This window comes from Pseudomonas gebzensis (genome assembly GCF_034427815.1).
In the GTDB taxonomy this organism is placed as follows: Bacteria; Pseudomonadota; Gammaproteobacteria; order Pseudomonadales; family Pseudomonadaceae; genus Aquipseudomonas.
Genome location: NZ_JAXQNS010000001.1, coordinates 170,731 through 225,544 on the forward strand (window position 1 = coordinate 170,731; position 54,814 = coordinate 225,544).

Here is a 54,814-nt window from a genome sequence, read left to right on the forward strand (position 1 = left end):
ATCTTCCGTGACTGGAAAGCGTTAGGTGCGCAGTACGTGATGGTCGGCAGTATCGTGCCATCGGGCGGTCGTCTGCAGGTGCAGTACGCGCTGTTCAACGTGGCGACCGAACAGCAGGTGATGACCGGCAGCGTTTCTGGGACCACTGATCAGTTGCGCGACATGTCGCACTACATTGCTGACCAGTCTTTCGAGAAGCTGACCGGCATCAAAGGCGCGTTCTCCACACGCATGCTGTATGTGACGGCGGAGCGCTTCTCGGCGACCAACACGCGTTACACCCTGCAGCGTTCCGACTACGACGGTGCCCGCGCGGTGACGTTGTTGCAGTCGCGTGAGCCAATTCTGTCGCCGCGCTTTGCGCCGGACGGCAAGCGCATTGCTTACGTGTCCTTCGAGCAGAGACGCCCACGTATCTTCGTGCAGCATGTCGATACAGGCCGCCGCGAGCAGATCACCAACTTTGAAGGCCTCAACGGTGCGCCCGCCTGGTCGCCCGATGGTTCGCGCCTGGCGTTCGTGTTGTCCAAAGACGGCAACCCGGACATCTATGTCATGAACATGGGGTCGCGCCAGATCAGCCGTGTCACCGCCGGTCCGGGTATCAACACCGAGCCTTTCTGGGGCAAGGATGGCAATACCATCTACTTCACCTCCGACCGTGGCGGCAAACCGCAGATCTACAAAACGTCGGTCAGTGGTGGTGGTGCCGAACGTGTCACGTTCGTAGGCAACTACAACGCCAACCCGAAGTTGTCGGCTGATGAAAAGACACTGGTAATGATTCATCGCCAGCAAGGTTTCACCAACTTCAAAGTGGCGGCACAGGATTTGCAGCGCGGAAGTGTAAAGATTCTCTCCGAGACCAGTCTTGATGAGTCGCCTACTGTTGCGCCCAACGGCACCATGCTAATCTACGCCACCCGCCAGCAGGGCCGGGGAGTCTTGATGCTCGTGTCCCTAAACGGACGCACGAGGCTCCCGCTTCCTACCGCTCAAGGCGAAGTCAGAGAACCGTCCTGGTCCCCTTACCTGAACTGATTGCGGCGTAATACTTTTGCTTAACACACTGGGGTTTCATTAGGAGTTTCATGATGCAAATGCTGAAGTTTGGTAAATTCGCTGCGCTGGCACTGGCCATGGCCGTAGCAGTAGGTTGCTCCTCCAAGGGCGGTGATAATGCTGGTGAAGGCAACGGCGCTGCCGTTGATCCTAACGCTGGTTACGGCGCCAACACAGGTGCTGTTGACGGCAGCCTGAGCGAAGAAGCTGCTCTGCGCGCAATCACCACCTTCTACTTCGAATACGACAGCTCGGATCTGAAGCCAGAAGCCATGCGCGCTCTGGACGTTCACGCCAAGGACCTGAAGTCCAATGGCAGCCGTGTTGTTCTGGAAGGCAACACTGACGAACGCGGTACTCGCGAGTACAACATGGCACTGGGCGAGCGTCGCGCCAAAGCCGTTCAGCGTTACCTGGTGCTGCAGGGTGTTTCCCCTGCTCAGCTGGAACTGGTTTCCTACGGCGAAGAGCGTCCAGTTGCTACCGGCAACGACGAGCAGAGCTGGGCCCAGAACCGTCGCGTAGAACTGCGTAAGTAAGTTCCTATGCGTAAGTGCCGCCTTGCAGTAACCGTCCTCGCCCTCAGTCTGCCTTTCGCGGCAATGGCTGCGGTTCCTATCGTCGATGACAACGCGAGCAGCTACCCGCCCGCGGGTTACGGCACGAGCGGCACTTATGCCGGTGCAGGGGCTTCAACCCCTGCTTCGGCACAAGGGCAGCTGTTCATGCAGTTGCAACAGATGCAAGACCAGATCTCTCGTCAGCAGGGCATCATCGAAGAGCTGCAAAACGATGTTGCGCGCATGAAGAAAGAGTCTCTGGAGCGTTACCAGGATCTCGATGGGCGCATTAGCAGCAACGCTGCGTCTGCGGCCACGCCTGACAATTCTTCTACCGGCAGCGCGCCTGCTGCTGGTGCGGCAAGTGGCGACAGTGCTGCCAGTGCCAAACCGACCAGCTCCAGCGAGCCGGGCGATCCTGCGAAAGAGAAGCTGTATTACGACGCTGCTTTCGACCTGATCAAACAAAAGGACTTCGATAAAGCCAGCCAGGCTTTTGGTGCCTTCCTTCGTAAGTACCCTAGCAGCCAGTACGCTGGCAACGCGCAGTACTGGTTGGGTGAGGTGAACCTGGCCAAGGGTGACTTGCAGGGCGCAAGCCAGGCGTTCGCCAAAGTTGGCCAGGCTTATCCCAAGCACAGCAAGGTTCCTGACTCCCTGTATAAACTGGCGGATGTCGAGCGTCGTCTCGGTCACACCGACAAGGTCAAAGGCATCTTGCAGCAAGTGGTCAGCCAGTACCCTGGTACGTCCGCTGCGCAGCTTGCCCAGCGCGACCTGCAACGCTTGTAATCAGTACCGTTCGAAAGAAACCCGCGCCTGCCGCGGGTTTTTTCGTTAGACTCTGCGCCCTTTTTTCAATCACTACGCTGCTACGGATAACGCGATGTCGAGTCCGTGTCAGTGCCTCACGGAGGCGGGCAGCCTGTGTAGCTGCTCTGCCCTAGGCGGATCATGCAAGACACATTACGCATCACCGAAGTCTTTTACTCGTTGCAGGGTGAAACGCGAACGGCTGGGTTACCCACTGTTTTCGTGCGCCTGACAGGCTGCCCGTTGCGCTGCCAATACTGCGACAGCGCCTACGCCTTCACCGGCGGCACGGTTCGCACGCTGGATTCGATTCTTGAGCAGGTGGCGGGCTTCAACCCGCGCTACGTCTGCGTCACAGGTGGAGAGCCGCTGGCCCAGCCCAATGCCCTGCCATTGCTGCAGCGCCTCTGCGATGCCGGCTACGAGGTCAACCTGGAAACCAGCGGTGCCTTGGATATCTCGGCGACCGATATCCGCGTGAGCCGAGTGGTCGACTTGAAGACCCCGGCCTCGCTGGAGTGCCATCGCAACCGCTACGAAAACATCGAGCACCTCACCCGTAATGATCAGGTCAAGTTCGTGATCTGCTCGCGGGAAGACTATGACTGGGCGGTGTCCAAGCTGATCGAGTACAACCTCGACCAGCGCGCGGGCGAGGTGCTGTTCTCACCGAGCCATAACCAAGTGAGCGGCCGCGACCTGGCCGACTGGATCGTCGCCGATAACCTGCCGGTTCGCTTCCAGCTGCAGTTGCACAAGCTGCTGTGGAACGATGAGCCCGGACGCTGATTGAGACGCTGATTGAGGAGTACAACGATGACCGGTAAACGCGCAGTGATCCTGCTGTCAGGCGGCCTGGATTCCGCCACCGTGGTAGCCATGGCCAAGGCCGAGGGCTACCAGTGCTACACCATGAGCTTCGACTACGGCCAACGGCACCGTGCCGAGCTGGACGCAGCGGCACGGGTAGCACGCGACCTGGGGGTGGTCGAACACAAGGTGATTGGCCTGAACCTCAACGGCATCGGCGGCTCAGCGCTTACCGACGTCAGCATTGACGTGCCAGAAGCGCCGACCGAAGGCATTCCAGTGACCTACGTGCCAGCGCGCAATACGGTGTTCCTGTCCCTGGCCCTGGGTTGGGCCGAGGTGCTGGAGGCGCGGGATATCTTCATTGGTGTGAACGCGGTGGATTACTCGGGATACCCTGATTGCCGGCCCGAGTTCGTGGAAGCCTTCGAACGCATGGCCAACTTGGCCACCAAAGCTGGCGTGGAAGGCAATGGCTTCGCCATTCGCGCGCCTTTGCAGAACATGAGCAAGGCCCAGATCATCGAGGCCGGTGTTGCCCAGGGTGTGAATTACGCACTGACCGTGTCGTGCTACCAGGCAAACGACGCCGGTCAGGCCTGTGGCAAGTGCGACAGTTGCCGCCTGCGTGCCGAAGGTTTCCGCGCTGCGGGTGTGGAAGATCCTACGCCTTATTTCCAATAATCTAACTGTAGGGTATTGATTTTCTTCTGGAAATCGATATTATACGCGCCATCAAACGGGTCGTTAGCTCAGTTGGTAGAGCAGTTGGCTTTTAACCAATTGGTCGTAGGTTCGAATCCTACACGACCCACCAGAATATGGTCGGGGTGTGAGGTCTAGAGAAGGGCTTGCCAGCCACTTTGCTAGTCCTGCAGCCGGATGCAGTGAGCCTCAAACTCGCTCAAACGTGATCTGAAAATGAAAGAGCCCGCCGATTATGGCGGGCTTTTTCGTATACGGCTGTCTGGTGCGTCAGAAGCGCCATCCTATCGAGTGAAGCCTACGTCTGAGGCAAGACTCTCGCTCCGCTACAAGCGCTCAGGCAGCAAAGACCGGCACGGGTTTGCTGGTGCCATTTTCACGTCGTTCTGTCGCTGCGCCCATCGCAAGCAGCCAGTCCGTGACAATGGCCTGATCGTCGAGCCCCCTTCGTTGAGCGTGGTGGCAGTCGGTGGATACCGACGCATCACGAAATGGTTAAGCTGGAGGGCGTCGATTTTCTCAGGTTCAGGGGCCGCACGATGACGACATCGCTCTGCGAGTTTCAAAACGTCATGAGATGGGCGAAGGTTCTAGAAGGCGACTCGAATCGGGCGGGCTTGGAAGATCTCATCAAGATTGTGCTAAGACCTGTTCAGGCAGATCGTATGCGCTCGGCGTTTACTCGGCCCGCTCATTGCGCACCGGACGCTCTGACATGGGTTCGCAGCATGGGCGATCTTTGGCAAGTACCGGCGCCGGAGGGAACCTTGCTTTCGCACGTCATCAGGCATGGACGCCGGGCTGTGGATAAAAGCCATACGTTGCGGCTCGGTCGAGATGTGGTCCTCCCAACGATGTGGAGCAGCTCAAGCGTCAAGAACAGCCTGGGCGCTATTGGCCCTGGCCGTGCCTGTGGCCCATTCGTCCAGGACTTCAATCACAGCCTCACGCTCATGATTCCGCTTGGCATCGGCTGGGTGTCCGGCGGAAATCACTCGATCACTCAAGGTATCCTGGCGGGCGAGGGTGAGCTGGTGCCCGATGAAGTGATCGATGTGTCGTCTGCCATCGATGCCGTTCGATACGACGGCGAGTGCTGGATTTGTCAGAACACCGGTCTGCGCGCTGCCGGACCGTGCTACCCGGAGTTCGGGTGGGTGTGGGAAATCGCCCGCCTGCTCATCTCGCTCCCGCCAGCACCGATGGAGCGAGCGTAGAGACGAGCAAGGCGCTAACAGCGCAGGCGACTGATCGGTTTCTTAGGCCACAAGAACGTGCCGCTGCGCTGGACACCTTGACGCCCTGTCGGCAAAGCCTTAATCGTGGGGCTCGACTCACTGGTTCGGACATTCCCATGCTGCCCACTTCCTTGCCGCCCTCTACCTTGCAGCGTGCCCGGCTGCGCCTGCTCAATGGCCGGGTCGGCCTGGGGTTGGTCGCGGCGTTGTCGTTTCTGGCGGGCATGACCGATGCGGTCGGGTTCATGTCCACAGGCGATTTCGTGTCCTTCATGAGCGGCAACACCACGCGCATGGCCGTCGCGGTCAGCGAAGGCGATGGTCACGGCCTGCTGCGCCTGGCGCTGGCCATTGTCTGTTTCGTGGTGGGCAATGCGCTGGGCGTTGTCCTGGCCCGCGGCTTGCGTCGGCGCGCGGCGCCGCTGTTGCTGCTGGTGGCGATGGTATTGGCCTGTGCTGCGCTACCTGGGCTGTGGGCGTCGGTGGCGCTGGCCTTGGCAATCATCGCCATGGGATTGCTCAATGCGGTGGTCGAGCAGGTCAACGGGCTGCCAATCGGCCTGACCTACGTGACCGGGGCGCTGTCGCGGTTTGGCCGAGGCCTGGGTCGCTGGCTGATGGGCGAGCGCCGCAGTGGCTGGCGCGTACAGCTGGTGCCATGGGGCGGGATGCTGCTGGGGGCGGTGTTCGGTGCCTGGGTGCAAACACGCCTGGGTATCGCCGCGCTAGCGGTGTGCGCGGTGGTGACGCTGGTGCTGGCAGGCGCGGTGCTGTTCATTCCGCGCAGCTGGCAACGGGGCTACATGGCGCGTTGACCGCGACGGCTCAAGCAGCCGCATGCGGTGCTGGATGTGCGGGAAAGCTTGCCAGCCGGTGTTTGGCCATGCAGATTTGTCGCTTTCCCGCAGCGTGGAGCTTTTCATGACCGAGCCTTACCAGGACGTAGCGCAATGAGCCAGTCTTCCCAATTCAGCCTGCTCGGCACGCGGCGCTTTCTGCCGTTCTTCGTGACCCAGTCGCTCGGCGCCCTCAATGACAACCTGTTCAAGCAGTCGTTGATCCTGGCGATTCTGTACAAGATCAGCCTGGAAGGTGATCGCTCGATCTGGGTCAATCTGTGTGCCTTGCTGTTCATTCTGCCGTTCTTCCTGTTTTCCGCGTTGGCCGGGCAGTTTGGCGAGAAGTTCGCCAAGGATGCGCTGATCCGGGCGATCAAGCTGGCCGAGATCGCGATCATGGCCATCGGTGCGGTCGGCTTTGTCACCAGCCATCTGGAACTGATGCTGCTGACCCTGTTCGCCATGGGCACCCACTCGGCGCTGTTCGGGCCGGTGAAATATTCGATTCTGCCGCAGACGCTGCGCGATGAAGAACTGGTCGGCGGTAACGGCCTGGTGGAGATGGGCACGTTTCTGGCGATCCTGGCCGGCACCATCGGCGCCGGGATCATGATGTCGTCAAGCGAGTACGCCAGCGTGGTCGCCGGGGCCATCGTCGGTACGGCCGTGTTGGGTTACCTGGCCAGTCGCTGGATTCCACGCGCGGCAGCCGCGGCGCCGCAGATGGTGCTGGACTGGAACATCTTCAAGCAGAGCTGGTTGACCCTGCGCCTGGGCCTTGGACAGACGCCGGCAGTGTCGCGCTCGATCGTCGGCAACTCGTGGTTCTGGTTCGTCGGCGCCATCTACCTCACGCAGATCCCGGCCTATGCCAAGGACTGGCTGCACGGCGACGAAACCGTGGTCACCCTGGTACTGACGCTGTTTTCGGTGGGCATCGCCCTGGGCTCGCTGCTGTGTGAGCGCCTCAGTGGGCGCAAGGTGGAGATCGGCCTGGTGCCGTTTGGCTCGTTCGGCCTGACGCTGTTCGGCTTGCTCTGGTGGTGGCACTCAGGCGACGTGCCACCACGTGATGTGCCCTACGACTGGCTGGCGCTGCTGGGCTTGAGCAAGGCCTGGTGGATCATGCTTTCGATCGTGGGGCTGGGGGTTTTCGGTGGTTTCTACATCGTGCCGCTGTACGCCCTCATCCAGGCGCGTACGCCGGAACATCAACGCGCGCGGGTGATCGCTGCCAACAACATCCTCAACGCATTGTTCATGGTGGTGTCTGCGCTGTTGACCATCGTGCTTCTGAGCTTGGCCAAGCTGAGCATTCCCCAGCTGTTTCTGGTGGTGTCGCTGCTCAACATTGCGGTGAACGCCTACATCTTCCGCATCGTGCCCGAATTCACCATGCGCTTTCTCATTTGGCTGCTCAGCCACTCGATGTACCGGGTTGAGCACCGTGGGCTGGCGCACATTCCAGAAGAGGGCGCGGCGTTACTGGTGTGTAACCACATTTCTTTCGTGGATGCGTTGCTGCTGAGCGGGGCGATTCGTCGGCCGATCCGCTTCGTCATGTACTACAAGATCTTCCGTATTCCGGTGCTCAACTTCATCTTCCGCACGGCCGGCGCCATCCCGATCGCCGGTCGCGGTGAAGATGCGGTGATTTACGAACAGGCGTTCGCGCGCATCGCCCAATCGCTGCAGCAAGGGGAGCTGGTGTGCATCTTCCCCGAGGGCAAGCTGACCGCTGACGGTGAGATCGATGTGTTCAAGAGCGGCGTCAAGCGCATCCTCAGGGAGACGCCCGTGCCGGTGATTCCGCTGGCGCTGCAGGGGTTGTGGGGGAGTTTCTTCAGTCGCGATCCGGGCAAGGGCCTGTTCAAACGGTTCTGGTCGCGGGTAACGGTGGTGGCCGGGGAGGCCATCGCCGTAGATGCCGCGCAACCTGATGTGCTGCGCCAGCGAGTCGCCGCATTGCGCGGCGACCGTCGCTAGAGCAGACCGCTCACGGTCAGCTGGCGCTGACCTTGAGCCCGATCAGACCTGCCACGATCAACGCCACGCTGGCGATGCGGATGGGCGCCATGGATTCGCCGAACAGCAGGATGCCGGCGATCACGGTACCGACCGCCCCAACGCCGGTCCACACGGCATAGGCGGTGCCCAACGGCAGCTCTTTCACGGCCATGCCCAACAGGCCGATGCTGATGGCCATGGCGCCGAGGGTCAGTGCGGTGGGCAGCGGGCGGGTGAAGCCGTCGGTGTACTTCAAGCCGACGGCCCAGCCGATTTCGAACAGGCCGGCGCAGAACAGGATGATCCAGGACATGGGTGCCTCCATCTTGACGTGAAGCTCAGGCTCAAAGGTCTTGAGACGCAGGGCAGGCTGGCTTCAATGCAGCATGCCCCGTGGATCACGCCTTCTCGGGCTGAGCCAAAGGATGGGGCCGTCCCCGAATGATCACGCCAGGCGTCGTGAGGTCGTCCTCAACAGTGGGCTTATCCTGCCCACCGTTCAGCGTCTGGGCAACCCCTCAGGCTTTGGCTGAGCGCTATCTGCACTTGCCCATGCTGCGTTGAAACGGGCCCGCAAGGCCGACTCCGACTGAGCGTTCCCGGCTAGGCGCCCCCGACTAGGCGCCCCGACTAGGCGTCCCCATCGCAATGCCCATGGACTCCGGTACGCTGCGGTTGCTTGTCCCGTTTCGCCGGGCTACCACCGGCCTTGTCCGGTCTTCGCGCAGACAGCGTTCAGGCAGACCCTAGGGCTGGGTGGGGGGCTTGAGTTCAGACGTCGTCGGTTCCTCAAGCTTGCGGAACCAGGTGGAGAGCAGCGCGCCGGAAATATTGTGCCATACGCTGAACAGCGCGCTCGGCACCGCAGCCAGCGGCGAGAAATGCGCCGCCGCCAGTGCCGCGCCCAGCCCGGAGTTCTGCATGCCCACTTCAAGCGCCAGCGACTTGCGCTGGGCCAGCGGCAGCTTGCACAGCTTGCCGGTGAGGTAGCCGAGCAAGAAGCCGAAGCTGTTGTGCAGGATCACCACCGCCATGATCAGCAGGCCGGACTCGGCAATCTTCGCCTGGCTGGCAGCGACCACGGCGCAGACGATCAGCACGATGCTCACCACCGACACCAGCGGCAGCACTTGCACCGCAGCATGCACCTTGCTTCCCAATAGGCGCTGGGCCAATACGCCGAGCACGATCGGCAGCATCACCAACTGCAGGATCGACCAGAACATGTCCATGAACGAAACCGGCAGCCAGGCCGAGGCCAGTAGCCAGATCAATGCCGGCGTCAGCAGCGGCGCCAGCAAGGTGGTCACCGCCGCGATGGCCACGGCCAGGGCCAGGTCACCCTTGGACAGCCAGACCATCACATTCGACGCCGTGCCGCTCGGGCAGCAACCGACCAGAATCACGCCCACGGCAATTTCCGCCGGCAGATGAAACAGCTGGCACAGCAGCCAGGCCATGCCCGGCATGATCACGAAATGTGCGACCACCCCCAGCAGCACCCGCCAAGGTTGTCGGGCCAGCGCGGCGAAGTCGTCGAGCTTGAGGGTCAGGCCCATGCCGAACATCACCAGGCCCAGTAGCGGCACGATCGCGCCTTTGAGGCCCAGGAACCAGTGCGGCTGAACAAAGGCCAGGCAGGCGAACACCAGCACCCAGAGGGCAAAGGTGTTACCGACGAAGCGGCTGAGGGCGGCGAGTGCACGCATGGGGGACGGTCCTTGTAGTTATAGGGTTATGAACAAGCGCGGCCCGGCGCGCAGGGCAGGGCGGCATGGACCTGCCGCGGCTGCACTGCGTCAGGGCGGTCAGACCCCTTGCGGGATGTCTTCGCCGCCCAGGGCCTCGAACAGGGCCGGGAGGAACTCGGTGAAGGTCATCATCATCAGCTGGAAGCTGGCGTCGAACTGTTGCGCCGCTTCTTCGCCGCCATCCTGTTCGGCTTGCTCTTGCAGCAGCTCTTCGAATTTCAGGCGCTTGATGACGGTCTTGTCGTCGAGCACGAACGACAGCTTTTCCTGCCAGCCCAGCGCCAGCTGGGTGACCACCTTGCCGGTGCTCAGGTGCAGCTGGATTTCTTCGCTGGCCAGATCCTGGCGCTTGCAGCGCACGGTGCCGCCATCTTCATGGGTGTCGCGCAGCTCGCATTCGTCCTGAATGATGAAGTCTGCGGCCGGCTGCTGGGTCTTGACCCAGTCGGTGAGGGTCGCGCTTGGGGCGATCTTCACGGTCACCGGGCGCACCGGCAGCGAGCCCATCACTTCGCGCAGGGTCGACAACAGGTCTTCGGCACGCTTGGCGCTGGCCGAGTTGACCAGCACCAGGCCCAGGCGCGGGGCGATGGCGGCGAAGATCATGGCGCGGCGAATGAAAGCGCGCGGCAGGAACGCCTGGACGATCTCGTCTTTTATCTGGTCGCGTTCTTTCTTGTAGACCTTGCGCATCTGCTCGGTCTCGATCTCTTCGACTTTCTCTTTGACGGCATCGTTGACCACGCTGCTGGGCAGGATGCGTTCTTCCTTGCGCGCCGCGATCAGCAGGAATTCACCACTGACATGCACGAGGGGGGCGTCTTCGCCTTTGCCGAACGGGGCGACGAAGCCATAGGTGGTCAGCTCCTGGCTGGCGCAGGGGCGGGCCGGCTTGCTGGCCAGTGCGGCCTCCAGCGCTTCAGGCTCGAAAGCGACATCCTGGGTCAGGCGGTAGGTCAGCAGGTTCTTGAACCACATGAGGGGGTAACTCTCCTTAATGCATGAGGCGGGCATTATTCTCTTATGGGCGGGCACAGGCCAGCCCTGTCAGAGCGCTATCAGCCACGCTTGAAAGGCGTGAAACAACAGACACGCTAGGTCATTGAAAGGCCTGAAAAATTTTTTGAAGAAAGTGCTTGCCAGGGTAGGGCCTCGTCCGTAGAATGCGCGCCACACCGAGACGAAAGGGTGATTAGCTCAGCTGGGAGAGCATCTGCCTTACAAGCAGAGGGTCGGCGGTTCGATCCCGTCATCACCCACCACTCGATGTATAGCGCAGCGGTAGTTCAGTCGGTTAGAATACCGGCCTGTCACGCCGGGGGTCGCGGGTTCGAGTCCCGTCCGCTGCGCCATATTGAGCTTCAAGGCCCACTGAACACCTTGAAGCAACGAAAAAAGCGACCTTAGGGTCGCTTTTTTTTTGCTGTTTTTTTGGGCGTACTGCTGATGCGCCCGTCGGTCGAAGATGTTCTCGGCCGTTCTCTGGATCGATAAAGATCACTGGCTTCACAAACGATTCCTCGGCAGGCGCTCAATGGCGCGTCCATTGTCGCGGCTGTATGTCGCAAGCATTTCGATAATTGCAGAGCTGAGGAACATTGGCCTGCCCACTTCGTCGAAATGAATGGGAAGTGAAATGGCATCGGAGCGTTCGGCAGTAACGCGACGTGTCGAGGCGCCGGCCCAACGCTACGCTTCGATGGCCAAAATCCGCGACTGCATCACGCCGATCTCCCTTGCAACGCCTTCACCTCCTCATCCCGTTGCGTCACAATCGTTCGCGTCGGCCGCAAGCACCCGCTGTTTGCTGCCGGCCATCCACCGTAAGCCAGAGACCGACCCATGCAGGACGCCCCTACCGCAGACACGCCCGTTTCCGCCTCTACGCCCACCGCGCCATTGCTTGGCATCGACCTGGGCACCACCAACAGCCTGATCGCCGTCTGGCAAGACGGGCAGGCGCAGCTGATTGCCAACGCCTTGGGCGAGGTGCTGACGCCTTCGGTGGTCAGCGTCGACGACGATGGCAGCGTGCTGGTCGGCAAGGCCGCCAAGGCCCGCCTGACTACCCACCCTGAGCGCACGGCCGCGGCCTTCAAGCGCTTCATGGGCAGTGACAAGCAGTTCCAGCTCGGCGAGCACCGTTTCAGCCCCGAAGAGTTGTCGGCGCTGGTGCTGGGCGCGTTGAAGCAGGACGCAGAAGCCCACCTGGGGTGCAGCATCAGCGAGGCGGTGATTTCCGTGCCGGCCTATTTCAGTGACGAGCAACGCAAGCGCACGGTGTTCGCCGCTGAGCTGGCCGGGCTCAAGGTTCAGCGCCTGATCAACGAACCCACCGCAGCGGCCATGGCCTACGGCCTGCATGAGCAGAAGTTCGAGCGCACGCTGGTCTTCGACCTGGGGGGCGGCACCTTCGACGTCACCGTTTTGGAATACGCGCTGCCGCTGATCGAAGTGCACGCTTCGACAGGCGACAATTACCTGGGCGGTGAAGACTTCACCGAGGCGTTGCTCGGCGCCTGCCTGAAGGCATGGGAGCTCAAGCGCGACAGCCTTGCGCCGCAAGCGCTGGCCAGCCTGAGTGACGCCATCGAGCAGTTCAAATGCCAGGCCGGCGAGGGTAGCCGGGTGCTTGAGTGGAACGGCGATGGTCAGAGCCGCCAGTGGCAGCTCGATGACGTGACCCTGCAAGGCATCTGGGCACCGTTGCTGGCACGGGTCCGTGCGCCCATCGAGCAAGCCTTGCGCGATGCCCGATTGAGTCCGCGCGAGCTGGACAGCCTGGTACTGGTCGGCGGCGCCACGCGTATGCCGCAGGTGCAGCAACTGGTGGCCAAGCTGTTCGGCAAGCTGCCGTACCGCCATTTGGACCCGGATACCATCGTCGCCCTGGGCGCCGCCGCCCAGGCTGCCTGCAAGGCGCGCGATTCGGCCATCGACGAGCTGATCCTGACCGATGTCTGCCCGTACACCCTGGGCGTTGCCTCGCAGCGCGGCGAGGACGCGGCCGGTGCCTTCTCGCCGATCATCGAACGCAATACCATCATCCCGACCTCCAAGGTACAGCGCTTCTACAGCAGCCACCCACAGCAGAAAACCGTGCGCATCGCTGTGTACCAAGGCGAGCGTCCGTGGGTGCGTGACAATATCCTGGTCGACAGTTTCGAGATTCCGCTGCAGCAGACTGGCGAAATTCAGCCGCTGGACGTGCGCTTCAGCTATGACATCAACGGGTTGCTCGAAGTGGACGTGACGTTCCTCGACACCGGCCTCAAGCACAGCCACAGCATCGACCGCAGCCCGACCGGGCTTGACGCGGACGCCCGCCAGGCCAGCCACGAGCGCTTGGCAGGGCTGAAGATCCACCCGCGCGACACTTTGCCCAACCGCACCTTGCTGGCGCGGCTGGAGCGGGCCTGGATGCAGGCCTTGGGCGATGAACGCGAGTTGATCGCGAGCTGGCTCGACACCTTCAACGGCGTACTCGCCGGGCAGCAGCCCAGCGAGATCAGTCGCCAGCGCCAGGCCTTGAGCCAGTCGCTGGACGAGCTGCGCTACTGACCGTTGAGCCGGCGCAGGGCGGCTTGCAGGCCGTCCTTGAACCGGTCGGGTGCAGAGGGGGCCGGGCCATAGCGGTTGGGTAGCTTGTCACCCGGCATGGCCAGCAGGATCAGGGTGAAGAACGGCAAGAAGACGCACAGTGCCAGCATGATCGCCAGCAGCATTCCGCCATAGCCGAGGTCGCGCACCCGGCGTATGACCGCGCTGACCATCCACGGCACGATCAGCAGCAATATCGCCTCGCGCAGCGCGAACAGCCCCATCGCTGCCGGCACCACCTTGCACGCGAAGATGGCCAGTAGGGTCAGGCCATAGCCCTTGCGGTCCAGACGGCTGTTCAACTTCCAGGCTTTCCAGGCCGGTTCGCGCGGGCGCTTGTCCATGTTCACCAGCATGCGTTCCGACCAGCCCAGCAGCACCATGATCGCGCAGCGCAGGCCGGGGTCCTGTTCGGTGTCATCCTTGCCTTTCTGCAACGCTTGCAGAATTTGCATCCTCGGCGGCAGGCAGTCGTTGAGCAGGCTGTGCAGTGCCTGCAGGGCCTGTTTGAACAGCTTGCTGTTGACCCCTTGCGATTCGATTTCTGCGTCTTTGGGCGGCGTGCACTGGCCGGCGATCAAGCTGGCGCGTAGCGCATCGAACCAGCCACCACGCAATGACATGCCGTCCATGCGATCACGCATGCGTGAGCGCTCATCGCCGTCGAGCGAGCGGTCATGGAACAGCACCGCACACAGCAGCAGGTAACCCAAAGGGTAGTCGGCGAGCAGCGTGGGTTCCTGCTGCAGGCAGGCAAACACCTGAGCAGCCGTGGGCAGACGGCTGCTGTGCAGCGCCGTGCCGAGGTCGAGCAGGCGGCCGGCGACCAGGTTCTGCACCGGGTCGTCGTAGTCGAGCCAGTCGAGCAGGCCATTGGCGGCCGAGCTGTTCTGCGCCAGCAACAGCTGTCGGTGCAGACCGTGGAAGGGGTGGTCGGCGGGATAGTGCAGCGTGGCAGTGACCTGGGCTGAGACCAAGTCCATCCAGCGCTTGGGCTGATCGAGCATGGCCAGCATGAACAGTTGCTCACGGTGCCATTGCCACAGCGATTCGCCGCCGAGCATCGGTGGTAGCACGATGCCCTGATGGGCAAGCTGCCCCTGCAGCACCAAGGCGAATGGCACCGTGAACATGCTGCGCATCTGGAACTGCCGGTTGAGGTTCAGCACCGACGGCGCCGAATACACGCGTACCCGTCGCAGCCACTCGCGGCAGGCGGGGTGCACGTCCAAGGCCAGCAGTGATTCGGGCAGGTCGAGGGCGGCATCGTCGCTGTCGCAGTACTCGTTGAGCGCCCCCGCGACCACCGACTGCTGCAGCCAGGCCAGTTGCTGCCAGGCCTGTTGCTGGAAGCGTTCGAGGATCAGCCCATCGAGCGGGTCGTCACTGGAGGGGGCCTGGGTGACCTGCTGGAGCAGGCCGGCCTCGCCACGCTGTAGCGTCCAGGCGTACCAATACAAGCGCTGCAGGACAGCATCGGGCTGTTCGTCGAGCAGCCAGGCCAGCAACGGCAGCTCGTCGTCCCCGTCCAGGCGCCAGTCGATGAAGGTGGCGGCGATGCCTTCAAGCCGCAGGCGCGAGGCCTCGGACCAGCGCGACAAGGTGGTCATGTTCTGCGCCGGGCTGCCGATCAGCGGGTCGCTCAGGTCGCGCGGCCAGTGCTCAGGTGTGTCCTGTTGGTCGAGCGCCTGGATCAGCAGCGGCAGCCGCTCGGGGCGGGTGCGTGCGCAGTGCTCGAACAGCCAGCGTTCGGCCTGCGGGTGACGCTGTTCGCGCCACAGGCGCAGCCAGCCGGCCAGTGCCTGCTGGTGCTCGCCCAACGCATCGGCCTGACGCGTGAGCAAGTACAGCAGGTCCGTATCCTCGGGCGTTTCGTGCAGCCGTTGCTGCCAATGGCCATGGATCAGTTGGCTGGGGATGCCGGCCAGGCTCAGTTGCCGGTATAGCCGTTCGATCAGCGCCGCGTCATTGGGTATCGCCACGCAGGTGTGCTGGGCCACGAACTGCTCGAACTCAAACAGCGGGCGGTGCTGGAAAAGGTATTCCAGGGTGCGGAAGTACCACAGCGCTTCCATCTGCAGCATGGGCGGCCAGTCACGCATCAGCCCGGTGTCGAACGGGTCCGGGACCTGCAGCCGTTGCAGCAGGGCCTCGACTTCCTGGGGGTTGTCCATGCGCAGCAACTGATCGGCCCAGGCCAGGCGATCGGCCAGCAGGCCGACGCAACGGTGTGAAATCGGACCACACTCACGCAGGCTGCCGAGGATCTGCCAGCTGACATCGTCGAGCTGCTCCAGGGGCAGTTCATCGAGCTGCGCGATCAGGCCCTGCCAGGCCTGCGGATCGAAGCGCAGGCTTGGCTCCTCGAGCAGGGTGTGAAACGCCTGCAGGGTCGGATGTCGGCTTTCTGGGGTGGCCTCGGTGTCTGCTTCGGGTGCCTGCACCTGCAGCGCGTCGTGTTCGCGGGCCAGGCGCAAGGCTTCTTCATAGGCCTCGCGCAGCGCCTGGAAACCTTCGGGATTGGTCTCGGGATGGTGGGCAGGCAGTTGGGTTCGGTAGGCAATGCGAATGGCATCGAGGTCTTGGGTCGGCTCGAGGCCCAGACGGATCCAGCAGCTCATGACCAGCAGTCCTCTTCCAGCGATTCGGGGCGTTCGAACTCAGGCAGGGGCATGTCCCACGGCACGTCGACGAACCATTGTTCGGCGCCCAGACGCAGGTTGAGGGCGATGCAGCGGTTCCAGTGCTCGCTGCCCTGGCGTTGCAGCTCGGCGTGCAGCTGTTCATCGCTGCACTCGGAGACGTTCCACAGGGCTTTGCCGACCAGGTAGCCGGCAATGTAGCTGTCCCAATGGTTGTAGTAATGGCGCGCGCGCATGGCCAGCCGCAGGTGCAGCCACAGGCTTTCATCGCGGGTGATCAGGGCCTTCTTGACGCCGTTGCGCAGCAGAAAGCTCATGCGCGCCAGGTCCCAGGCGCGTGTGCCACCCGGGCCGCAATCGGGGAAGGTCCGGGCGGCATAGTCGTACTTGATGCGCTCGCGCGGGCTGAGCGCTTCGAGCCGGCGTTGCCAGTGCTCGGGCAGCGAGCGTTCGAATTGCCAGTAGGCCTCGGCAAGCTCCAACGCATGGCCGTTGTCCGCCATGCCGAGGGCGTCAAGCAACTGCTCGCGGCTGCTGATGCCCCAGCCACGTTCGAGGTCGGCTTTGTCTTCGCCTTCGTAATATTCGGCGGCCGTGAAGCTGGCGCCGTTGAGGGCGGCAATAGGGGCGGACATCAGGTGCAGCCAGTGCTGCGCGTTTTCATCCATGAGTGGGCTCCGGGCAAGGCTCAGGCAAGGGGCGGTTCAAGTCAAAGGGGCGCGCAAGCAGGCTACGACGCCAGCTGGTCTGACCGTCGAATCGTTGCTTGGTGCCCTGCACAAGCGGCTCAATACGCCGCCAGAGGGCCGCTGCGCTCCTCGCCACGCAACGTCAGGATTTCCACACCGCTCTGGGTGACCGCCACGGTATGTTCCCACTGCGCAGACAGGCCGCCGTCCCGAGTGACGACCGTCCAGCCATCGCGCAGCGTGCGGGTGTGGCGCGAACCTTGGTTGAGCATCGGCTCGATGGTGAACACCATGCCCGGCTTGAGCTTCATGCCCATGCCGCGCTGGCCGTAGTGCAGCACCTGCGGCGCTTCGTGCATCTGCTTGCCGATGCCATGCCCGCAGTATTCGCGGACCACGCTGTAGCCGGCAGCCTCGGCGTGACGCTGGATGGCATGGCCGATGTCGCCCAGGGTGGCGCCGGGACGGACCTGTTCGATGCCCTTGCACAAGGCCTGGTACGTGGTGTCGACCAGGCGCAAGGCTTCACTGTTGACCCGGCCCACGCAGTACATTTTCGAGGAATCGGCGATGTAGCCGCCTTGTTCCAGGGTGATGTCGACATTGATGATCGAGCCGTCGAGCAGCACTTCATCGTCCTTGGGCATACCGTGGCACACCACTGGGTCGACCGAGGTATTCAGCGCGTAGGGGAAGCCGTACTGGCCCTTGCTGGCAGGGCGCGCAGGGAGGGCGCGGATGAAGGCTTCGGCACGGTCGTTGATCTGCATCGTGGTCACGCCGGGGCGGATGAAGGCGTCCAGATCCGCGAACACCTGAGCCAGCAGGTGTCCAGCGTGGCGCATCAGTGCCAGCTGCGCGGCGTCCTTGATGATCACCTCGCTCATTGCAGCAGCGCCTTGAGATTGGCCTGTTCCTGGCGCAGCAACTGGCGCAGCAGTTGTTCGTAGTTCGATTGCGGATGCAGCTCGGCCAGCATGCCGAGGCGAATCCAGTGTTCGGCCTGGGCGTTGATCGAGCGCGACAGCGCGTTGCTGGCCACGCGCAGGTCCTGGTGCAAGGCGTCACCGATCTTGACGATACCCATGAGGGTCTCCTGGTATATGAAACGTATACAGAGCATATCGGCTCAACGTACCTTTAGGCCAGTGCCGGGCGGCCATGACTGCCCAGTGATGCGGTAAGCTGGTTGTCCGTCCTAGGCCTGCGCCGGTCCGCCGATGAACCTCGATACCCGTATCAAGTACCGTCACCTGCTGTGTTTTCTCGAGATCGCCCGCCAGGGCAGTCTGGCGCGTGCGGCCGATGCGCTGGCAATCAGTCAGCCGGCGATGTCCAAGAGCCTCAAGGAGCTTGAGACCCTGCTGGAAACCCGCCTGTTCGAGCGCAGCCGTCACGGCGCTCAGCTGACCGCTGCGGGCACGCGCTTGCTGCGCTATGCCGGGCCCAGCGTGCAGGCGTTGCGCGAGGGTGTTGGCAGCGTGCGTGGCGAGGCGCGGGCGCCGTCGCAGGTGCGCATCGGGGTGTTGTCGACGGTCGAGGGTTTGCTCATGCCCGAGGTGCTGTGTCGTCTTCACCAGCGCCACGAGGCGCTGGTGGTGAGTGTGGCCACTGGCGTGAGTGCGCAACTGCTCGGGCAGTTGCACTTGGGGGAGCTGGAGCTGGTAGTCGGGCGCATGACCGACAGCCCGCAGGTGCAGGGGTTGTCGTTCGAGCACCTGTACAATGAATCGATGAGCCTGGTTGTACGGGCAGGGCACCCACTCCTGGCCATGGGTTCCAGGGCGCGCGAGCGGGTCAGTGGTTACCCTCTGGTAGTGCCGCCGCAAGGGACGACGATCCGTCGGCACGCCGATAGCCTGTTCGTGCAATGTGCGATCCAGGTGCCGGCGCAACGCCTTGAAACCTTGTCGTTGTCGCTGAGCAGACGCTATGTCCTGGGCAGTGAGGCGATCTGGGTGGCGCCACGCGACGCGGTGTTGATCGACCTGCGCCAAGGCGACCTGGTCGAGCTTGACCTCGGCGGGCAGGAGCCGGGTGGCTCGGTCGGCATCTGTCGCAACGCGGCATTGCCGGCCAGCTTGCCTGCACAGTGGCTGTGTGAGGTGCTGCGCGAGGTGGCTGAGGCGTACCGCGCCGGCCGGTATCCCTGAGCCGCATGCGCGACGTTCGATGCGTGGGCGATCAATCCGCAGACGTTGGCCGGCGGGTCGATGAAGAAGCCTTTACCTGAGGAACTTCGCCGCCTTGCACTGCTCTCATGCCGGTAGCCATTGGTCCTGGCCGCCTGCTAAGCTCGCGGCTTTACCTGATTTGCCCCTCTGGCGCATGAACAAGGAATCAGCATGAAACAACATCGTCTGGCGGCTGCGGTTGCCCTGGTAGGTCTGGTGCTTGCAGGCTGCGACGCGAAGACCAGCGACGTCGAACTCAAGACGCCTTCGCAGAAAGCGTCTTACGGCATCGGTCTGAACATGGGCAAGAGTCTGGCCCAGGAAGGCATGGATGACCTCGATTCAAAAGCGGTCGCCCTCGGTATCGAAGATGCGGTCGGCAAAAAGGATCAGCGCCTGAAGGACGAAGAACTGGTAGAGGCGTTCACCGCGCTGCAAAAGCGTGCCGAAGAGCGTCTGACCAAGGCCAGCGAAGAAGCCTCGAGCGCAGGCAAGAAGTTCCTTGAGGAAAATGCCAAGAAGTCAGGTGTGGTCACCACCGATTCTGGCTTGCAGTACGAAGTCATCAAGAAGGCCGACGGCCCGCAGCCCAAGCCGACTGACGTCGTCACCGTTCATTACGAAGGCAAGCTCATCGACGGCAAGGTGTTCGACAGCTCCGTCGAGCGTGGCAGCCCGATCGATCTGCCGGTCAGCGGTGTGATTCCGGGTTGGGTCGAAGGTCTGCAACTGATGCACGTGGGCGAGACATACAAACTGTACATCCCGGCTGAGCTGGCTTACGGCGCGCAGAGCCCAAGCCCGCAGATCCCGGCCAACTCGGTGCTGGTGTTCGACCTCGAACTGCTTGGCATCAAGGATCCAAGCCAGGCCCAGGCGCCAGCGGCGGCAGAAGAAGCACCGGCCAAGTAAGACTGGCCTGCTACAGCAAACGCCCCGTGCTCACGGGGCGTTTTTGTGTCTGCCGGAGCGGCTGACGCATCGAGGCGAACCCTGTTCGCCTGTCACTGTCCCAGACAATGCAGCCGGTGCATCGTGTTCTGGCTGCGGTAAGCAAATCATTGCACGGCTGAAATGACTGTGTAAAAAATACCCGATCTAAGCGCGGCCCTTGTTTCGTGGGCGTAACACGCTGAAAACACGACCCTGTTCACAAGGTTATCCACAATAAATGTGGATAACCCGCCCGCTTTCCGGAGGTCCAATGAGTGCACCGTGGAATTTTGCCCGTTTCCTGCCATTGGCCGAGCGCCTGCTCAGCCGGGGTCGGCTGCCGGCGTTGCTGTTCGCTGTGGCGCGCAAGGGCCCCAAGCTTGGCAAGATGCGTGAGGATCTGCGGCTGATGCAGTCGCTGTGTCTGGCGTGGTGGCGGGGCGAGTACCGTGCCATCAGCAAGAAATCCCTGATCACCATCGTCGCCGGGTTGCTGTACTTCGTGAGTCCGATCGATGCAATCCCTGACTGGATTCTCGGGGTCGGCTTTCTGGATGACATTGCCGTGCTCGGCTGGGTGGTGAAGACGGTTGCCGATGAACTTGCCAGCTTCAAGGCCTGGCGCGATGCTCAGTCGCCTGAGCGTTTGCAGGCCGTGGAGCGTCTCCCGGCCAGCCCGCAGGCATTGATCCTGGAAAAGCCTCCCGCCTGATTTGGCGCGCGCCGTACCCTTCTTCGCTCGAGTGGATATAATTGGCCTAGGCATTATGCCAATTGGGTGCATGCCGCGCCCCTGCCAGAGAGGTTCAGTAATGGGTATTCAGGTCATCAGCCGGGACGGTCAGCCCGAGTACGCCGTCGTTCCCTGGGCGCAATTCCAGGCGTTGTTGAAGGCCGCAGGGCAAGATCCCATCAGCGTGTCTGCGGCACAGCCCGAAGCCGCCACCCCAGCCCCTGCTCCTGTCAGCCAGCCGGCCCTCGCCGAGCTGGCTTCGTTGCGTGAGGCCAAAGCCATCGCGCCTGAGGCCCTGGCGCGCAACGTGGGCATCAGCCCGGCTTACCTGGCAATGATCGAGGCCGGTGAGCGCGAGCCGGGCGCAGCCATTCGCCGGGCCCTGGCCTGGCACCTGGGGGTGCCTGGCTGGAGCGACGAGCCATGAGCCAGGTGAGGATCAGCCGCCAGCACTGGCACGGCCTGCTCGGCGAGCTCGACCTGGCGCGCCGCCAGCGCCACTTGCTCACCTACCGCGCCCTGATCGAGCGCCTGCAACTGCCCAGCCCGGCCATGCAGACGCTCACCGCAGCACTTGAGCACCTCGCCGTGCTCGATGCTCGCGCCGAGCAACCGCTGCGCAGCTCACTGGTGATCAGCCAGGGCGCGAGCCGCTTGCCGCGCACCGGTTTTTTCGAGTGCGCCGAGCGGCTAGGGCGTTTCACCGGGCCGGTGGATGGCCTGGAAGCGGCATCGTGGCATGCGTCGGAAGTGGTCCGGGTGTTCGAGTACAGCTACCCCGAAGCCACCTGATTTCGCCTGCGCCTGCAGGCAGCGTTTGCCCGTGCGGCAACGAGAAGGGCCGAGCATTCACATGCTCGGCCCTTTGCTTTGACGCTGAATTGACTCGCAGGCTTACTGCTTGGCCACCTTGCCACTCGCGCTCAGATAGTCGAGCAGGATACGACCGGTTTCCACCAGGTAGGCATCCTCTTCGGGCTTGGTGTCGTCATCCTCGCTCGGCAGAGCATCCTCGTCGACTTTCTTGAGCTCCTTGAGCGGCTCTTCACCTTTGGCCTTGCGACGGATGTTCTCCAGTGCCAGCTGCTTGGCATCGATCTCATCGTGACGCTTACGGCGCTCCTGCTCGTTGAGGCTGACGGTCTTTTCGTTCATCAGCTGCTGCGTCAGGGCCAGACGGTCACGGATGTAGGTGAACTCGGCGTCCTTCATGCTGCGCGCCTCGTGTTGTGCTTTCAGGCGCTCCAGGTACGGCTTGAAGGGATCGACCGCCGGTTTGACCACTGGGCGGATGGTGTCCCACGGCATGGCTTCGGGCAGCGCGCTTTCGCCGATTTCCTTGGTGTCGATGATCGATGGGTAATCGATGTCAGGCAGCACGCCCTGATGCTGGGTGCTCTGCCCGGACACGCGATAGAACTTGGCCAAGGTCAGTTTCAGTTCGCCATGGTTGAGCGGCTGAATGGTTTGCACCGTGCCCTTGCCGAAGGTCTGACCGCCAATGATCAACGCGCGGTGGTAGTCCTGCATGGCGCCAGCGAAAATCTCCGAGGCCGAGGCCGAGAGGCGGTTGACCAGCAGCGTCAGCGGACCCTTGTAGAAGGCACCGGGGTTTTCATCTTCCAGCACATCGACGCGGCCATCGCTGTTGCGTACCAGCACGGTCGGGCCCTTGTCGATGAACAGGCTGGTCAGCTCGGTGGCTTCCTGCAGCGAGCCACCGCCGTTGTTGCGCAAGTCGATGACCACGCCGTCGACCTTGTCTTTCTGCAGCTCGGTCAGCAGTTTCTTGACGTCGCGGGTCGTGCTCTTGTAGTCCGGGTCGCCGGCGCGGTAGGCCTTGAAATCGAGGTAGAACGCCGGAATCTCGATGACGCCCAGTTTGTAGTCGCGGCCATCCTGCTTGAGGTTGAGGATCGACTTCTTCGCCGCCTGCTCCTCGAGTTTCACCGCCTCGCGGGTGATGGACACGATCTTGGTGGTCTGGTCGTTTGGCGGATTATTGGCCGGAATCACCTCAAGGCGCACCACCGAACCCTTCGGCCCACGGATCAGCTTGACCACCTCATCCAGGCGCCAGCCGACCACGTCGACCATTTCCTTGTTGCCCTGGGCAACGCCAATGATCTTGTCAGCCGGGGCCACTTGCTTGGTCTTGGCGGCAGGCCCTGCCGGCACCAGGCGCACGATCTTCACCTGATCATTGTCGCTCTGCAGCACCGCACCGATGCCTTCGAGCGACAGGCTCATGTTGATGTCGAAGTTTTCCGCGCTGTCGGGTGACAGGTAGTTGGTGTGCGGATCGTACGACATCGCGAAGGTATTGATGTAGGCCTGGAAGATGTCTTCGGCACGGGTCTGATCAAGGCGCGCGAGCTGGTTCTTGTAGCGTTTGGTCAGGGTTTCCTGAATCTGCTTGAGGTCCTTGCCGGCGATCTTCTGGCGCAGCACTTCGTCTTTCACGCGCTTGCGCCACAGGTCGTCGAGCTCGGCGTCGTTCTTCAACCAAGGGGCGTCCTTGCGCTCGACCAGCAGGGTTTCGTGGGTGGTGAAGTCGAGCTTGTCGACGCCCTTGTTCAACTCGCCCAGGGCGAAGTCAAGGCGGGCCTTCACGCGATTGAGGTAACGCTTGTAGATGATGAAGCCGGGATCGAGGTTGCCGTTTTTGAGAAAGTCGTCGAATTGCGTTTTCCATTTGTCGAATTCGACAATGTCGGCGGCGGTGAAGTAGCTGCGCGAGGGATCCAACAGCTTGATGTAGCTGTCGTAGATGATGACCGAGCGGGCATCGTCCAACGGCGGTTTGCTGTAGTGGTGGCGCTTGAGCAACTCGACGACGTTGAGGCTGGCGACCACTTCATCGCGATCGGGCTTGAGCGAGTCCCATTTGTTGGCGGCCGAGGCATTGGCGATCAGCGCGAAACTGCCCAGACCGATGAACAGGGCGAGTGCAGTACGAGGTAGAAAATGCTTCATGCTGATTCGACGTGGAGGCAATTGAACACGCATAGTAGGCCGTCTTTTCCGTGCGCCGGTTCCATCGAGCCGGACAAATATTGCAAAAGCCCGAGGCATCGTGCCTCGGGCTCAGTCATGAACCAACTATGGAGGCACTGTGAAGGCATTGCAAGGCGTTGACGGACACGTAACCTGGGTGGATGCACCACGTCCTGCGTGCGATGCAGGGCAAGTTCGCATTCGCGTGGCAGCCGCAGGGTTGAACCGCGCCGACCTGCTGCAACGCGCCGGTCATTATCCGCCGCCGCCCGGTGCCAGCCCTTACCTGGGCCTGGAATGCGCCGGGGTGATCGAGGAAGTCGGTGCTGGGGTTGATTGGCGCGTGGGCGAGCGCGTGTGCGCGTTGCTGGCCGGTGGGGGGATCGCCGAGGAAGTGGTGGTCGATGCGCGCCATGTGCTGCCGGTGCCCGAAGGCCTGAGCCTGCATGAAGCCGCTGCCATTCCCGAGGTCTACGCCACGGCCTGGCTCAACCTGTTCCAGCTGGCTGGGTTGCAGCCCGGCGAAAAGGTGCTGGTGCATGCCGGTGCCAGTGGTGTGGGTTCTGCGGCCATCCAGCTGTGCAAGGCGTTCGGCAACCCGTTGTGGGTCAGCGTCGGCTCGGCGCAGCGCCTGGCCTATTGCCAGGCGTTGGGCGCCAGCGGGGGTGTGGTGCGCAACGAGAACCTCGATGCACTGCGCGACCTTGGCCCGTTCGATGTGGTGCTCGATCCTGTGGGCGCCAGTTACGTCGACCTGAACCTGGACCTGCTGGCCCGTGACGGGCGCTGGGTCATCATTGGTCTCATGAGCGGCCGCAAGGCTGAGTTCGACCTGGCCCAGGTGCTGGGCAAACGCCTGCACATCACCGGCTCGACCCTGCGCAACCGTGACGATGAGTTCAAGGCGCAACTGCTCGGCGAACTGCGTCAGCAGGTCTGGCCGCTGTTCACGGAAGGGCGGTTGAGTGCGCAGTTGGTCGATACCTATCCGGTCGCCTTTGCCGAGGCCGCCTACACCGAGCTTGAAAGCAACCAGGTGTCGGGCAAGCTGGTGCTGGTGGTAGACGCTTCGCTGAGCTGATGTCCCCGACTGTCGGCGCCAGTGGCCCGCCGTTGAGGGCGGGCCACTGTTCCAGCCGGTCAGTCGGTGCTCAAGACCAAGTCAGGATCGGCCAACCCTGGGCCTGGGCATGCTCGCGCAGCACCCCATCAGGATTCACCGCCCGCGGATGGTCAACGCGCTGGAGCAGCGGCAGGTCATTGAGCGAGTCGGAATAGAAACTCGCGCCTTGCAGGTTTTCCTGCTCCTGATCCAGCCACTGCATCAGCCGCTGCACCTTGCCTTCGCGGTACGTCAGCACGCCTTGGGTGTGGCCGGTGTAGACGCCGTGGGCCGTTTCGAGCTCGATCGCCAAATACTCCTCAACGCCCAGTCGGGCGGCAATCGGCCCGACCAGGTGCGCGCCCGAAGCCGAGATGATCAGCACGCGGTCGCCTGCCTGACGATGCTCGGCGATGCAGCGGCAGGCATCGCCGAAGATGATCGGCTCGATCACATCCTCGACCCACGGCTCGACCAAGTGCTCGATTTCTTCCGGTGTGCGCCCGGCAATCGGCTCAAGGCTGAAGGCCATGTACTCCTCCATGCGCAGCTGGCCTTTGCCGTAGGCGTCCAGCATCTCGGCGTCCTTGCGCAGGAACGAGTCGGCGTCGACCCAGCCCAGCCGTGCCATCTGCGCGCACCAGAGCGACGCACAATCGCCGTGGATGAGGGTTTCGTCGAGATCGAAAATTGCCAAAGCCATACCTGAAAACTCCTAAGCCACTTCTCGCAGCGCGGTCGGATCGATCCTCAAGGATACGCGTTTGCCCGCAGCGTGCAGATCCGCAGCCGAACGATTGAGCACATCCACCACCAACGCCACGCCGCGCACCTCGACGCGGTAACGAATGACGTTGCCCAGCAGGCTGTGCCCGCAGATCAGTGCGTCCAGCTCGCCATCGCTGCCCAGGCTGATGGCTTCGGGTCGGATGGCCAGACGGCTGTTGATCGGGCGCTGCAGCAAGCGGCTGGCAGCGTCCGCCTCCAGCAGGTTGTAGTTGCCGATGAAGCCGGCGGCGAACACATCGACGGGTGCGGTGTAGAGCGTCTCGGCATCACCGCTCTGCACGATGCGGCCCTGGTTCATCAGGAAGATGCGGTCTGACATCGTCAGCGCTTCTTCCTGGTCATGGGTGACGAAGAGGGTGGTCAGGCCCAGCTCGCGCTGGATCGCGCGGATCTGCTCGCGCAGGTGCTTGCGGATGCGCGCATCCAGCGCCGACAGCGGCTCATCGAGCAGCAGCAGGCGCGGACGGGTGACCAGCGAGCGGGCCAGGGCCACCCGCTGGCACTGGCCGCCCGACAGCTGATGCGGGTAGCGGCTGGCGAAGGTTCCCAGTTCCACCAGGTCGAGCACCTCGCGCACGCGCTGGCGGCTGTCCTCGGTCGGCACCTTCTGCATGCGCAAGCCAAAGGCGACGTTCTGCTCGACGCTCATGTTGGGAAACAGCGCATAGCTTTGAAACACCATGCCGATGCCACGCTTTTGTGGGCTGATCGGCACCAGGTCCTGGCCATCGAGCAGGATCCGCCCGCCATCGACCGGGGTCAGCCCGGCAATGCAGCGCAGCAGGGTGGACTTGCCGCAGCCCGAGGGGCCGAGCAAGGTAACGAATTCGCCTTGGGCGATCTCGCAGTTGATGTCGTCGAACACGGTACTGCCGGCGTAGCGCTTGTGCAGGTTCTGTACGCTGACGAAGCTCATTTCAGGTCTTGTCCTTGTTCAGGCGATTGGCAACCCAGGTCATGGCCAGCACGAAGGCGAAGTAGGAGATCACCAGCGCGCTGTTGAAGTGGCCGCTGCTGTTACGCATGTTGTTCAGGTACACCTGCAAGGTTTCATAGCGGGTGCCCACCAGCAGGTTGGCGAACACGAACTCGCCGAACAGGAACGAGAACGACAGCAGCAGCGCCACCATCAAGCCTTTGCGCAGGTTCGGCAGCACCACCAGAAACGCCGCTTGCCAGGTGCTGGCGCCGAGCAGTTGGGCGGCGTCCATCAGGTCGCGCAGGTTGATGGCCTGCAGGTTGTTGGTGATGGCGCGGTACATGAAGGGCAGGGCGATGGTGAAGTAGCAGCCGATGAGAATCCAGGGTGTGCCGACCATCGCCATCGGGCCGCTGCCATAGAGCTGCAGCAAGCCCACCGACGACACCACCGGCGGCACCGCGAAGGGCAGCAGAATCAGCACGTTCATCAGCGCGTCCAGCCGCGGGAAGTGGTAATGCACCACGAACAACAAGGGCAGGATCAGCACTACCGACAGCAGCAGCGCCCCCACGCAGACCAGCAACGACTGGCCGAACGCGGCCAGAAAGCGCGGCTCGCTCCACAGCGCCACGTACCATTTCAGGGTCAAGCCGCTGGGCAGCAGGCTCGCCGACCAGCTGGTCGACAGCGAATAGAGCAATGTGCCGGCCAACGGCAGCAGCAGCACAGCGAACAGCAGGTACACCACCACGCGGTGGTACAGCCCGCCCTTGGCGGATTCAGCGCGCATGGTAGCTCCTTCTCAACAGCCACTGATGGGCAACGGTGACGATGGTCATCAAGCCCACCAGCACCATGGCCAAGGCACTGGCCAGGTTCGGGTCGAGGCTGATATCGCCGGCCACCAGCGCGGCGATGCGGATCGGCAACACGTTGAAGTTGCCCGTGGTCAGCGCATACACCGTGGCGTAGGCGCCCAGGGCGTTGGCCAGCAGGATGACGAACGTGCCGAGCAGGGCGGGGGTCAGCACCGGCAGGCCGACGTGCCGCCAGTATTGCCAGGCGCTGGCACCGAGCAATGCTGCCGATTCGCGCCAGTCTTCGCGCAGGGCATCGAAGGCCGGGTACAGCAGCAGTACCCCAAGCGGAATCTGGAAGTAGGTGTACACCAGGATCAGCCCGGCCTTGGAATAGATGCTGAAGTCATCCAGCACGCCGATCTGCTTGAGCAGCAGGGTCAGCGCGCCATTGAAGCCGAGCAGGATGATGAAGGCGAACGCCAGCGGCACACCGGAGAAGTTGCTGGTCATGTTGGCGAAGGCGCTGACGAAGTCGCGCAGGCGCGAATCCACCTGGCGCAACGAATACGCCCCCAGCACGGCGACCACGATGCCGAACAGGCTCGACCAGAAGCTGATTTCCAGGCTGCGTTGCAACGCTTGCAGGTAGAACTTCGAGCTGAACACCTTGATGAAGTTGTCCAGCCCCCAGCCGGCTTCGCTCTGCACGCTGTTGACGGCCACCCAGGCCAGCGGCGCGATCTGAAAGACGATGAAGAACACCGCGAAGGGGAGCAGGCAGAGCAGTGCGAGGTAGCGCCCCTTGGGCTGGGCGCTCACCGGAGCAGCTCCCGGCACACGGTCTTGTCGTGCGCAGCGCCGAGCAGTTCGCAGAGTGTGCCGCACAGCTGGGTTTGCAGCGGCTTGGCGTTGGGGTCGAGGCTGAAGGCTTCACCGAAGACAAACAACGGCACCTCCCGCTCTTCGGTCAAAAGGCCATTGTGCGAACGGTCGTTGTTCATGCCGTGATCGGCAGTGACCAGCACTTGATAGCCCTCTTCGAGCCAGCGCGGCAGATAGTCGGCCAGCAGAATGTCCAGGCTGCGCGCGGCATTGCGGTACTGGCTGCTGTCCAGGCCGTGGTGGTGGCCGGCATCGTCGATGCTCATGGGGTGGACCAGGAGAAAATTCGGTGCATGGCGACGGCGCAGGTACTCGGCGTCGGCCAGCAGATGGGAATCGGGGTAGTGGTCGACGAAGTAGAACAGGCCATGCTGGATCGGCAGCTTGGGCGCGTGGGTATGGCGGTCGCGTTGCGGGTCGAACGGCGAGCGGTTGTACAGCTCGCTGATCCAGTGATACGCCGCAGCGGCCGTGCCCAGGTTCGCTTCGCGGGCGTAATGGAACACGCTGCGTTGGTTGGACAGGCGATTGACCTGGTTGTGCACGATGCCGCTGTCGATGGGTGGCGTGCCGGTGAGAATGCACTCGTACAGCGGGCGCGACAGTGACGGTAACTCGCATTGCAGCCGGTACAGCGCGGCACGCTCGGCTTCGACGTAGGCGTGCAGGTGGCCCATGGCGTGCAGGGCGACCTGGAAATTGAGGCCGTCGAGCAAGACCAGGATGACGTTGTGCTTCATTCGAGGCTCCGAACCAGAAGAGGCGGGGGCGCCAGGCGCCCCCGGGCAGGGCGGGGTGTCACTCCATTTCGATGATGACCTGCTCCTGCCACTTCTGCGGCAAGGCTTTGGAGGTGCTCTCCCAGGCAACGGGATCCTTGATCGGCTGAGCTGCGGCGTACTGCTCGTTGGGCAGCAGCTTGGCCTTGGCTTCATCCGAAAGCTTCACGTGCTCGGCGCGGATCGGCCGGGCATGGCCCAGAGCCAGGTTGGTCTGGCCGGCATCACTGAAGATGTACTCACGCGCCAGCTTGGCCGCGTTGGGGTTCTTCGCGTACTTGTTGATGATGGTGGTGTAGCCGGAGGTGATCGAGCCGTCCGAAGGAATCAGCACTTCAAAGCGCTTGGGGTCGATCTGGTCGCGGTAGCTCAGGCCGTTGAAGTCCCACACCACGCCGACTTCCACTTCACCTTTTTCGAGGGTCTGGATGGTCGGATTGGCCAGCGACAGGCGTTTTTGCTGTGCCAGTTTGGTGAACAGCTGCAGGCCCGGCTCGACGTTGCTTTCATTCCCCTTGTAGGCAATGGCTGCAGCGAGCACGCCGTTGGCGGCCTGGGCGGCGGTGCCGACGTCACCGATGGCGACCTTGTAGGTGCCTTTTTCCAGGTCATGCCAGGTCTTGGGACGATCCTTTTCCTTGACCAGGTCCTTGTTGATGATGAAAGCGATGGTGCCGGTATAGGCCAGCGCCCAGTGGCCGTCCTGGTCCTTGGCCCACGTCGGGATCTGATCCCAGGTGCTCGGCTTGTACGCCTGGGTCACGCCCTTGGCCACGGCGATGGGGCCGAAGGCAGCACCGACGTCACCGATATCGGCGCTGGCATTGCCTTTTTCGGCATCGAACTTGGCGATTTCCTGGGCCGAGCTCATGTCGGTATCACTGTGCTTGAGACCGTATTTCTTCGCCAGGTCGTCCCAGGTGCCTTTCCAGTTGGCCCACGCATCGGGCATGCCCACGCTGTTGACCGCGCCTTCTTTGCGGGCGGCGTCTTCCAGGGTTTTCAAGTCGGTGTCCGCGGCCATCGCCGAGGTGCACAGGGCAATGGTCGAGCCCAGCAGTGTGGCCATGAAAAACTGTTTCATCCGAAGCTCCTTTGGGGATGCCATGCACTCAGTGGTGTAAAGGGAAAGCGTGCTTGCGAACAGGTTGGTCTAGGTCAGCAACTCTCGAGCCAAGGTAGGCCGCTTGCGTGACAGTTTGATGTAGCGCGCAACGGGCCCGGGTACGTGCGGGCCTCTGGAGCTCAAGCGTAGACCACAACGCGGCGCACAATGGGGCGCGGCGAGCGCTTGGGCGTGCGGCTGTCACGCCTTGTTCACGGGCGCTGCCTAGGCTGGCCGGATCATCCAGCGGCGCTGAGCGCAGGCTGGACTAGTCCAGAAAGGTAACTTCGCATGCAATCAGTAGCACCGCGCGCGGTAACAGCCATCTGCCATGCCTTGCAGGAGCAGATCGAGCACGGCTTGCTGGCGCCCGGTGGCCAATTGCCGGCCGAGCGCAAACTCAGCGAAGTGTTCGCCACTACCCGCATCACCCTGCGCGAAGCGCTGGTGCAGCTGGAAGCCCGAGGCCTGATCTATCGCGAGGAGCGACGTGGATGGTTCGTCTCGCCGCCGCGGCTGACCTACGACCTGATCGAGCGCAGCCATTTCCATGCCATGGTCTGCGGGCAAGGCCGCAGCCCGACCACCGAGCTACGCTCGGCCTGCCTGCAACCGGCGTCGGCACTGATCTGCGCCTGGCTGCAATTGCCGGCGCTGTCCAGCGTGGTGCAGATCTGCCGGTTGCGGCGCATTGATGGGCGCGCCGTGCTGTACGCCGAGCACTACCTCAACCCGCAGTATTTCCCCGGCATCCTGGCCCATGACCTGAACCAGTCACTGACCCACCTGTACGCCAGTCAATACGGCATTCACTACGGTCAGGTGGGCTTCGAGATCCTGCATACGGCCCTGCCGGCGGCAGCGGCCAGCGCCTTGCGCGTCTCCAGCGGCAGCGCCGGCTTGCAGGTGCTGCGCAGCAACAGCGATCAGCACGGCCGGCTGATCGATTGCGACCTGGAATACTGGCGCCACGACGCCATTCGCATTCGCGCCGATGTCACCCCGTGACCGGTTGCATCGGCTGGCCACCTGCGGACGTGACCACCTGCACCGACAGCCGCGGTGTGGCCAGGTCCAGGCCATGCTCGTCGAGCTCGCGCTTGAGTGCCAGGTTGAATGCGCGCGACACTTCCCACTGCTTGATGGGCGCCGTCTTGAACCGCGCCCGGAGAATGGCCGAGCCCGACTCGAAACTTTCCACCCCTTGGAATTCCAGTGGCGACCAGATGTTGCGGCGCATCAGCGGATCGTTGCGCATCTTCTGGCCCACCTCACGGATCAGTGTGATGGCTTCGTCGATGTTCATGTTGTGCGGGATGGCGATGCGGAAGATCGCATAGCCGAACTCGCGCGAGTAGTTCTTGATGCTCTTGATTTCGCTGAACGGAATGGTGTGCACGATGCCGTCGATGTCGCGCAGGCGCACGGTGCGGATGGTCAACCCCTCGACCGTGCCGAGGTGGCCGCCGACGTCGACGTAGTCGTCGATGGCCAGCGAATCCTCGATGATGATGAACAGCCCGGTGATCAGATCGGCCACCAGCGATTGCGCGCCGAAACCGATCGCCAGGCCGATCACACCGGCACCGGCCAGCAGCGGCGTGACGTTCATGCCCATGTTGGCCAGCGCCACGATCAGCGCAATGATCGCAATGGCCACGAACATCACGTTGCGAATCAGCGGCATCATGGTTTGGGCGCGGGCGTTGGCCATGCCCCGCCGTGAGCGCACCAGCGCGTGGTGCACGGCGGTATCGGCCAGAATCCACACCAGCCAGGCAACGATCAACGTCGTGGCCAGGCCCAGCAGGCGCATGCTGATGTCGTGCCCTTCGCCGTCGGCAAAGCCCAGCATCGACATGCCCCACACGCGCAGGCCCAACTCGATGAAGAACAGCCAGATGAACAGGTGCGCCAGGGCGTAGCCGAAATTCATCAGTCGTTCGGTGTAGGCCGCTTGGCGCCGCGGGTTGAGCGCAGCCTTGGCCGCGTGCCGGCGCACCAGGCCGTTGAGCACCATGCACACCACCACCAGCACCGTGCACATCAGCGATTGACGCAAGGCCGTGCTGGCATCGCCTGCAGAAAAGAAGGTGGCAAACAGGGAAACGGCCACCAGCACCAGGGCGGGCAAATACCAGAAGCTGCCGAGGATTTCGATGGTGTCGCTCAGGGTGCGGCGGGTCAGGCGCCGCGACAGCGGCTGGTTGCGGATCAGATGAGCGATGGGTCGGCGGAAACGCAGGATGAACAGGCCCGTGCACAGTGCAGCCAGCACGTTGGCCAAGGTGGCGATGGTGTGCGCCAGGTGCACGCCCAGGGCGTCGGTCAGGCGTGGGTCGCTCATGGCTTCGCCAAACGCGGCGAAGCTACCGATCAGCCACAGCGGGTTGAAGGCGCGATGGCGCAGGATGTGCAGCGCGCGGTGCCGGTGCGGACCGTCGAGCAAGGAGAAGGCGATGACGCAGATTGCCGAGAAGCAGGTGCCGATCACCAGCGCGTAGGCCAGCACCATCGCCAGCGATTTGCCCAGGGAGGAGGGCAGCACGATGCTCAGGTAGACGGTGAAGATCAGCGCCACCAGCCAGGGCCCGAGCTTGCGCAGGGCAAAGCGCACAAGGTCCCAGGTACGTGGGTGTTGCGGCAGTTCTTCACTCAGGCCAAAGCGCAGGCGCACGCGGTGGCTGATCCAGTTGAAGACGTAGGCCAGCAGGCTCCACAAGGCAATCACCGCCGCGAAGCCGAAGAGAATGGCGGGCCATTGATGCACCGGTACCGCGCGTTCGAGCAGTTCGGTTTTCGCTTGGTCGAGCTCTTCGGACCAGCGCTGGAATGGGCTGGCTTCACCGCTGAACTGGGCTTCGAAATCGTGCAGTGCGCCAGAGATCAGGCCCAGCACGCCTTGTTCGACGGTGGGCTGCGACTTGCGCGTCGCATCGCGCAGCTTTTTCAGGTCGGTGAGCAGCTTGGCACGCTGCTGGTCGTTTTCGAGGTTCTTGATCACCTCGTCCAGCGACTTGCCCAGCGGCTCGGTGGCTTCAGGCTGCTGCGAGCTGCTGCTACCTGTGCCCAGAAGCCCCGGAAGGCCGGCAGCCTGGGCCGGAACGACGAACAGCAAGATCAGCAGGGTCAGGCAACGCAGAAGAGCTGGCACTGGAAAAAGAACCTCAGGACGAACGATGGCCCGAGTGTAGAGATTTTTCAGGCCAGTTTCTCAAGGATCTTCCAGCACACGGTGCCAAACACGCCGATCGTACCGCACCACATCATCAGTACACCCACATCACGCTCACGCAGGCTGAAACCGATGGTCAGGAGCAACAGGCCGGTGAGCACCGGCAGCATCAATGAAAGAAACGGCGACATGGAGAGCGTCCTTGTTCAGCAGGTCCGAAGGCTCAAGCCTAGCCGCTTCTGACGTCCAGGTCCTGACTCAGCGCAGTGGCCGCGTCGTTCAGCTCAGAACGGTGCCGGGCACTGGAAGGTCAGGCGCTCGCCGCTCTGCGGGTGGCTGAAGCTGAGCATGCTCGCATGCAGGCACAGGCGTTCATGGGCTGCCAGAGCCTGCGGATTGGCATACAGCCGATCGCCGAGCAGCGGATGGCCGATCGACAGCATGTGCACCCGCAACTGGTGCGAGCGCCCGGTGATCGGGGTGAGCTCGACGCGGCAGTGATCGCCGCAGCGTTCGACGATGCGCCAGAAGGTCAGCGCCTGCTTGCCTTGCTCATGGTCGACCACGTGACGGGGTTTGGTGGGTGGGTCGTAGCGCAGGGGCAAGTCGATGCTGCCGCTGTCCAGTGCGGGTTGGCCCCAGCACAGCGCGGTGTAGGCCTTTTCCGTTTCGCGGTCATGGAACTGGCGTGACAGCTCGCGGTGGCTGTCGGCGTCACGGGCCAGCAGGATGATGCCGGAAGTCTCCCAATCCAGCCGGTGCACGATCAGCGCGTCCGGATAGCCGTTTTCCTGCAGGCGGGTGATCAGGCAATCCTTGTTGTCGTCGGCCCGGCCGGGCACCGACAGCAGCAGGGTAGGTTTGTTGATCACCAGGATGGCGGCGTCTTCATGGAGAATCTGGACGTTCGACAGCGGCATTGCGGGCTCTCGGCTGATGCCTACGGGCGTTGGCAGGCGGAAACGAAAAGGGAGCGGCGCTTCGCCGTCTCGGTCAGTGCGCCACTATACCCGTTAACGGCGGGTGGCTCATGCCGGGACGGCGCAAGGCCGCTCCCCCTTTTACGCTGGCTGAACGGGGTTCAGTCAGTTTCGGGTGCTCGATCAGCGCTCGGGCAGGGTGATGTTCAATTCGAGAATCGAGCAGTTGCCCTGGTTTTCCAGCGCCACCTGAACATCGTCGTTGCCGATGTTGACGTATTTGCGAATGACATCGAGCAGCTCTTGCTGCAAGGCTGGCAAATAGTCCGGTGTGCTGCGCTGACCGCGCTCGTGCGCCACGATGATCTGTAGACGCTCTTTCGCTACCGACGCGCTGGTGGTTTTCTGCCTGCCACGAAAGAAGTCAAAAAGGTTCATGGTTTATTTGCTCCCGAAAATGCGCTCGAAGAATCCTTTCTTAGGCACGTCGACAAAACGCAGCGGCCTTTCTTTGCCCAAGATGCGGTCGACCGTATCGCTGTAAGCCTGGCCTGCATCGCTCTGGTCGTCGAGAATGACTGGCACACCTTGGTTCGACGCCTTGAGGACCGCTTGCGACTCAGGAATCACGCCCTTGAGTTTGATCGCCAGGATATCCAGTACGTCCTGGACGCTGAGCATTTCACCGTCTTCTACGCGCTGCGGGTTGTAGCGGGTGATCAGCAAGTGTTCGACCACCGGATCCTCGCCCTTCTCGGCGCGCTGCGACTTGCTTGCCAGCAAACCGAGGATGCGGTCGGAGTCGCGCACCGAGGACACTTCAGGGTTGGTGACAACAATCGCTTCGTCGGCAAAGTACATGGCCAGGTGAGCGCCTTTCTCGATACCGGCAGGCGAGTCGCAGACCACATAGTCGAAGGTTTCCTTCAACTCCATCAATACTTTTTCGACGCCTTCGGTGGTGAGGGCATCTTTATCGCGGGTCTGGCTGGCGGCGAGCACGAACAGGTTCTCAAGGCGTTTGTCCTTGATCAGTGCCTGTTGCAGATTGGCTTCACCGTTGACCACGTTGACGAAGTCATACACCACGCGGCGTTCGCAGCCCATGATCAGGTCGAGGTTACGCAGACCGACGTCGAAGTCGACAATTACAGTCTTGAAGCCGCTCAGGGCGAGACCGGTACCGATGGCGGCGCTGGTGGTGGTCTTGCCCACGCCCCCTTTGCCGGAAGTCACTACAAGAATTTTGGCCAAGGTAGGTCACCCCTAGAAAACGGAACCGAAGTCCCAGTAAATACACAAAAATGGCAACGGTATTAAAGTTGCTATAAAAAGAACATCAATAAAAATGGCGGCAAGTATTGATCAAAGACGGGTGATGTTCAACACATCTCCAGAAAGACTGACTTGAACACCCGAACCCCACAACGGATCGCGGCGCAAGTCTTCGCAAACTTTGTATTGGCCCGCGATGGACACCATTTCGGCGGTCATCTGCTGGCAGAAGATACGGGCGCGGGTATTGCCTTTGATACCGGCCAGTGCGCGGCCACGCATGGCACCGTACACATGGATGTTGCCGTCGGCCAGCAGCTCCGCACCCGGGCTGACCGAAGTGGTCACCACCAGGTCACCGCCCTGGGCATAGATCTGCTGGCCGCCGCGTACCGGCGCCGTGATGATGCGCGTGGGTCGGATTTCCGGCTCCGCAGCGATGACCGGTGCAGGTTCGGGCGGTTTTACCTCAGGTGCGGGCTCGACCGGCCGCTCGCGGGCCCCTGACGGCGGCAGCACCGGCAGGTCGATGGCGATGGCGGCAGCAATGTCTTCGATACGGCTGGCACGCAGGGCCAGCGTGCGCAGCCCGTGGTGCCGGCAGATGCGCATCAGCGCCGGCAGGTCGAGCGCACCGGCGTTGGCGGGCAGCTTGTCCAGTGCCAGCACCAGCGGCGTATTGCTGAAAAAGTTGGGCGCCAGGGCCACTTTTGCCGCCAGCTGCCGGTCAAGTGCATCCAGGTCATTGCGCGCCAGCTCCAGCACGGTAATGGCCAGCATGCTGCCCTTAAGCTGGAAAGCGGCGGAGGTGTCGGGGATCTGGTTCAGGCTCATGGTCTGCATAGACGGCTTGTTACGGAAAAAGTGCCCTGACTTATAGCGAGAAACCGCGATGGGCCGCAACCGGCGGTCAAAGGTTGTAGAATGCCCGGCCTTTGTCTTACCGGAAGTTGCAATGGATCGTCCGCGTTTTCGCACCGCTTTTTTCCACCCGCGGTTCTGGGCCTTGTGGCTGGGCCTGGGCGTGCTGTGGCTGATCGTGCAGCTGCCGTATCGGCTGCTGCTGGGCATTGGCCGGGCGCTCGGTGCGGTGATGTACCGGGTCGCTGGCGAGCGCCGGCGTATCGCCGCGCGCAACCTCGAACTGTGTTTTGCGCACCTGTCAGGCGACGAGCGGCAGCGCCTGCTGAAGGAAAACTTCGCCTCCACCGGCATTGCCTTCTTCGAAATGGCCATGAGCTGGTGGTGGCCCAAGGCGCGGTTGGCCCGACTGGCCCATATCGAAGGGCTGGAACATCTGCAAGCCGCCCAGCGTGACGGGCAGGGCGCCATTCTCATGGCGGTGCACTTCACCACCCTGGAAGTGGGCGCTGCGTTGCTCGGTCAAGTCCACACCATTGATGGCATGTACCGTGAGCACAGCAACCCGGTATTCGATTTCATCCAGCGCCGTGGTCGTGAACGACACAACCTCGATTCCCTGGCGGTGGAGCGCGAAGACGTGCGTGGCATGCTCAAGCTGCTGCGCAGCGGCCGAGCCATCTGGTACGCACCCGACCAGGACTATGGCACCAAGCAGAGCCTGTTCGTGCCGTTGTTCGGTATCCCGGCCGCCACGGTCACGGCCACCACCAAGTTCGCCCGCCTGGGCAAAGCGCGGGTGATCCCGTTCACCCAGCGTCGCCTGGCTGACGGCAGTGGCTACCGGCTGGTCGTGCACCCGCCGCTGGCCGACTTCCCGGGTGAAAGCGACGAGGCCGATTGCCTGCGCATCAATCAATGGGTCGAAAGCGTGCTGAGCGAATGCCCGGAGCAGTACCTCTGGGCGCACCGCCGCTTCAAGTCACGCCCCGAAGGCGCAGCGCCCCTGTACGAGAAGAGAAAGCGCTAGAGGCCGTGGAGTCACCGCCCGCGCCAGCAAGCATGCGGCGCTGGGCGGGCTCCTCTTACCCTTATCCGCTGCTGTGCTGGCGCCCACCCCAGGCCCACAACCGTGCAGCCACGCCCGGGCAACCGCCTGGCGTGAGTTCCGGGCGGCGCAGTCTATCGATCGGTAAGGGGCGCGGTGCGCCGGCCGAACGCCGGGGCGCAGTGCGCGCCCCGGCAGGGCCTGAGCCGCTGGCAGCGGCTTATTCGGCGATTTGCAGCTTGCGCGACTGGGTGTAGACGTAGCGGACTTTCTCGTACTCGAACGGCGAGTTGAGCTGCCCGTAACGGAAGTTGGTGTTGTAGCGCGCGTCGACAGCGCGCAGGCCGAAGATTTCCGGATGGTGACGGCTGGCTTCGGCCACATTCAGGTAGTTGATCGACTGATTGCCAGCGTAGTCCGCTACGCGCCCGGTCGTGTCGCGCAGGTTCGAGGGGCCAAAGATCGGCAGCATGATGTACGGGCCATCGTGCACACCGTAGTAGCCCAGGGTCTGGCCGAAGTCTTCGTTCTGGCGCGGCAGGCCCATCTTGGTCGCGGGATCCCACAGACCGCCCACACCGATGATGGTGTTGAACATCAGCCGTGCGGTGATCTGCCCGGCGCGCTCGCCCTTGAGCTGCAGCACGCTGTTGAACAGGCTCGAAACGTCGCCGAGGTTGTTGAAGAAGTTGCTCACCCCGGTGCGCACGAAGTGCGGGGTGATGTAACGGTAGCCGTCGACCGCTGGCAGCAGCACCCATTGGTCGAAACGGTAGTTGAAGTGGTAGACGCGCCGGTTGAACGATTCGAGCGGGTCATACACGTTCAGCGCCGTGAGCGTGGAGCGCTCGAATTCACGCTGGTTGAGCCCTGGGTTGAATTTCAGCTCGCTCAGCGGGTTGAGAAAGCCGTCCGGGCCGGCATGCAGCTCGGCTTGCGGCGCACTTATCGGGTCGGCCTCGACCACGCTGGCGCGCGGCGCGACTTCGGCAGCCTGGGCGTGGCCGGCAAGCAACAGGGCAGTGACGATCAGCAGTCGATTAACCACGGAAGAACTCCAGCATGGCGTCGCTGTTGACGCGGTAGTTGAGGTTGCCGCAATGGCCGCCGTGCGGGTAGAGGGTCAGGCGGTCGCCGAAGACCTTGCGCAGGAAACCAATGTCGCCCGGGCCGAGGATCACATCGTCGGCGTTATGCATGACCGCGATTTTCGGGCTGTTTTGCAGGTAGTCGGCCAAGGCGTACAGGCTCACCTGGTCGATCAATTGCGGCAGGCTGTTGCCATCGCTGCGCGCGCGCCACATCGGGATCACCTGCTCGTTCAAGTAACACTCGAAATCGCACTGCAGGGCACGTTTGAAGAACGGCGTCAGGCTGGTGCTTTCGGTGATCGGGAACTTGGGTGGAATGATCAGGCCGCGGCGGTTGATCAGGTCCGAGGTGAAGGTGATGTCGGCTGCCGAGAAGCGGAACGAGGTCCCGATGAGCATCGCCATCTGCTCATTGGACAAGTGCTGACGCGACTGCTGGAAGTCGTACAGCAAAGCTTCGTTGAGGTCGACGTAGCCCTTTTCCTGGAAGTAGCGGGTGAGCTTTTCCAGCATCAGTTCGTAGAAGGTGGTGCTGCGGTCGATGCCCTTGACGCGGGTTTGCACCAGCTTGTCCAGGTTGCTGACCGAGGTGTGGAGGTTCACGGGCGGGTTGAGCAACAGCACCTTCTTGAAGTTGAAGCTGCGCCGGGTTTCGTCCAAGCGGCTGACGAACGCCGCATCCAGTGCGCCGAGGCTGTAGCCGGTGAGGTTGAACTCGGTCACCGGCAGGCGCGAATGCTGGGCGCGTACGGCCTGCATCACGCGGTAGAGGTCTTCGGCGTCTTCCTGGCTGATACCTGGGGTGGCGAAGCGCGAGGCGGCGCTCATGAAGTCCCAGCTGGTGGGCGAGGACAGCTGCACCACGTGGTAGCCGGCCTGGTAGTAGAGCTTTTTCAGGTATTCGTTGATGCTGGAGTAGTACGGCGCCCCGGTACCGGCAATGATGAAGATCAGCGGCGCGGCGTGATCCTGGCGGGCCAGGCGGTATTTGAGTTTCTTCACCGACCAGAAGTTGTCGGGCAGCGTGAAGGCGCGCTCGGGGCGCATCGTCAGGCTGTAGTCCTTCTGATCGATGTCCTCGTCGCTGGGCAGCGTAGGGCGGTCTTCGGGCGGTGTGGTGGCGATGGTCGCCTCAAACGGGTTGGTCAGCGGAAAGCCGTAGCTGGCCGCGTCGATATCCCGCGCCGAGGCAGAAGCGGCCAGAAGCGAGCCGCACAGCGCGGCAGCAAGGCGCAATGATCGAAGCATCAAGGAGTTCCCCAGGAAAAGCAGCAAGACAGTACGTCAGTAGGACCGCAGCGCCTTGAGCAAAGTTGCCGCACGACGCAGCTGTTTATCGCCCCAGAGATTGCCGTGACGATCAATGGCGCAGCAAGGGCCAATTTGATGCAACATAGCCCTTGCCGCTACGCCTGTCTGTAGCGAATGTGTGAAGGGCCTTGGCTCCCTTCGGACCGCCTGAAAGCCCGGAGGGCCGCATGTCGCGTGGCATGACTGTAGTAAGTGGGATGCTGGCGCTGGCGCTGCTGCTGGCAGCGAGCTATGGGGTGCGTTATGCGCTGATGGAAGATGCGCAGTGGGTCGGACTGTGCGCCGCGGCTGACGGGCCCTGGCAGTGCGCGGTGCGCGGCGGGCTCGGCTTGATGATCCATTTCCAGGTGCTGGCCTGGAGCGCCCTGGCCTGCGCGGTGGTGGCGCAGCTGCTGGCTGGGCGCAGCGGGCGGCTACTGGCTCTGCTGGCAGTGCTGCTGGGGGTGCCGGCACTGGTGCTGTACACCGCCAGCCTGGCGGTGTTCGCCGTGGTCCTGGCGGGGCTGCGCCTGGTGCGCCGGCAAGCCTGAGGCGGAGGAGGCTCAGCGCCGACCCCGCTGCCAACAGCGCAGCAGTGCCAGGCACATTGCCAGGCTGACCAGCGCCCAACCCCACGCCTGTGCGCTGCGCAGCCCCTCTTGATACAACTGCGGGGCGATGCCCAGGCCGACGATAGCGGCCAGCAACAGACATTCGCGTGGCGCTGCCGGCAGGGGTCGCCACAGCAGCGCCACGGCCGGTAGCGCCAGAGCAGTGGTGGGGAAGCTGCGATAGCGCGGGTCGAAGACCATTTCCAGTGTGCTCACCGCGCCAGCAAACCCGGCGGCGATCACCAGCCAACCGCCCACCCCCTCGATACGTGCGAACAGTCGCTGGCGCCAGCCTTGTCGTTGGCTCAGGGCCAGGGCTGTATGGGCCAGCACTAGGCCGCTGAGCAGTGCCAGCAACACCGCCCACGCCCACTCGGCCGGGAAGCGCGCGTGGGTGCGCATCAGCTCACCCCACAAGCCCAGGCAGCCGGCACCGAACGCGGCCAGCAACGGCAGGGCAACCGCCGCGCGCGCATCGCGCGGGCGACCTGCGAGCAGCAAGGTGGCCAGCATCAGCAGGCCACTGGCCAGCCACCATTGCGGCCACAGTGCCAGGTCGCTGACCGGCCCTTCAAGAATCCCCTTGTCTTGTCGGTCGGCGTCATACAGCCCCCAGTAGCCGCCCACGGCACCTTCACTGGCGCGTTTCCACGGTTGGTCGAAGGCCTCGATCAGGTTGTAGCGCCAGCCGTGCGCTTCAGCTTGAGCCACCACGCCACGAATGAAGCGCGCTTCATTGACCCGGCTGGGCACGGCGGTCTCACGCTGGCGGCCCTCGCTGGGCCAGCCTGTCTCGCCGATCAGAATGGGCTTGGGCGCGAACTGCTCGACGAAACGCTGGTGCACCTGGGCGACGTGCCGCAGGGCATCGTCGATGTCGCGTGGCTGGTCTTCCCAGTACGGCAGCAGGTGGATGGTCAGAAAATCCACTGCCGGGGCAATCTGCGGGTGCTGCAGCCAGAACTCCCAGACATCGGCATAGGTGACCGGCACCGACACCTGGCGTTTGACCTGGCTGATCAGGGCGGCCAGCGCCGGTCCGGTGATTTCCTTGCGCAGCAGCGTTTCGTTGCCGACGATCACCGCCGTGACCACATCGGGATTGGCGTTGGCCGACGCGATCAGTTGCTGCACTTCACGGGCGGTGTCGACCGGGTTGGCATTGACCCAGGCGCCGAGCATCACTTTCAGGCCGTGCTTGCGCGCCAGGGCGGGAATGGCCTCGAGACCGGTCATGGAATAGGTGCGAATGCACTCGAATTGCTCAGCCAGCAGCGCCAGGTCCGCGTCCATGCGCGCCGGGCGCAGCTGGAAAGGTTGGTCGAATGGCGACTGGTCCTTGTCGAATGGCGTATAGGAGGCGCATTGCAGCTTGTGCGTGGGGCTGGCGGCATCGGCCAGGTCGACCGGCTTGCCCAGCCCGTACCAGAGCGCGCCAAGCCCCAGCAGGGCTAGCACGCAGGCGATCGCATAGAGCGGCAGGAGCAGGCGGGTAGTGCTGGGCATCGGGCGGTCCATCGTCGGGGGCGGGCGGTTGGGCTGGCGCGTTCAGGCACGCATGGCCCGGTGCATGGATGCAGCCCGGGTACAGGCCTGGCCAGCGGCCGGGTGATAGTAGCCCGTCGCCAATCCTTTGGCATGCAAGGATCGCGCAGGCCATTGTCAGTCCATGACGTTAATGGCCAAGTACTGTCGCGCAGGGTGCGTTAAAGGTCGCACATAGAGCGGGTCTGCTGGGCGTGCAGGTGGATGATGGCATCTCAAATAAGACCTGACGCGGGGATGCTTTGATGAAAATGCGACGTTTACTGGGCGTGGGAAGCGCCCTGGTACTGGCCATGGGCGCTGCGCAAGCGATGGCCAAGGAAGTGAGCATTGGTTACGTGGAAGGGTGGTCGGACAGTGTCGCGACCTCCAACGTGGCCGCCGAAGTGATCAAAGAAAAGTTGGGCTATGACGTGAAGCTGCAGGCCGTTGCCGCAGGGATCATGTGGCAAGGCGTATCGACCGGCAAGCTTGACGCCACCTTGTCAGCGTGGCTGCCCGTCACTCATGGCGAGTACTGGGCCAAGAACAAGGACAAGGTGGTCGACTACGGCGCCAACTTCAAAGACGCCAAGATCGGCTTGATCGTCCCCGAGTACGTCAAGGCCAACAGCATCGCTGACTTGAAAACCGATACCAGCTTCGAACAGAAGATCGTCGGCATCGACGCCGGTGCCGGTGTGATGCTCAAGGCCGATCAAGCCATCAAGGACTACGACCTGACCGGTTACAAGCTGGTGGCCAGTTCCGGCGCCGCAATGACCACCGAGCTAGGCAAAGCCGTCAACAAGAAGGAATCCATCGCAGTGACCGGCTGGGTGCCGCACTGGATGTTCGCCAAGTGGAAACTCAAGTTCCTCGAAGACCCGAAGAAAGTCTTCGGTGATGCCGAAACCGTCAACAGCATCGGCAGCAAGCAACTGGCAACCAAAGCGCCGGAAGTGGCCGAGTTCCTGAAGAAGTTCTCCTGGCAGTCCAAGGATGAGATCGGCGAAGTGATGCTGGCCATCCAGAACGGTGCCAAACCCGAAGCCGCTGCCAAAGACTGGGTCGCCAAGCACCCTGAGCGCGTGAAGGAGTGGACCGGCAAGTAATTCGCCGCGCGTCACATTGAGGGGGTTGGCCGACGCAGCGGCCAGCCCCTTCAGCCGTTGCAATCCTCGCCGAACACCGTGCGCAGATGTGCTCGGTAACGGTCGAACGCTGCAATCGCCCCCGCCACCGCCTGCGCCTCTTCTTGTTCCTGCAACGCCAAGCCATCGACCTGTTCGACGAACGCACGCCAGTGCAACGCCCGCCCGTGCGGATGCGCGGCCAGATGGCGAGCGCCGAAGCTGGCGTCGAGCGCCAGTTGCTGGGTGTGCTTGAACAGAAACGCCGCGCCCAGATTCGAGCCTTCGCTGCAGTACAGCCAGCCCAGGGCCTGCGCGGCATCGACCTGCACCGGTGCAGGGGTTGCCGGCAGCGGCAGTGCCAGGTCGTGGAAGTCAGCTTCAAGCGCTGCAAAACGAGACAGCTCGTGCAAGCCCGGCAGCCAGTCATTGAGCTGGGCATCGTGGTAGAGCCCCAGCAGGCTGGCGTGGAAATGGTGCTGGACCTGCAAGAAGCGCCCATAGCGCTCGCGGTCGGCGAAGGGACGAGCGGCCATCACCAGCGTGTCGACGCTGTCATGGTCGCGGTGGCTGGCGGCTTTCAGGCGTTGGCAGCGCGTGGCGGGCGAGGGTGTCGAAGAGGGCATCAAGGCAGTCCAATGGAGAAAAGCAAGTGCAGGCTCGGGCGGGCGGACAATTGACTGCCGATCGCTCGATTCGATCCGCGCCTTCCTCAGCTCTGACGCGTGGGTACGCTGGCCGGTCACCCGGCGTTGCGGGAATCTTGTCCGATATTGGTTGTCTTGGCTGTGCAGATCACTGAGGTAGGGCGGCGACACCTGCGCCTGCCCCACGCCACGTCACACGGTGATATTCTTCCACCCCGCGCGGCTCCCCCGCGTCGCCTCTATGGACAGCAACCGGTTCTATTCATGAAGAAATCAGTAGGTATTCTCTGCGGCCTGGCCGTTGCCATCGCCGCTGTCACCGTTGGTGGCGCCTGGTACACCGGCAAGCAGATTCCCGCCGAGCTCGAGCGCTCCATCGCCCGCACCAACGCCGAGCTGAAAGACGCCGCAGCCGGTACCGGCGGGACCATGAACGTCGAGCTGGTGTCGCTTGACCGGCACTTCTTTACCAGCGATGCGCAGTATCGCTTGAAGGTGAAGGATGTGTGGATGGGCGGGCAGAGCCAGCCGCTCAACTTCGAGGTGGCCGTTACCGATCACATCGAACATGGTCCGTTCCCCTGGTCGCGGGTCAAGTCGCTCAAGCTGCTGCCCGTGATGGCCACCAGCAACAGCGCCTTGGTCAAGGACCCGCAGACGGCTGCCTTCTTCGACGCGGCAGGCGGCCAGTCCCCGCTCACCGGGCAGGTCGACCTGGGGTATGCAGGCGGTATCGACAGCGATCTGCGTGTGGCGCCGATGAAAGTCACCCAGGGCAACGGCAGCAGTGTCGACTTCGCCGGCATGCGCCTGCAGGTCTCGGGCGACCGTGATGGCAGCGCCGTGAAGATTCATGGCACTGCCGACCGCCTGGAAATGAAAGTCGTTGGCGACCGTCCACCCGCGACGGTGGTCATGGAAGGCTTCAAGATCGGCGGTGACCTGACCAAGACCGACCATGAGATGGTCTACGTCGGCAAGCTCGACCTGTTCCTCTCGCAATTGCAGGCCACCTTGGGTCCGAAGCAGGACGTGCTGCTGCTCAAGGGCCTTGAGCAGAACAACCTGTACAGCCTCGAAGGCAAGGACCGCCTGGGCGGGCACCTGGAATACAAGGTGTCGGACATCAACTACGCCAACCGCGCCGTGGGCAGCGGGCAGATGGTGCTGAACTTCCGTTCGGTCGACATCCCGGCCATGCGCGCGCTGTCCGAGTGGTATCAAGGCAAGCTGCCGCAGATTCAGCAGGCCGCCGTTCAGGGTCAGGATTTCCCCAAGATCGAGATGACCGACGAAGAGCGCGCCAAGGTGCAAGGCGAGCTGCAGAAATTGCTGGCGGCCAAGCCCACAGCCGAGATCGAAGACCTGTCGTTCAAGACGGCCCGGGGTACCAGCCAGTTCAAGCTGGCGATCGACTTCAGCAACCCGACCTCGTTCGACCTGCCGCCTGATCAGCTGGGCCAGCAACTGGTTTCCAAGCTCGATGGCAAGCTGTCGATGTCCAAGATGATGGTGGGCGACCTGGCCACCTTGCAGGCACTGCTGGGCGGCCAGTCCGATACCCAGGCCATTGCCCAGCAAGCCAGCCAGGCGGGCGAGATGCTGGGGGTGATGGCGACCCAGACCGGCCTGGCCACCGTGAACGGTGACGACGTGGTATCGACGCTGCACTACGCCGATGGCATGGTCGATTTCAACGGCAAGAAAATGCCCGTTCAGGACTTCATCATGATGCTCGCCTCGATCGCTTCGATGCCTGTACCGCAGTGACCTGAGCACGGCCCTGCTGCGTTGCTGAGCAGGGCCTGACAGCGGTTTCGGCATGCACTGTACGGTGCCGCAGCCGCTGGCAAATATCGCTTTTGAATTGATCCGATTCTCTGTAGCCTTCGGCGTCCATAACAATCCGGGCCCGCAGATGGGCCGTGACGCGGTGCCCAGCCCCGCCGTCCGGCACCTTTAGCCGATTTGCCAGGGCCTGGTGATACTCTCGACTGACGCGCATGCGCGCCCGCAGGTCCAGCGATCATGACCCAGATTTCCGAACGTCTCCTGGTTCAAGCCCACCTTGATGCCAAGCAACCCCATCCCTTGACGCCTGCGCAGCAAGCTGATTGCCGCGCCGCCATCGCGGCCGAGCTCAAGGCGCAGAATGCGGTATTGGTGGCGCATTTCTATTGCGACCCGATCATCCAGGCGCTGGCCGAGGAAACCGGCGGCTGCGTGTCCGACTCGCTGGAAATGGCCCGCTTCGGTCGCGACCATGCCGCCGACACGGTGATCGTCGCCGGGGTGCGCTTCATGGGCGAGACAGCGAAGATCCTCACCCCGCACAAGCGCATTCTCATGCCCACGCTGGAAGCCACCTGCTCGCTTGATCTGGGTTGCCCGGTAGAAGCGTTCTCGGCGTTCTGCGACAAGCACCCCGAGCGCACCGTGGTGGTGTATGCCAATACCTCGGCGGCCGTGAAGGCCCGCGCCGATTGGGTCGTGACCTCCAGCTGCGCGCTGGAAATCGTCGAGAGCCTGATGGACAACGGGGAAACCATCATCTGGGGGCCGGACCAGCACCTGGGCCGCTACATCCAGAAGCAGACCGGCGCCGACATGCTGCTGTGGGACGGGGCCTGCATCGTTCACGAAGAGTTCAAGTCGCGCCAGTTGGCCGACATGAAGGCGTTGTACCCGGATGCAGCGATCCTGGTGCACCCGGAGTCGCCGGAGTCGGTCATCGACCTGGCCGATGCCGTGGGGTCCACCAGCCAGCTGATCAAGGCTGCGCAAACCCTGCCGAACACCACCTTCATCGTCGCCACTGACCGCGGCATCTTCTACAAGATGCAGCAGCTGTGCCCGGACAAGACGTTCATCGAGGCCCCCACTGCCGGCAATGGCGCGGCCTGTCGCAGCTGCGCGCATTGCCCGTGGATGGCGATGAACACGCTGGAACGCACACTGGATTGTCTGCGCACTGGCAGTAACGAGATCACCGTTGACCCAGCCTTGATTCCGCGGGCCGTGAAGCCGTTGCAGCGCATGCTCGATTTCACCCAGGCGGCGCGGATGAAGGTGTCGGGTAACGCGTAAGCGCTGGGGTAAGTAGTGGCTACCTCGGCGCTCGGAGCCGCCGCGATGGCCGGCAACGCCGGCCCGATTCAGGCGCCGCGAAACAGCAGGGAGATAGGGGGTGCAGCCCCAGGTCGGCTGCGCCGCCCATCGCGGCAACAGCCGCTTCTACAGAGTGCGGTATGCAGGCTCACGTCGCGGCAATAGCCGCTTCTACAGACACCGCGGTGTGCAGGCTCACATCGCGGCAGTAGCCGCGCCAGGACTCGCAATCCCCCCGCACAGCTGCCCTAGCGCATCATGTCCTTGACCATGCGCTGCTGCTCCATGATTTCACGCTGACGCTGGTCGATCAGTGAGGCCAGGGGGAAGTTGCTGCCAGCGCGGCGCTTGGCGAAATCGAGCTGCTGCACCGCCTGGTCGAAATCGCCCACCAGCGTGAAGTATTCGGCCCGCGCCCGGTGCAGGCCGATGGTATTGCCCGACAACCCACGCACTTCGGCTACCTCGTACCAGACGTCCGGATCCTCCGGGCGATTCTTGAGCAGCTTGTCCAGCACCTGCTCGGCCTCGGCCGGCTTGTTCTGCTTGATCAGCAGGTCGGCCCGCATCTGGTTCAGCGGGTAGTTGCCAGGGTACAGCCCTTGCAGGCGTTCGGCGCGTTGCTGAGCGTCGGCCAGTCGATTGTTGGTAATGTCCAGGTCGATCTGCGCCAGGTTGTAAGTGATGTCGGTCGGCGCCTTGGCCAACAGCGGCTTGAGGTTCTCGCGCGCCTCATTGAGCCGGCCGCCCTTGATCTGCGCCAGAGCCAAGCCATAGCGGGCGGCGTCGAGGGTCGGGTCTTCGTCGAGCTGCGCCTGGAAACGCTTGGCCGCCAACCCCGGAGTGCTCTCATAAGTGAGCGCTACGCGTGCGCGAATCAGCTGGTAACGCAGGCTGTCTTCGACGCCGCCCTTGGGCGCCTGCTCGGCGCGGTTGCGGGTGTCGGCAATACGCGACTCGGTGACCGGGTGGGTCAGCAGGAACTCCGGCGGCTTGCCGTCATAGCGATACTGGCGCGCCAGGCGCTCGAACATGCTGGGCATGTTGCGCGGGTCATAGCCGGCCTTTTCCAGGTTGAGGATGCCGATGCGGTCGGCTTCCTGCTCATTCTGCCGGGAAAAGCGCCGCTGCTCCTGAATCGCAGCGGCCTGGGTGCCGGCGATCAGGCCGATACCCGCATCGCCACCGCCGCCTGCGGCCAGCACGATCCCGGCCAGCAGCGCGGCCATCATCGGCAGCTGCATGCGCTGCTGCGCCTCGACGCCGCGGGCGAAGTGACGTTGCGACAAGTGCGCCAGTTCGTGCGCCAGTACCGAGACATACTCGCCTTCGGTTTGAGCATTGAGGAACAGCCCGCCGTTGACCCCGACGATGCCGCCGGGCGCCGCAAAGGCGTTGAGCTCGCGGCTGTCGATGAGGATGAATTCCAGGCGCCGGTCCTGCAGCTGGCTGGTTTCGGCCAGGCGATACACGCTGGTCTCGACGTAGTCCTTGAGCTGCGGGTCGTTCAACTGCTTGACGTTGCCGCGCAGCAGGCTCAGCCACGCCCGGCCCAGGTCGTGCTCCTGCTTGGGAGAGACGATCGAGGAGCTGGCATCGCCCAGTGACGGCAGATCGTCGGCATGGCCAGGCGCGGCCAGCAGGCAGGTCAACGCCAGCAGGGTAGGGCGCAGTAGATTCATCCGTGGAGCTCGCGTCGGTCAAAGAGGTCTACTGTAGCCGGCTCACACGTCACCGACCAGTGGCGCTATGCTAGCCGGCCGCCTGCCTTGCCCCGGAGAAGCCCATGACCGACACCCCCACCTGCGCCATCGAACTGGACGCCAGCGGGCTGACCTGCCCGCTGCCCTTGCTCAAGGCAAAAATGGCCCTCAACGGCCTGGCCAGCGGTGCCGTACTCAAGGTGATCGCCACCGATGCCGGCTCGCAACGTGACTTCCAGACCTTTGCCCGCCTCTCAGGTCATGCCCTGGTCGACGCGCATGTCGAGGGCGGCGTGTACACCTACTGGCTGCGCAAGGCCTGAGTCTTTTCCAAGGATCTTCAATGTTCAACGTGCTTCGCAGCTGGGTTCAGCGCTACTTCTCCGACGAACAGGCGGTGGTGCTGGCCGTGCTGCTGGTCCTTGCCTTCACCTTGGTGCTGACCTTCGGTGGCATGCTGGCGCCCGTGCTGGCCGGGCTGGTGCTGGCGTTCCTCATGCAGGGCCTGGTCAACACCCTGGAGCGTTTCAAGGTGCCCTCGGGTGTCGCCGTGGCGGTGGTGTTTACCCTGTTCCTCGGTGCGCTGGGGGCATTTCTGCTGATCCTGGTGCCGCTGCTCTGGCATCAGTTGATCACCTTGCTCAACGAGCTGCCGGGCATGCTCGGCAAATGGCAGTCGCTGCTGTTGCTGCTGCCAGAGCGCTACCCGCATCTGGTCTCGGATGAGCAGGTGCTACGCGCTATCGAATCGGTGCGTGGCGAGATCGGCAAGTTCGGCCAATGGGCGCTGACGTTCTCGCTGTCGAGCCTGCCGCTGCTGGTCAGCGCCATGATCTACCTGGTGTTGGTGCCGATTCTGGTGTTCTTCTTCCTCAAAGACCGCGAGATGATCGCGCGCTGGGTCTCGGGCTACCTGCCACGCGAGCGCACCTTGCTCAACCGGGTGGGGGACGAGATGAACAGGCAGATCGCCAATTACATTCGCGGCAAGGGCATCGAGATCCTGATCTGCGGCATCGCCACCTACATCGCTTTCGTCAGCCTGGGCCTGAATTATGCGGCTTTGCTGGCGCTGCTGGTGGGTTTTTCGGTGGTGGTGCCGTATGTCGGCGCGGTGGTGGTGACGGTGCCGGTGACATTGATCGCGCTGTTCCAGTGGGGCTGGGGCGATCAGTTCATCTACCTGATGGCGGTGTACGCGATCATCCAGGCGCTCGACGGCAACGTGCTGGTGCCGCTGCTGTTCTCCGAAGCGGTGAGCCTGCACCCGGTGGCGATCATCTGTGCGGTGTTGCTGTTCGGTGGGCTGTGGGGGTTCTGGGGGATTTTCTTCGCGATTCCACTGGCGACGCTGTTCAAGGCGGTGCTTGATGCCTGGCCACGGCAAGAGCCGCCGGTGGCACCCCTGCTGTAGCGGGGCAGTGCTGGGCGGTGGTCGGCGGCGCACGCCGCGGACCGGCCGCCCGCACAGAGCCGAGTGCTCTGCGCGACCGCGCGGCGCCTTGCGGCGAAGGGGCTGTTACCTGATCGGTTAACTGATCAGCGCTGATTCAAGGCTTGGGCCGCGGCCAGCACCGCATCGACATGCCCAGGCACCTTCACACCGCGCCACTCCTGGCGCAGCACGCCGTCGCGGTCGATCAGGAACGTGCTGCGATCCACACCCAGGTATTCCTTGCCGTAGAGCTTCTTCAGCTTGATCACCTCGAACAGCTGGCAGAGTGCTTCGTCCTTGTCGCTGATCAGCTCGAAGGTGAAACCCTGCTTGGCCTTGAAGTTCTCGTGTGACTTCAAGCCATCGCGCGACACGCCGAAGACCACGGTATTGGCCGCCTCGAAGGCCGGCTGTTGATCGCGAAAACCCTGGCCCTGCGTGGTGCAGCCCGGGGTACTGTCCTTGGGGTAGAAGTAGATGACGACCTGGCGGCCCTTGAGCTCGGCCAGGTTGACGCTCAACCCATGGGTGGCCTGGGCCTGGAAGTCGGGCACGGGTTGGTCGAGGGCGACGGTCATGCGGGGTTCCTCAAACAGGGTTCTGTGGGCGCCACGGTTCGATCAGTGCATCCAGGTTCAGCGCATCGGCAAAGTCGAGGAACTGGTCGCGCAGCCAGCTGATCTGGGTGCCGGCAGGCAGAATCACGGTGAACTGGGCGTTGAGCATGCTGCTGCCGGTTTGCGGCGCCAGGTAAGTGTCGCAGGTCATGGCGTCGAGCTCGACGCGGTGGTCGAGGAAGAACTGGCACAGCTCGTTGATGATGTCGGGGCGATACGCTGCGCTGACATAGGCGACGTACGGCAGTGCCTGAGGGCGGACCTCCTGCTCGGCGCTGCGCACCACGTCGATGGTCATGCCGTGCTTCTTGGCAAGGCCTGGGAGGGTGCTTTCCAGGCGCGCCAGGGCGTCCCAGTTGCCGCCGACCTGCAGCACCAGTGCGCTGGTTTCGCCATGGCGCGACAACCGCGAGGTGACTACCGCGCAGCGATTGTCGAACGCGGCGCGGCTCAGAATGTTGGCCAGCTCCATGGGGTTGGGGCCCAGGGCGCTGATGACAAGAAATTGTTCGCGAACGGTAGGGGTGGACATGCAGCATTCCTAAAGCGATGAGTGGTCGGTAGCGAACCGGCAAATGCCGACCTTCGGCTGTTGCAAGGCGGCGTGCGAACGGGCGTTGCGCCGTGTCGGTGGCCTGGCAGGCCGTGCGATACCGAGCAAAGAGCGCAGGGTAGCGAAATCCTGCCGCCAGGGGAATGCTCCACCCGCCAGCTTCGCTTGTACAAGGCCGATGGCGCCAGTACCATTACCGCTCTCTTTTTCCGGCAGGAGCAGTTACATGATTGCGGGCAGTATGGTGGCATTGGTCACTCCCATGGATGCACAAGGGCGTCTGGATTGGGACAGCCTCGGCAAACTTGTAGACTTCCACCTGGAAAAAGGCACCCACGCAATCGTTGCCGTCGGCACTACCGGCGAGTCGGCCACCCTGAGCGTGGACGAGCACATCAAGGTCATCGAATTCGTCGTCAAGCGTGTTCAAGGGCGTATTCCGGTCATTGCCGGTACCGGTGCCAACTCCACGAGCGAGGCGGTGCACCTTACGCAGAACGCCAAGAATGCCGGCGCCGACGCCTGCCTGCTGGTCGTGCCGTACTACAACAAGCCCACGCAAGAGGGCCTGTACCAGCACTTCAAGCACATCGCCGAGTCGGTCGACATTCCGCAGATTCTCTATAACGTACCCGGCCGCACCTCCTGCGACATGCAGGCCGAGACCGTCATCCGCCTGTCCACCGTGCCGAACATCATCGGCATCAAGGAAGCGACCGGAGACCTGGCCCGCGCCAAGGCCATCATCGAAGGCGTCAGCGCCGATTTCCTCGTGCTGTCCGGCGATGATCCCACCGCGGTCGAGCTGATCCTGCTCGGTGGCAAGGGCAATATTTCCGTGACCGCCAACGTCGCCCCGCGTGAAATGGCCGACCTCTGCGAAGCGGCGCTTGCCGGCGACGCCGAGAAAGCGCGCGCCATCCACGAAGCCCTCCTGCCATTGCACAAGCACCTGTTCTGCGAAGCGAACCCGATTCCGGTGAAGTTTGCGCTGGTGGAAATGGGCCTGATGCACCAAGGCATTCGCCTGCCGCTGACCTGGCTGAGCGCAGGCTGTCACGAACAAGTCCGTACTGCCTTGCGCCAGTCCGGCGTACTGGTTTAATCGAGGAAGTACACCGCATGAAGCGACTGGCTGGTTTATCCGCCCTAGCAGTGATCATCTCCAGCACCAGCGGTTGCGGCTGGTTGTGGGGCGACGAAGGTTATTTCCGCGACCGCGGCAGCGACTACCTGCAGGCCCACTCCACGGCGCCGATGCAGCTCCCGCAAGACGCCACGAACGTCAAACGCCTTGATCCGCTGCTGCCGATTCCGCGCAACGTGGCCGATGAAGGCGCCAAGACCGAATTCGAAGTGCCGCGCCCGCAACAGCTCAACGCTGGCAGCGACGCCTCCGACTACAGCCTGCAGCGCAGCGGCAACAGCCGTTGGGTATTGGCGCAACGCGCGCCTGCCGAAGTCTGGCCAGTGGCGCGTCAGTTCTTCGAGGACAACGGTTTCCGTATTGCCGAAGAGCGTCCGCAGACCGGTGAATTCAATACCACCTGGCAGCGTTTCGACGAGTTGTCGGCCGCCCTTGGCCAGCGTCTGGCCAGTTCGGCCAGCAGTGGCGACAGCGAAGTGCGTGTACGTGTGCGCATCGAGCCGGGTGTGCAGCGCAACTCCAGTGAGGTGTACATCACCAGCATCGAGCGGCCTGCCGGCAGCACCGCCGACGCCGCGTTCCCATCCAGCGCCAGCAACACCGGCGTCGACGCCCTGCTGGTCGATGAAATGCTCGCCAGCATGAACCGCAGCGCTGCCAAGGGCGGCTCGGTGTCCTTGCTCGCCGAGCGCGACTTCGACACCCCGAGCCGCGTAAACCTCAGCGAAGACGGCAGCGGCAACCCGGTCCTGTACCTGGGCTCGGACCTCGATCGCGCCTGGTCGGGCGTGGGTCGTGCGCTGGAGCAAGGCCAGTGGCGCGTCGAAGACATCAACCGCAGCCTGGGCCTGTACTACATCAACCTGTCGGAAAAACCCGAAGACAAGCAGCGCGAGCCCGGCTTCTTCGGCCGTCTGTTCGGCAGCGAAGCGACCGAGCAAGAGCGTGAAGCCCGTGCCGAGCGCTATCAGGTTCGCCTGAGCAAGGTGGGTGAGAACGTGCAGGTCACCGTCGAGAAGAACATCAACACCGTGGCCCCGGCCGATGTCGCGCGCCGCGTGCTCAGCCTGATCCAGGACCACTTGGGCTAAGTGCGCTTCGCAGTCCTCGGAAGCGGCAGCCAAGGGAACGGCACGCTGGTCGCCAGTGATGACACCTTCATCCTGGTCGACTGCGGTTTTTCCCTGCGCGAAACCGAGCGGCGCCTGGCGCTGCTCGGCGTTTCGGCCTCACAACTGAGCGCCGTGCTGGTCACCCATGAACATGCCGACCATGTGCATGGCGTAGGGCTGCTGGCACGGCGCTACAATGTTCCGGTCTACCTCAGCCAAGGCACCTTGCGCGGCATGCGCAAGCCGGTCGAGGCAGCAGGCTTTCTGGAATGCGGCGCGAGCCTGAGCATCGGCAATCTGCAGGTCAGCGCCGTGCGCGTCGAACACGACGCGTTCGAGCCTTTGCAGTACGTGATCAGCGACGGCACGCGACGTTTCGGCATGCTTACGGATCTGGGCAGCTACGACGCGCGGCTGCTCGAGCATTACCGTGAGCTGGACGCCTTGCTCATCGAGGCCAACCACTGCCGAGACCTGCTCGCCCGCGGCCACTACCCGATGTTTCTCAAGCGGCGCGTCGGTGGCAGCCAGGGACACCTTAACAACCACCAGGCCGCGAACCTGGTGGCCGAGCTGGGCTGGAACACCTTGCAGCACCTGGTGCTGGCCCACCTCAGCAGCAAGAACAACCTGCCACAGCTGGCGCTCCAGTGCTTCGTCGACACCCTCGGGTGCGACCCGGACTGGCTCCAGGTGGCAAACCAGGACACTGGGCTCGACTGGCGCCACATCGCCTAGCCCACCCACACTGCAAGCGGAGCCCCCCATGGAAAAACGCGACGAACTCTACCGCGGCAAGGCCAAATCGGTTTACCAGACCGACGACGCCGACCGCTTGATCCTGTTGTTCCGCAATGACACCTCGGCCTTCGACGGCAAGCGCATCGAGCAGCTCGATCGCAAGGGCATGGTCAACAACAAGTTCAACGCTTTCATCATGCAGAAACTCGAAGAAGCCGGCGTGCCGACGCAGTTCGACAAGCTTCTGGGCGACAACGAGTGCCTGGTCAAGAAGCTCGACATGATCCCGGTCGAGTGCGTGGTGCGTAACTACGCCGCGGGCAGCCTGGTCAAGCGTCTGGGCGTGGAAGAGGGCATCAAGCTCGAACCGTCGACCTTCGAGCTGTTCCTGAAGAACGATGAAAAAGGTGACCCGTTCATCAACGAATCGCACGTGGTCGCCTTCGGCTGGGGCACCGCCGAGCAACTGGTCGAGATGAAGAAGCTGTCGCTCAAGGTCAATGAAGTGCTGAGCAAGCTGTTCGACGACGCCGGCCTGCTGCTGGTCGACTTCAAGCTCGAATTCGGCGTGTTCCACGGTCAGATCGTCCTGGGCGACGAGTTCAGCCCCGACGGCTGCCGTCTGTGGGACAAAGAGACCCGCGAGAAGATGGACAAGGACCGCTTCCGCCAGGGCCTGGGCGGCGTGATCGAAGCGTACGAAGAAGTCGCCAAGCGCCTGGGCGTTGCGCTGTAAGCGAAACGTTCACGCAAGCGTCTGATACCACGCGACTTTTTTGATAAAAAGGTTTGCGTTGGAAGAAATCGCTGGTATCATGCGCGCCACTGGAGAGATGCCGGAGTGGTCGAACGGGACGGATTCGAAATCCGTTGTACTGGCAACAGTACCTA

Annotated in this window: 54 protein-coding genes and 4 tRNA genes (2 of these 58 running past the window's edge); 31 read left to right on the plus strand and 27 right to left on the minus strand. The window is 63.0% G+C overall.

Annotated elements, in window-relative coordinates:
- The 9 genes from tolB to SJI00_RS00820 all read left to right on the plus strand — a co-directional run.
- Positions 1-1,041, plus strand: the 3' portion of a protein-coding gene (gene tolB / locus SJI00_RS00780) for a Tol-Pal system beta propeller repeat protein TolB (RefSeq protein WP_322460447.1). The gene continues 210 nt to the left of window position 1, outside the view; 1,041 of the gene's 1,251 nt are visible here — the last part of the coding sequence; the start codon falls outside the window, past its left edge; its stop codon occupies positions 1,039-1,041.
- Positions 1,042-1,094: 53 nt separating this feature from the next.
- Positions 1,095-1,601 (plus strand): peptidoglycan-associated lipoprotein Pal, encoded by a 507-nt coding sequence (pal, locus tag SJI00_RS00785; RefSeq protein ID WP_312935299.1) that lies wholly within the window; start codon positions 1,095-1,097, stop codon positions 1,599-1,601.
- A 6-nt stretch (positions 1,602-1,607) separates the two neighbouring features.
- Positions 1,608-2,414: a tol-pal system protein YbgF gene (gene ybgF, locus SJI00_RS00790; protein ID WP_322459866.1), complete on the plus strand. Its 807-nt coding sequence runs from the start codon at positions 1,608-1,610 to the stop codon at positions 2,412-2,414.
- A 162-nt stretch (positions 2,415-2,576) separates the two neighbouring features.
- Positions 2,577-3,224, plus strand: a complete 648-nt coding sequence (gene queE, locus SJI00_RS00795) for a 7-carboxy-7-deazaguanine synthase QueE (RefSeq protein ID WP_322459867.1) — start codon at positions 2,577-2,579, stop codon at positions 3,222-3,224.
- A gap of 27 nt (positions 3,225-3,251) precedes the next feature.
- Positions 3,252-3,929 (plus strand): 7-cyano-7-deazaguanine synthase QueC, encoded by a 678-nt coding sequence (gene queC / locus SJI00_RS00800; protein ID WP_322459868.1) that lies wholly within the window; start codon positions 3,252-3,254, stop codon positions 3,927-3,929.
- Positions 3,930-3,986: 57 nt separating this feature from the next.
- Positions 3,987-4,062 (plus strand) — tRNA-Lys (locus SJI00_RS00805).
- Positions 4,063-4,489: 427 nt separating this feature from the next.
- Positions 4,490-5,167 (plus strand): DUF6710 family protein, encoded by a 678-nt coding sequence (locus tag SJI00_RS00810; protein WP_322459869.1) that lies wholly within the window; start codon positions 4,490-4,492, stop codon positions 5,165-5,167.
- 137 nt (positions 5,168-5,304) lie between these two features.
- Positions 5,305-6,003, plus strand: a complete 699-nt coding sequence (locus SJI00_RS00815) for a YoaK family protein (protein WP_322459870.1) — start codon at positions 5,305-5,307, stop codon at positions 6,001-6,003.
- A gap of 135 nt (positions 6,004-6,138) precedes the next feature.
- Complete coding sequence (locus tag SJI00_RS00820; protein ID WP_322459871.1) at positions 6,139-8,013, plus strand: MFS transporter; 1,875 nt, start codon at positions 6,139-6,141, stop codon at positions 8,011-8,013.
- 16 nt (positions 8,014-8,029) lie between these two features.
- On the opposite strand, the gene sugE is transcribed toward SJI00_RS00820, so the two are convergent.
- From sugE to rdgC, 3 genes are all read right to left on the minus strand, one after another.
- Complete coding sequence (gene sugE, locus SJI00_RS00825; protein WP_322459872.1) at positions 8,030-8,347, minus strand: quaternary ammonium compound efflux SMR transporter SugE; 318 nt, start codon at positions 8,345-8,347, stop codon at positions 8,030-8,032.
- Positions 8,348-8,780: 433 nt separating this feature from the next.
- The gene (locus SJI00_RS00830; protein WP_322459873.1) at positions 8,781-9,743 is read right to left on the minus strand and encodes a bile acid:sodium symporter family protein; all 963 of its coding nucleotides are present in this window, start codon (positions 9,741-9,743) and stop codon (positions 8,781-8,783) included.
- Between the two features lie 99 nt (positions 9,744-9,842).
- Positions 9,843-10,763 (minus strand): recombination-associated protein RdgC, encoded by a 921-nt coding sequence (gene rdgC / locus SJI00_RS00835; RefSeq protein WP_312935288.1) that lies wholly within the window; start codon positions 10,761-10,763, stop codon positions 9,843-9,845.
- 208 nt (positions 10,764-10,971) lie between these two features.
- Between rdgC and SJI00_RS00840 the strand changes: the two genes are divergently transcribed.
- The 3 genes from SJI00_RS00840 to SJI00_RS00850 all read left to right on the plus strand — a co-directional run bounded on the left by SJI00_RS00840 (position 10,972) and on the right by SJI00_RS00850 (position 13,346).
- Positions 10,972-11,047 (plus strand) — tRNA-Val (locus tag SJI00_RS00840).
- A gap of 13 nt (positions 11,048-11,060) precedes the next feature.
- Positions 11,061-11,137: transfer RNA gene (locus tag SJI00_RS00845), tRNA-Asp, on the plus strand.
- Positions 11,138-11,627: 490 nt separating this feature from the next.
- A complete protein-coding gene (locus SJI00_RS00850) occupies positions 11,628-13,346 on the plus strand; it encodes a molecular chaperone HscC (RefSeq protein ID WP_322459874.1) in 1,719 nt (572 codons plus the stop codon).
- Here the strand turns inward: SJI00_RS00850 and SJI00_RS00855 are convergent.
- The 4 genes from SJI00_RS00855 to SJI00_RS00870 all read right to left on the minus strand — a co-directional run bounded on the left by SJI00_RS00855 (position 13,340) and on the right by SJI00_RS00870 (position 17,803).
- Positions 13,340-16,006, minus strand: a complete 2,667-nt coding sequence (locus tag SJI00_RS00855; RefSeq protein ID WP_322459875.1) for a DUF805 domain-containing protein — start codon at positions 16,004-16,006, stop codon at positions 13,340-13,342. The two genes, SJI00_RS00850 and SJI00_RS00855, sit on opposite strands and share 7 nt — an antisense overlap.
- Positions 16,003-16,695: a DUF1266 domain-containing protein gene (locus SJI00_RS00860; protein WP_322459876.1), complete on the minus strand. Its 693-nt coding sequence runs from the start codon at positions 16,693-16,695 to the stop codon at positions 16,003-16,005. Before SJI00_RS00860 ends, SJI00_RS00855 begins: the two co-directional genes overlap by 4 nt.
- A gap of 119 nt (positions 16,696-16,814) precedes the next feature.
- Positions 16,815-17,603 (minus strand): type I methionyl aminopeptidase, encoded by a 789-nt coding sequence (map, locus tag SJI00_RS00865; protein WP_322459877.1) that lies wholly within the window; start codon positions 17,601-17,603, stop codon positions 16,815-16,817.
- Positions 17,600-17,803, minus strand: a complete 204-nt coding sequence (locus tag SJI00_RS00870; RefSeq protein WP_322459878.1) for a ParD-like family protein — start codon at positions 17,801-17,803, stop codon at positions 17,600-17,602. The genes map and SJI00_RS00870 overlap by 4 nt, the downstream gene beginning before the upstream one ends.
- A gap of 133 nt (positions 17,804-17,936) precedes the next feature.
- On the opposite strand from SJI00_RS00870, the gene pcaQ reads away from it, so the two are divergent.
- The 5 genes from pcaQ to SJI00_RS00895 all read left to right on the plus strand — a co-directional run bounded on the left by pcaQ (position 17,937) and on the right by SJI00_RS00895 (position 21,348).
- Complete coding sequence (gene pcaQ / locus SJI00_RS00875) at positions 17,937-18,869, plus strand: pca operon transcription factor PcaQ (RefSeq protein ID WP_322459879.1); 933 nt, start codon at positions 17,937-17,939, stop codon at positions 18,867-18,869.
- Positions 18,870-19,061: 192 nt separating this feature from the next.
- Entirely contained in the window at positions 19,062-19,802 is a 741-nt protein-coding gene (bamJ, locus tag SJI00_RS00880) for a BamJ family beta-barrel-assembly machinery protein (RefSeq protein WP_322459880.1), read from the plus strand.
- A gap of 292 nt (positions 19,803-20,094) precedes the next feature.
- Positions 20,095-20,535, plus strand: a complete 441-nt coding sequence (locus tag SJI00_RS00885; RefSeq protein WP_322459881.1) for a YkvA family protein — start codon at positions 20,095-20,097, stop codon at positions 20,533-20,535.
- A gap of 100 nt (positions 20,536-20,635) precedes the next feature.
- On the plus strand, positions 20,636-20,983 hold the full coding sequence (locus SJI00_RS00890) for a helix-turn-helix domain-containing protein (RefSeq protein ID WP_322459882.1): 348 nt from the start codon (positions 20,636-20,638) through the stop codon (positions 20,981-20,983).
- The gene (locus SJI00_RS00895; RefSeq protein WP_322459883.1) at positions 20,980-21,348 is read left to right on the plus strand and encodes a hypothetical protein; all 369 of its coding nucleotides are present in this window, start codon (positions 20,980-20,982) and stop codon (positions 21,346-21,348) included. Before SJI00_RS00890 ends, SJI00_RS00895 begins: the two co-directional genes overlap by 4 nt.
- Before the next feature lie 102 nt (positions 21,349-21,450).
- Here the strand turns inward: SJI00_RS00895 and SJI00_RS00900 are convergent, their stop codons facing one another.
- On the minus strand, positions 21,451-23,532 hold the full coding sequence (locus SJI00_RS00900; protein ID WP_322459884.1) for a carboxy terminal-processing peptidase: 2,082 nt from the start codon (positions 23,530-23,532) through the stop codon (positions 21,451-21,453).
- A gap of 139 nt (positions 23,533-23,671) precedes the next feature.
- Between SJI00_RS00900 and SJI00_RS00905 the strand changes: the two genes are divergently transcribed.
- A complete protein-coding gene (locus tag SJI00_RS00905) occupies positions 23,672-24,634 on the plus strand; it encodes an NAD(P)H-quinone oxidoreductase (protein ID WP_322459885.1) in 963 nt (320 codons plus the stop codon).
- A gap of 70 nt (positions 24,635-24,704) precedes the next feature.
- Here SJI00_RS00905 and SJI00_RS00910 read toward each other — a convergent pair whose 3' ends face one another.
- The 6 genes from SJI00_RS00910 to SJI00_RS00935 are packed head-to-tail and all read right to left on the minus strand — an operon-like array spanning position 24,705 to position 29,911.
- Entirely contained in the window at positions 24,705-25,358 is a 654-nt protein-coding gene (locus SJI00_RS00910) for an HAD family hydrolase (RefSeq protein WP_322459886.1), read from the minus strand.
- A gap of 12 nt (positions 25,359-25,370) precedes the next feature.
- Positions 25,371-26,360: an ABC transporter ATP-binding protein gene (locus tag SJI00_RS00915; RefSeq protein ID WP_322459887.1), complete on the minus strand. Its 990-nt coding sequence runs from the start codon at positions 26,358-26,360 to the stop codon at positions 25,371-25,373.
- Position 26,361: 1 nt separating this feature from the next.
- On the minus strand, positions 26,362-27,156 hold the full coding sequence (locus SJI00_RS00920) for an ABC transporter permease (protein WP_322459888.1): 795 nt from the start codon (positions 27,154-27,156) through the stop codon (positions 26,362-26,364).
- Positions 27,146-27,985, minus strand: coding sequence for an ABC transporter permease (locus SJI00_RS00925; RefSeq protein WP_322459889.1), 840 nt, complete (start codon positions 27,983-27,985; stop codon positions 27,146-27,148). Before SJI00_RS00925 ends, SJI00_RS00920 begins: the two co-directional genes overlap by 11 nt.
- On the minus strand, positions 27,982-28,788 hold the full coding sequence (locus SJI00_RS00930) for an alkaline phosphatase family protein (protein WP_322459890.1): 807 nt from the start codon (positions 28,786-28,788) through the stop codon (positions 27,982-27,984). Before SJI00_RS00930 ends, SJI00_RS00925 begins: the two co-directional genes overlap by 4 nt.
- A 58-nt stretch (positions 28,789-28,846) precedes the next feature.
- The gene (locus tag SJI00_RS00935) at positions 28,847-29,911 is read right to left on the minus strand and encodes an ABC transporter substrate-binding protein (protein ID WP_322459891.1); all 1,065 of its coding nucleotides are present in this window, start codon (positions 29,909-29,911) and stop codon (positions 28,847-28,849) included.
- Positions 29,912-30,223: 312 nt separating this feature from the next.
- On the opposite strand from SJI00_RS00935, the gene SJI00_RS00940 reads away from it, so the two are divergent.
- Positions 30,224-30,940: a UTRA domain-containing protein gene (locus SJI00_RS00940; RefSeq protein WP_322459892.1), complete on the plus strand. Its 717-nt coding sequence runs from the start codon at positions 30,224-30,226 to the stop codon at positions 30,938-30,940.
- On the opposite strand, the gene SJI00_RS00945 is transcribed toward SJI00_RS00940, so the two are convergent.
- The 6 genes from SJI00_RS00945 to minC form a co-directional block, all read right to left on the minus strand.
- Positions 30,930-33,086, minus strand: coding sequence for a mechanosensitive ion channel family protein (locus tag SJI00_RS00945; protein WP_322459893.1), 2,157 nt, complete (start codon positions 33,084-33,086; stop codon positions 30,930-30,932). The genes SJI00_RS00940 and SJI00_RS00945 overlap by 11 nt on opposite strands.
- A 47-nt stretch (positions 33,087-33,133) precedes the next feature.
- A complete protein-coding gene (locus SJI00_RS00950) occupies positions 33,134-33,298 on the minus strand; it encodes a hypothetical protein (RefSeq protein ID WP_322459894.1) in 165 nt (54 codons plus the stop codon).
- A gap of 93 nt (positions 33,299-33,391) precedes the next feature.
- Positions 33,392-34,027: an RluA family pseudouridine synthase gene (locus tag SJI00_RS00955; RefSeq protein WP_322459895.1), complete on the minus strand. Its 636-nt coding sequence runs from the start codon at positions 34,025-34,027 to the stop codon at positions 33,392-33,394.
- A gap of 183 nt (positions 34,028-34,210) precedes the next feature.
- The gene (gene minE, locus SJI00_RS00960; RefSeq protein ID WP_312935233.1) at positions 34,211-34,465 is read right to left on the minus strand and encodes a cell division topological specificity factor MinE; all 255 of its coding nucleotides are present in this window, start codon (positions 34,463-34,465) and stop codon (positions 34,211-34,213) included.
- Positions 34,466-34,468: 3 nt separating this feature from the next.
- A complete protein-coding gene (minD, locus tag SJI00_RS00965) occupies positions 34,469-35,281 on the minus strand; it encodes a septum site-determining protein MinD (protein ID WP_322459896.1) in 813 nt (270 codons plus the stop codon).
- A 111-nt stretch (positions 35,282-35,392) separates the two neighbouring features.
- A complete protein-coding gene (minC, locus tag SJI00_RS00970) occupies positions 35,393-36,145 on the minus strand; it encodes a septum site-determining protein MinC (RefSeq protein WP_322459897.1) in 753 nt (250 codons plus the stop codon).
- Between the two features lie 112 nt (positions 36,146-36,257).
- Here minC and SJI00_RS00975 point away from each other — a divergent pair, with 112 nt between their 5' ends.
- Positions 36,258-37,193 (plus strand): lipid A biosynthesis lauroyl acyltransferase, encoded by a 936-nt coding sequence (locus SJI00_RS00975; protein WP_322459898.1) that lies wholly within the window; start codon positions 36,258-36,260, stop codon positions 37,191-37,193.
- A gap of 238 nt (positions 37,194-37,431) precedes the next feature.
- Here the strand turns inward: SJI00_RS00975 and SJI00_RS00980 are convergent, their stop codons facing one another.
- Together SJI00_RS00980 and SJI00_RS00985 are read right to left on the minus strand one after the other, a co-directional pair.
- Positions 37,432-38,259, minus strand: coding sequence for an MlaA family lipoprotein (locus SJI00_RS00980; RefSeq protein ID WP_322459899.1), 828 nt, complete (start codon positions 38,257-38,259; stop codon positions 37,432-37,434).
- Positions 38,252-39,550: a serine/threonine protein kinase gene (locus tag SJI00_RS00985; protein ID WP_322459900.1), complete on the minus strand. Its 1,299-nt coding sequence runs from the start codon at positions 39,548-39,550 to the stop codon at positions 38,252-38,254. The genes SJI00_RS00980 and SJI00_RS00985 overlap by 8 nt, the downstream gene beginning before the upstream one ends.
- Before the next feature lie 230 nt (positions 39,551-39,780).
- Here SJI00_RS00985 and SJI00_RS00990 point away from each other — a divergent pair, with 230 nt between their 5' ends.
- Complete coding sequence (locus SJI00_RS00990) at positions 39,781-40,143, plus strand: hypothetical protein (RefSeq protein WP_322459901.1); 363 nt, start codon at positions 39,781-39,783, stop codon at positions 40,141-40,143.
- Positions 40,144-40,155: 12 nt separating this feature from the next.
- On the opposite strand, the gene SJI00_RS00995 is transcribed toward SJI00_RS00990, so the two are convergent.
- A complete protein-coding gene (locus tag SJI00_RS00995; RefSeq protein ID WP_322459902.1) occupies positions 40,156-41,721 on the minus strand; it encodes a glycoside hydrolase family 17 protein in 1,566 nt (521 codons plus the stop codon).
- Positions 41,722-41,993: 272 nt separating this feature from the next.
- Here SJI00_RS00995 and SJI00_RS01000 point away from each other — a divergent pair, with 272 nt between their 5' ends.
- Entirely contained in the window at positions 41,994-42,842 is an 849-nt protein-coding gene (locus SJI00_RS01000; RefSeq protein ID WP_322459903.1) for a glycine betaine ABC transporter substrate-binding protein, read from the plus strand.
- 50 nt (positions 42,843-42,892) lie between these two features.
- Here SJI00_RS01000 and SJI00_RS01005 read toward each other — a convergent pair whose 3' ends face one another.
- Entirely contained in the window at positions 42,893-43,486 is a 594-nt protein-coding gene (locus SJI00_RS01005; RefSeq protein ID WP_322459904.1) for a biliverdin-producing heme oxygenase, read from the minus strand.
- A gap of 285 nt (positions 43,487-43,771) precedes the next feature.
- Here SJI00_RS01005 and SJI00_RS01010 point away from each other — a divergent pair, with 285 nt between their 5' ends.
- Positions 43,772-45,277: a YdgA family protein gene (locus tag SJI00_RS01010; protein WP_322459905.1), complete on the plus strand. Its 1,506-nt coding sequence runs from the start codon at positions 43,772-43,774 to the stop codon at positions 45,275-45,277.
- A 258-nt stretch (positions 45,278-45,535) separates the two neighbouring features.
- Complete coding sequence (gene nadA, locus SJI00_RS01015; RefSeq protein ID WP_322459906.1) at positions 45,536-46,594, plus strand: quinolinate synthase NadA; 1,059 nt, start codon at positions 45,536-45,538, stop codon at positions 46,592-46,594.
- A gap of 269 nt (positions 46,595-46,863) precedes the next feature.
- Here the strand turns inward: nadA and SJI00_RS01020 are convergent, their stop codons facing one another.
- Positions 46,864-48,297 (minus strand): M48 family metalloprotease, encoded by a 1,434-nt coding sequence (locus tag SJI00_RS01020; protein ID WP_322459907.1) that lies wholly within the window; start codon positions 48,295-48,297, stop codon positions 46,864-46,866.
- Between the two features lie 104 nt (positions 48,298-48,401).
- On the opposite strand from SJI00_RS01020, the gene SJI00_RS01025 reads away from it, so the two are divergent.
- Together SJI00_RS01025 and SJI00_RS01030 are read left to right on the plus strand one after the other, a co-directional pair.
- Complete coding sequence (locus tag SJI00_RS01025; protein ID WP_322459908.1) at positions 48,402-48,641, plus strand: sulfurtransferase TusA family protein; 240 nt, start codon at positions 48,402-48,404, stop codon at positions 48,639-48,641.
- Positions 48,642-48,661: 20 nt separating this feature from the next.
- Positions 48,662-49,732: an AI-2E family transporter gene (locus SJI00_RS01030; protein ID WP_322459909.1), complete on the plus strand. Its 1,071-nt coding sequence runs from the start codon at positions 48,662-48,664 to the stop codon at positions 49,730-49,732.
- 125 nt (positions 49,733-49,857) lie between these two features.
- Here the strand turns inward: SJI00_RS01030 and SJI00_RS01035 are convergent, their stop codons facing one another.
- Together SJI00_RS01035 and SJI00_RS01040 are read right to left on the minus strand one after the other, a co-directional pair.
- On the minus strand, positions 49,858-50,331 hold the full coding sequence (locus SJI00_RS01035) for a peroxiredoxin (protein WP_322459910.1): 474 nt from the start codon (positions 50,329-50,331) through the stop codon (positions 49,858-49,860).
- Between the two features lie 10 nt (positions 50,332-50,341).
- On the minus strand, positions 50,342-50,902 hold the full coding sequence (locus tag SJI00_RS01040; RefSeq protein ID WP_038412467.1) for a glycine cleavage system transcriptional repressor: 561 nt from the start codon (positions 50,900-50,902) through the stop codon (positions 50,342-50,344).
- Between the two features lie 247 nt (positions 50,903-51,149).
- Between SJI00_RS01040 and dapA the strand changes: the two genes are divergently transcribed.
- The 5 genes from dapA to SJI00_RS01065 form a co-directional block, all read left to right on the plus strand.
- Positions 51,150-52,028, plus strand: a complete 879-nt coding sequence (gene dapA, locus SJI00_RS01045; RefSeq protein WP_322459911.1) for a 4-hydroxy-tetrahydrodipicolinate synthase — start codon at positions 51,150-51,152, stop codon at positions 52,026-52,028.
- Between the two features lie 17 nt (positions 52,029-52,045).
- Entirely contained in the window at positions 52,046-53,161 is a 1,116-nt protein-coding gene (gene bamC, locus SJI00_RS01050; protein ID WP_322459912.1) for an NlpB/DapX family lipoprotein, read from the plus strand.
- Complete coding sequence (locus SJI00_RS01055) at positions 53,162-53,920, plus strand: MBL fold metallo-hydrolase (protein ID WP_322459913.1); 759 nt, start codon at positions 53,162-53,164, stop codon at positions 53,918-53,920.
- Between the two features lie 28 nt (positions 53,921-53,948).
- The gene (purC, locus tag SJI00_RS01060) at positions 53,949-54,659 is read left to right on the plus strand and encodes a phosphoribosylaminoimidazolesuccinocarboxamide synthase (RefSeq protein ID WP_322459914.1); all 711 of its coding nucleotides are present in this window, start codon (positions 53,949-53,951) and stop codon (positions 54,657-54,659) included.
- A 91-nt stretch (positions 54,660-54,750) separates the two neighbouring features.
- A tRNA-Ser gene (locus tag SJI00_RS01065) sits at positions 54,751-54,814 on the plus strand (it continues 26 nt past the right edge of the window).

Excerpts from the sequence above, each read along its gene's own strand:
- pal (WP_312935299.1), top strand. The coding sequence starts at position 1,095 with ATGCAAATGCTGAAGTTTGGTAAATTCGCTGCGCTGGCACTGGCCATG.
- ybgF (WP_322459866.1), top strand. The coding sequence starts at position 1,608 with ATGCGTAAGTGCCGCCTTGCAGTAACCGTCCTCGCCCTCAGTCTGCCT.
- queE (WP_322459867.1), top strand. The coding sequence starts at position 2,577 with ATGCAAGACACATTACGCATCACCGAAGTCTTTTACTCGTTGCAGGGT.
- queC (WP_322459868.1), top strand. The coding sequence starts at position 3,252 with ATGACCGGTAAACGCGCAGTGATCCTGCTGTCAGGCGGCCTGGATTCC.
- SJI00_RS00810 (WP_322459869.1), top strand. The coding sequence starts at position 4,490 with ATGACGACATCGCTCTGCGAGTTTCAAAACGTCATGAGATGGGCGAAG.
- SJI00_RS00815 (WP_322459870.1), top strand. The coding sequence starts at position 5,305 with ATGCTGCCCACTTCCTTGCCGCCCTCTACCTTGCAGCGTGCCCGGCTG.
- SJI00_RS00820 (WP_322459871.1), top strand. The coding sequence starts at position 6,139 with ATGAGCCAGTCTTCCCAATTCAGCCTGCTCGGCACGCGGCGCTTTCTG.
- sugE (WP_322459872.1), bottom strand. The coding sequence starts at position 8,347 with ATGTCCTGGATCATCCTGTTCTGCGCCGGCCTGTTCGAAATCGGCTGG.
- SJI00_RS00830 (WP_322459873.1), bottom strand. The coding sequence starts at position 9,743 with ATGCGTGCACTCGCCGCCCTCAGCCGCTTCGTCGGTAACACCTTTGCC.
- rdgC (WP_312935288.1), bottom strand. The coding sequence starts at position 10,763 with ATGTGGTTCAAGAACCTGCTGACCTACCGCCTGACCCAGGATGTCGCT.
- SJI00_RS00850 (WP_322459874.1), top strand. The coding sequence starts at position 11,628 with ATGCAGGACGCCCCTACCGCAGACACGCCCGTTTCCGCCTCTACGCCC.
- SJI00_RS00855 (WP_322459875.1), bottom strand. The coding sequence starts at position 16,006 with ATGAGCTGCTGGATCCGTCTGGGCCTCGAGCCGACCCAAGACCTCGAT.
- SJI00_RS00860 (WP_322459876.1), bottom strand. The coding sequence starts at position 16,695 with ATGGATGAAAACGCGCAGCACTGGCTGCACCTGATGTCCGCCCCTATT.
- map (WP_322459877.1), bottom strand. The coding sequence starts at position 17,603 with ATGAGCGAGGTGATCATCAAGGACGCCGCGCAGCTGGCACTGATGCGC.
- SJI00_RS00870 (WP_322459878.1), bottom strand. The coding sequence starts at position 17,803 with ATGGGTATCGTCAAGATCGGTGACGCCTTGCACCAGGACCTGCGCGTG.
- pcaQ (WP_322459879.1), top strand. The coding sequence starts at position 17,937 with ATGAACCTCGATACCCGTATCAAGTACCGTCACCTGCTGTGTTTTCTC.
- bamJ (WP_322459880.1), top strand. The coding sequence starts at position 19,062 with ATGAAACAACATCGTCTGGCGGCTGCGGTTGCCCTGGTAGGTCTGGTG.
- SJI00_RS00885 (WP_322459881.1), top strand. The coding sequence starts at position 20,095 with ATGAGTGCACCGTGGAATTTTGCCCGTTTCCTGCCATTGGCCGAGCGC.
- SJI00_RS00890 (WP_322459882.1), top strand. The coding sequence starts at position 20,636 with ATGGGTATTCAGGTCATCAGCCGGGACGGTCAGCCCGAGTACGCCGTC.
- SJI00_RS00895 (WP_322459883.1), top strand. The coding sequence starts at position 20,980 with ATGAGCCAGGTGAGGATCAGCCGCCAGCACTGGCACGGCCTGCTCGGC.
- SJI00_RS00900 (WP_322459884.1), bottom strand. The coding sequence starts at position 23,532 with ATGAAGCATTTTCTACCTCGTACTGCACTCGCCCTGTTCATCGGTCTG.
- SJI00_RS00910 (WP_322459886.1), bottom strand. The coding sequence starts at position 25,358 with ATGGCTTTGGCAATTTTCGATCTCGACGAAACCCTCATCCACGGCGAT.
- SJI00_RS00915 (WP_322459887.1), bottom strand. The coding sequence starts at position 26,360 with ATGAGCTTCGTCAGCGTACAGAACCTGCACAAGCGCTACGCCGGCAGT.
- SJI00_RS00920 (WP_322459888.1), bottom strand. The coding sequence starts at position 27,156 with ATGCGCGCTGAATCCGCCAAGGGCGGGCTGTACCACCGCGTGGTGGTG.
- SJI00_RS00930 (WP_322459890.1), bottom strand. The coding sequence starts at position 28,788 with ATGAAGCACAACGTCATCCTGGTCTTGCTCGACGGCCTCAATTTCCAG.
- SJI00_RS00935 (WP_322459891.1), bottom strand. The coding sequence starts at position 29,911 with ATGAAACAGTTTTTCATGGCCACACTGCTGGGCTCGACCATTGCCCTG.
- SJI00_RS00940 (WP_322459892.1), top strand. The coding sequence starts at position 30,224 with ATGCAATCAGTAGCACCGCGCGCGGTAACAGCCATCTGCCATGCCTTG.
- SJI00_RS00950 (WP_322459894.1), bottom strand. The coding sequence starts at position 33,298 with ATGTCGCCGTTTCTTTCATTGATGCTGCCGGTGCTCACCGGCCTGTTG.
- SJI00_RS00955 (WP_322459895.1), bottom strand. The coding sequence starts at position 34,027 with ATGCCGCTGTCGAACGTCCAGATTCTCCATGAAGACGCCGCCATCCTG.
- minE (WP_312935233.1), bottom strand. The coding sequence starts at position 34,465 with ATGAACCTTTTTGACTTCTTTCGTGGCAGGCAGAAAACCACCAGCGCG.
- minC (WP_322459897.1), bottom strand. The coding sequence starts at position 36,145 with ATGCAGACCATGAGCCTGAACCAGATCCCCGACACCTCCGCCGCTTTC.
- SJI00_RS00975 (WP_322459898.1), top strand. The coding sequence starts at position 36,258 with ATGGATCGTCCGCGTTTTCGCACCGCTTTTTTCCACCCGCGGTTCTGG.
- SJI00_RS00985 (WP_322459900.1), bottom strand. The coding sequence starts at position 39,550 with ATGCTTCGATCATTGCGCCTTGCTGCCGCGCTGTGCGGCTCGCTTCTG.
- SJI00_RS00990 (WP_322459901.1), top strand. The coding sequence starts at position 39,781 with ATGTCGCGTGGCATGACTGTAGTAAGTGGGATGCTGGCGCTGGCGCTG.
- SJI00_RS00995 (WP_322459902.1), bottom strand. The coding sequence starts at position 41,721 with ATGGACCGCCCGATGCCCAGCACTACCCGCCTGCTCCTGCCGCTCTAT.
- SJI00_RS01000 (WP_322459903.1), top strand. The coding sequence starts at position 41,994 with ATGAAAATGCGACGTTTACTGGGCGTGGGAAGCGCCCTGGTACTGGCC.
- SJI00_RS01005 (WP_322459904.1), bottom strand. The coding sequence starts at position 43,486 with ATGCCCTCTTCGACACCCTCGCCCGCCACGCGCTGCCAACGCCTGAAA.
- SJI00_RS01010 (WP_322459905.1), top strand. The coding sequence starts at position 43,772 with ATGAAGAAATCAGTAGGTATTCTCTGCGGCCTGGCCGTTGCCATCGCC.
- nadA (WP_322459906.1), top strand. The coding sequence starts at position 45,536 with ATGACCCAGATTTCCGAACGTCTCCTGGTTCAAGCCCACCTTGATGCC.
- SJI00_RS01020 (WP_322459907.1), bottom strand. The coding sequence starts at position 48,297 with ATGAATCTACTGCGCCCTACCCTGCTGGCGTTGACCTGCCTGCTGGCC.
- SJI00_RS01025 (WP_322459908.1), top strand. The coding sequence starts at position 48,402 with ATGACCGACACCCCCACCTGCGCCATCGAACTGGACGCCAGCGGGCTG.
- SJI00_RS01030 (WP_322459909.1), top strand. The coding sequence starts at position 48,662 with ATGTTCAACGTGCTTCGCAGCTGGGTTCAGCGCTACTTCTCCGACGAA.
- SJI00_RS01035 (WP_322459910.1), bottom strand. The coding sequence starts at position 50,331 with ATGACCGTCGCCCTCGACCAACCCGTGCCCGACTTCCAGGCCCAGGCC.
- SJI00_RS01040 (WP_038412467.1), bottom strand. The coding sequence starts at position 50,902 with ATGTCCACCCCTACCGTTCGCGAACAATTTCTTGTCATCAGCGCCCTG.
- dapA (WP_322459911.1), top strand. The coding sequence starts at position 51,150 with ATGATTGCGGGCAGTATGGTGGCATTGGTCACTCCCATGGATGCACAA.
- bamC (WP_322459912.1), top strand. The coding sequence starts at position 52,046 with ATGAAGCGACTGGCTGGTTTATCCGCCCTAGCAGTGATCATCTCCAGC.
- purC (WP_322459914.1), top strand. The coding sequence starts at position 53,949 with ATGGAAAAACGCGACGAACTCTACCGCGGCAAGGCCAAATCGGTTTAC.